Consider the following 57,671-nt stretch of genomic DNA (forward strand, 5'->3'; position numbering starts at 1 on the left):
GCCGCGTTTGGTCATCAACGACCCAAAACACTCACGACCCCCGCACGTCCGAAATCAGTTCCGCGGCCGCCGCGAACGGGTCGATCGTCCGCGCCACCACGCGTTCGGCCAGGTCGGCGAGCCGGTCACCGTGGCGCAGGTCGACGATCTCCGCACGCAGCCGCCCGACGGCGATCGCCTCGACCTCGTCCCGCGCCCGTGCCGCACGGCGCCGGGGCAGTTCATCCCGTTCGACCAGCCAATCGTGGTGTTCGGCCAGCGCGCGGACGACGTCTTCGACGCCCTCACCGCGTGAGGCCACCGTTCGCACGATCGGCTGACGCCAGCTCGGGCCGCGAATCTCCCGGCGTACCAAGGAGATCATCTGTTTGAGATCGTGGACCGTCGCGTCGGCGCCCTCGCGGTCGGCCTTGTTGACCACGAACACATCCGCGATCTCCAGTACGCCTGCCTTCGCCGCCTGGATCCCGTCGCCCATTCCGGGTGCGAGCAGGACCACGGTGGTGTCGGCCAGTTTCACGACGTCCACTTCGGACTGGCCGACGCCGACGGTCTCGATCAGCACGACGTCGAATCCGGCCGCGTCGAGTACGCGGACAGCCTGCGGCGTCGCCCACGACAGGCCGCCGAGATGCCCCCGGGTGGCCATCGAGCGGATGAACACGCCGGGATCGGTGGCATGTTCGGTCATCCGGATCCGGTCGCCGAGCAACGCGCCGCCGGAAAACGGCGACGACGGGTCGATCGCCAGCACCCCGACCCGCGAACCCTCCGCCCGCAACGCCGTGAGCAGCGCGGACGTCGATGTCGACTTACCGACACCGGGTGGTCCGGTCAGGCCGATGACCCGCGCTTTGCCCGTGTGCGGCGTCAGCTTCGCCGCGACCTCGGGCAACCGCGGATGGGCGTCCTCGACCATGGACAGCAACCGGGCGATCGCGCGGGGAACGCCGTCCCGCGCGCGACCGACCAGTTCGTCGATGTCCAGCTGTACCGGCAAAGGCTTTACGGGACGCGGAACAGGAGCGCGTCGCCCTGGCCACCGCCACCGCAGAGCGCGGCGGCACCGAGGCCACCACCGCGACGGCGGAGCTCGTGGATCAGGTGCACGGCCAGCCGCGCACCAGAAGCGCCGATCGGGTGACCGAGCGCGATGGCGCCGCCGTCGACGTTGACCTTGTCCGCACCGACGCCGAGCTTGTCACTGGAAACCAGGCCGACCGCCGCGAACGCCTCGTTGATCTCGATGAGGTCGAGCGCGTCGACGCTCAGCTTCTCCTTGGCCAGCGCGGCCAGGATCGCGTTCGACGGCTGCTCGTGCAGGCTGGCGTCCGGACCGGAGACCACGCCGTGCGCGCCGATCTCGGCGAGCGCGGTGAGCCCGAGTTCCTCGGCCTTCGCCTTGCTGGCCACGATGACCGCGGCGGCGCCGTCGGAGATCTGCGACGCCGAACCGGCGGTGATGGTGCCGTCGGAGGCGAAGGCCGGGCGCAGCTTCGCGAGGCTCCCGGCGGTGGTGTCGGCGCGAACGCCTTCGTCCTTGGAGAACACGACCGGGTCACCCTTGCGCTGCGGGATCGACACCGGCGCGATTTCGGCGTCGAAGCGGCCCTCCGCGATGGCGGCGGCGGCGCGCTGATGCGAAAGCGCGGAGAACTCGTCCTGCTGCTCACGGGTGATGCCGTAACGGCTGTTGTACTTCTCCGTCGACGCGCCCATCGCGACCTGGTCGAAGGCGCAGAACAGGCCGTCGTAAGCCATATGGTCGACGAGCGTGGTGTCGCCGTACTTGAAACCGGCGCGCGACTTCGGCAGCAGATGCGGTGCCTGGGTCATCGACTCCTGGCCACCCGCGACGATCAGGTCGAACTCACCCGCGCGGATGAGCTGGTCGGCGAGCGCGATGGCGTCAAGACCCGAGAGGCAGACCTTGTTGATGGTCAGCGCGGGGACGGTCATCGGGATACCACCGGCGACCGCGGCCTGGCGGGCCGGGATCTGGCCGGCGCCGGCGGTGAGCACCTGGCCCATAATCGTGTACTGGACCGCGTCCGGGGAGACACCGGCCTGTTCGAGCGCCGCCTTGATCGCGAATCCGCCCAGTTGCGCACCCGAGAAATCCTTCAACGAACCGAGCAAACGCCCGATCGGCGTACGGGCGGCACCCAGGATCACGGAACCGGACACGGCGTCCTCCAAGCATCGGCGCAAGGGCAAAAGGGGTCTTCGCGACCATACCCGGGGCACGGCCCTCTTGATGGAGCCAGTGTGAGGCGGCGCACGCCGGTTCCCCCGCCCGCGCACTTATTCTGCTCTGCATGAACCAGGCGCTGAAACCGTTCGTGACGGCCATCGACCACGTCGGCATCGCGGTCCCCGACCTCGACGCCGCGATCGCCTTCCACGCCGAGCATTTCGGCTTGGAGGTGGCGCACGAGGAGATCAACGAGGAGCAGGGCGTCCGCGAAGCGATGTTGCGCGCGCCGGGCACCGCCGGCACCGAGACCGCGATCCAGCTCCTCGCGCCGCTGCGCGACGACTCCGCGATCGGCAAGTTCCTCGCCAAGGGCGGCCCCGGGCTGCAGCAGCTCGCGTACCGAGTGTCCGATGTGGACGCCGCCGCGGCCGCCCTGCGCGCGCAGGGCCTCCGCTTGCTCTACGACGAGGCCAAACGCGGTACTTCCAACAGCCGGGTGAACTTCGTGCATCCCAAGGACGCCGGTGGCGTGCTCGTGGAATTGGTCGAGCCCGCGAAGGACGGTCACTGACGGCGCGTCAGTGCCGCCGCGATGAAGGCGACCTCGCGATCGATCTCCGCGGGGTCCCCGTCTTCGTTGTGCCGCGCCGTCGCGTGCCGGTGGCTGACCGCCCGCGCGAGCAGCCCGGACGCCGAATCGACGTCGGCGACCGCGAGTTTGCCGCCGGTCGCGGCGACGATCACCGCCTTCACCTGGCGGACGAGTTGCTGGAACCGTTCGGCCAGCGCGTCGCGGACCGCGCGATGCGTGTCGGCCTCGCGCCACAGCAGGTGTGACAACGCCAGCGAGCGGTTGAACCGCCTGTCGAGTTCCCCGACGAGGCCACGCAGGCTGCCCGCGAGATCGCCGGGGACCACCACGACGGCCGGTTCGATCCGGGCGTCCGGCAGTTCCGCGATCAGCGCGGCCAGCAGATCCGACTTACGCCGGAAGTAGTAGTGCACCAGGCCTTTGGGGACGCCGGCCTGCTCCGCGATCCGCGACGTCGGGGTGGCGTCGAAACCGGATTCGGCGAACAGCGCCTCCGCGGCTCGCAGGATGCGCTGTTTCGCCGAATCCTCTTTCACGCGGTCTCCTCCGGGTCAGTGCTGGCCCGCCGTCTTGTGCGTCGCCTGCGCGATCGGCATCGCGGCCGCCCCGGCCACCACGGTCAGGACACCACCGATCCAAGCGGTCCAGGACGCGCCCATGAAGTCGGCGTATCCCATCACCCATGGCGAAATGAACAGAAGCGCGCCCAGGACGATCTGGATGCCTTCGCCGTAGACCATGCCAGGCATCGCGAGCGACGCGAGGCCGTCGAGGGCGATCAGTGCGCCGAGGACGACCAGCGTCCACAGGGCGGTGCTGTCCGTGGTCATCCATAGGGGTGAAACCGCGACGACGATGCCGAGGACCACCTCCGCCCAGTCATGGGGACGGGTCCAAGGGCGCGTCGTGGGTTCGTTCATGCGTGCTCACCTCCGAAAATCGGCTGAACCTGCAGGTCGGAGAGATCTCCACGGTCGATGATCCGCTTGGTTGGCCGGCCGGTCAAGACCCGTCGATAACACTTCGGGATGTGTACGTGGCCCACGTCTCCTACAGTTGTGGACCTGGTTACCCGTGAGTAATTTGGGCGAACCACTCGTTGCCGGTGAGGCCACATCAGCGCAGTGCGCCAACGCCGTCCCCACTCGCGGAGGTTCCGATGACGCAGCTCGGCGAAATCCAGCAGGCCATTCTGAACGATGACCTCGGCGCCGTGGCGTCGCTCGACGTGCCGGAGACCTACCGCGGGGTGACCGTGCACAAGGACGAGGCCGACATGTTCCACGGCCTCGAAAGCCGGGACAAGGATCCGCGCGAGTCACTGCACGTGGACGACGTCCCCACGCCCGAATTGGGCCCGGGTGAGGCGCTGGTCGCGGTCATGGCGAGCGCGATCAACTACAACACCGTCTGGACCTCGATCTTCGAACCGGTCTCGACCTTCAAGTTCCTGGAGCGCTACGGACGGCTCTCACCGCTGTCGAAACGCCATGACCTGCCCTATCACGTCGTCGGCTCGGATCTGTCCGGCGTCGTGCTGCGCACCGGCCCTGGTGTGCACAACTGGAAGCCGGGCGACGAGGTCGTCGCGCACTGCCTCAACGTGGAACTCGAAGGCCCGGACGGGCACAACGACACGATGCTCGACACCGAGCAGCGGATCTGGGGCTTCGAAACGAACTTCGGCGGACTCGCCGAGATCGCGCTGGTCAAGGCAAACCAGCTGATGCCGAAGCCGGGCCACCTCACCTGGGAAGAGGCCGCGTCCCCCGGACTGGTCAATTCGACGGCGTACCGGCAGCTCGTCTCGCGCAACGGCGCGGACATGAAGCAGGGCGACGTCGTGCTGATCTGGGGCGCTTCGGGCGGCCTCGGCTCCTACGCGACGCAGTACGCGCTCAACGGCGGCGCGATCCCGGTGTGCGTGGTCTCCAGTCCCGAAAAGGCGGAGATCTGCCGGAAGCTGGGTGCGGAGCTGATCATCGACCGCAACGCGGAGGGCTACAAGTTCTGGAAGGACGAGCACAACCAGGACCCGAAGGAATGGCAGCGGTTCGGCAAAAAGATCCGAGAGCTGACCGGCGGCGAGGACCCGGACATCGTCTTCGAGCACCCGGGCCGGGAGACCTTCGGCGCCTCGGTCTACGCGGCACGCAAGGGCGGCACGATCGTCACGTGCGCGTCGACGTCCGGGTTCATGCACTCCTACGACAACCGCTACCTGTGGATGAACCTGAAGCGGATCATCGGCAGCCACTTCGCGAACTACCGCGAATCGTGGGAGGCGAACCGGCTGATTTCGAAAGGTCTGATCCACCCGACGCTGTCGAAGACCTACTCGCTGGAAGACACCGGCCAGGCCGCGCTGGACGTGCACCGCAACGCCCATCAGGGCAAGGTCGGCGTGCTCGCCCTTGCGCCGGAAGAAGGTCTGGGTGTCCGGAACCACGAACTGCGGGCGAAGCACATCGACGGGATCAACGCGTTCAGGAACGTTTAGCGCGCCAGAACGCACTTTCGTCGCGTGTTCCGTGGGTGCTCACCCTTCCGTGACTCCAGCTCGACTACGGTAGAGGGATGAGCCTTGGCGAGGAACGGGAGCTAGTGCCGCTGGGAGCCGGCTTCGACGTGGCGAAGCGCGGTTACAGCCGTGTGCAGGTCGACGAACATCTCGAACGGCTTGACGCCGATCTGAAGATGCTCACCGCCGATCGCGATGCCGCCATCGGACAGGCGGGCGACCTGGCACGGCAGCTGGAGATCGCGCGCGGCGAGATCGCGGACCTGCGTGGTCAGGTCGACAGGCTGGCCCAGCCGCCGACGAGCGTCGAGGGTCTTTCCGAGCGCCTGCAGCGCATGCTGCGGCTGGCGCAGGACGAGGCCGCCGACACCAAGGCGCGTGCCGAAGCCGAAGCCGGGCACATCCGTGCCAAGGCGGAGACCGACGCGAGCGCCATGCGTGCCCGCTACGAGCAGCTGCTGAACGAGCTCGACCTCCGCCGCAAGGAGATGGAGGCCGAGCACCGGGGCGTACTGGAGACGGCACGCGCCGAGGCCAAGGACATCACCGACAAGGCGAAGGCCGAACGCGACAAGCTCGACGCCGAGTCGCAGCAGCGCCGCACCCAGGTCGAAGAGGACTTCGAGATCGCGATGGCCTCGCGGCGCACCGAGGCCATGCACGCGCTGGCCGAACAGGAAGCCGCGAGCAAGGCCGAGGCCGCCCGCCGGGTCCGCGAGGCCACCGAGGACGCCGCCACGATCCGGGCGAAGGTTCTCGAAGAGGAGACGACGGCCAAGGCCGACATCGAGCGCCGTCAGCGGGAATCCGTCGCCGACGCCAACAAGCGCAAGCAGGACTCGATCACCGAGGCCAACGCCCGGCTCGCCGAGGCGGCCGACGAGGCACGCCGCCGCGTCCGGCAGGCCACCGAGGAGTCCAACCGGCGGATCACGCAGGCCACCGAACGGGTCGAAGCACTCCGCAAGGTGCGCGCCAGCCTGGCCGAGCAGGTCCGCACCGCGAGGACCGCACTCGGCGAGGCAACCCACGTGCTCGGCGACGAACCGCATGTCCCGGCGGATCTGAAGGCCAAGCCGTCGCCCGACGCGGAGGCCACCGTGCAGCTCCGGACGGCCGATGTGCCGAAGGCCACATCCGGCGCGAAGCCTTCACCCCGACCTGCGGCAGCGCGGAAACCGACTGGCGAGTAACCTTCTCACCCGACCGAGCTCACGACGGCCTGCGGGTCCGTCGGCGAGCGGTTATCGTCGCTGCTCGCACGCGGGTGCGGCAGACAGATCGGTGGAGGTTGCGGATGGCTGCATATCGGACCGTGGTCGTGGGCACGGACGGCTCGGATTCCTCGTTCGCCGCGGTCGACCGGGCGGCGGGTGTCGCCGGCGACTCCGGAGCGACCCTGGTCGTCGTGTGCGCCTACTACCCAGCCAACAAGGGCGACGTGGAGAAGGCGCAGGACATCCTCGGTGACGAGGCGTACCAGGTCGTGGGCTCGGCACCGGCCGAGGACACCCTGCTGTCCGCCCGGGACCGGGCCGCCAAGGCCGGCGCGAAGAACATCGAGACCACCGCCGTCGTCGGCGACCCCGTCGACGCACTGCGCAAGGTCGTCGCCGACCGCTCCGCGGACCTGCTGGTGGTCGGTAACCGCGGCCTGAACACGCTCGCGGGCCGCATCCTGGGTTCCGTGCCGTCCGAGGTCGCGCGGAAGTCCGGGGTGGACGTGCTCATCGTTCACACCACGTAATGGCCGATTCCGGCGAGCCCGCGCCCGACGCGCTTCAGCAGCGTCTCGAACGGATCTTGCTCGGCGGCAGACGCAAGTACACCCGGCTCGAAGTCGCCGAGAAGGCAGGCGTTCCCGAAGAACGCTCTCGGCGGCTTTGGCGTGCGCTGGGCTTCGCGACCGTCGACGACGACGAGGTCGTCTTCACCGACGCCGACATCGACGCGATCCGCACCGCCGACCAGCTGATGAACTCGGGCCTGATCGACCCGAGCATCGAGCTGGCGGTGACACGCGCGCTGGGCCAGCACCTTTCGCGGCTCGCGGAATGGCAGGTCCACATGCTGTGGACGATGATCACCGAGAACAAGGACATCGGCACCAGCGAACGCCAGATCGCGCGGCTCGTCGACCGGCTGCTGCCGGAACTGGAGAACGTGCAGAACTTCGTCTGGCGGCGGCACCTCGCGGCCTACGCCGGACGGGCGTTCGCGTCCCCGGACGAAGACCTGGAGGCCAGAACCGAGGTCGTCGGGTTCGTGGACATGGTCGGCTACACCCGCCTGACCAGGCAAATCGGCGAAGACGAGCTGAGTGCCGTCCTCGATCGCTTCGAATCCGTCGCCACCGAAGTGGTCGCCGAGCAGCACGGGCGGATCGTGAAAATGATCGGTGACGAGGTCCTGTTCGTCGCCGACTCCGCCGTCGACGGCGCCGAGATCGCGCTGGCCCTGTCCGAACGCGCCGGCGTCGACGAAACCCTGCCCGGCGTGCGTGCCGGCCTCGCGTCGGGGCGGATCCTGAGCCGGTTCGGCGACGTCTACGGCTCGGTCGTGAACCTCGCCGCCCGCCTCACCTCGACCGCCCGGCCAGGCACCATCCTGATCGACAAGGAACTCGCCACCGAACTCTCTTCATTCGCCGAGTACGAGGTGCGGACCAGACGGCCGGTGTCGGTGCGCGGGTACAACCGCCTACGCCCTTCCTCGCTGCGTCGGGCGCGAGACCGGCCTTCGGGCATGTTCGCTTCTTCGCAGCAGTTGGCCGCGGAGATGCTGGGGCTGGCGCCTGAGGCCGCTTCCGCTTCGGCTGCTTCGGAGGACCTTGCCGAGGAGATCGAGGACACCACTGCGGACTCGCTGCCTCCGCGGCCACGGCCTCGCTCGAAGCGACGTCGGCGCTGAGCCACGCGGGCCGGGCGGTCGGCTCGTCGCGGGAGCAAGGGACCTTTGCTATCGCCTCCGGGTCGTGAACGGCGATTCGAGCGCTGGGACCGAAGGGCGAAAGTGATTCGGTGCCTGTGTGGGTTTCGGCGCGTTGGATGAGCCAAGATCCACACACTCCCGCACGACAGTCCCTGTTATTGAGAGGTGAGGCGTGGGTGGACGGTCCAGGGGGTCGTGAGTGGCAATGAGGGTTAGAAGCCCTAATCGCCAGTCACAACCAGCGCGAGGTCAGGCGGGCAGCACGGCGTACTGCCGCACGTAGAGGTCGGTGTAGGTGACCGGGCCGCGCGGGCCGGGGACCTTGTCCAGGTTGATGCCGGTCTCGGGGACGGCGAGGAGTTTGAAGCCGTCGAGCAGCCGGGTCGGAGCGTTCCAGAAGACGCCGGTGCCGGTGTAGGCGTCGAAGAACGCGTCGGCGGCGTCGCTGGATTCGGTGGCGATGCCGGCGGCGAGGCCCGAGGTTTGCTCGTTGGCGATCTCCGCCGCTTCGGGCAGGTTCGCGACCTTCGCGACGGTGACGGTGGCTTCGCGGTCGGAGTCGAGCGCCCATTCGTAGCCGATGGCGTGCTCGTGCGGAGCGAGCGAAGGCGTGACGCCGCGTTCCGCCAGCGCACTGGCGATGCCGGGCCAGACCCGGTCGTGGGCGTCTTCGTGGATCAGCAGCAGGTTCAGGCGGTTGCAGACGCCGAGCCGGTCGAGGCTGTTGAAGACCAGGTCGCGCACCTTGCCGGTGTCGGCCGCTTCGTCGATGTACAGGACTCCGCCGCCGTCGGCGTGGGCCAGCGTGCGGACGCCGTGGACGGCCGCCTCGGTGGCCAGCGCGCGGGTGCTGTCACCACTGCCGCGAAGGATCACCAGCGGGACGAGCTCGGGAAGGCGCACCAGCGCGGAGGCCGCTTCACGTTCGGCACGCGGCACCAGCTGGATGACGGCCGGATCGATGCCCGCCTCGGCGAGTGCGGGGGCGATCACGATCTCGCGCAGGCGCTGGGCCGAGCCGAGCGCGGCCGAGCCGGTGCGGAGCACGCCACCGTTGCGCGACTTCACCAGCTGTGAGGCGACGTCGACGGTGACGTTCGGGCGCGCCTCGTAGTTCGCGCCGATCACGCCGACCGGGCGGCGGCGTTCCACCAGCCGCAGTCCACCGTCCAAAGTGGACACGTCGACGGAGCGTTCCTGGTGCGGCGCACCGGCAAGCAGGCGGAGCTGCTCGGCCATCCCGGTCAGCCGCTCGGGAGTGATGGTGAGCCTGTCCAGCAGGCCCGCGCTCATTCCGTCTTCGCGCGCCTTGGCGATGTCTGCCTGATTGGCTTCGAGCACCGTGTCGGCGTGCTCGACCAGCTTGCCCGCCATGGCGTTCAGCGCGACGTCGATCGCCTCGGCGGAAGCGGCGGCCAGCGACGGGGCGGCCCGTTTCGCCGATCGAGCGCATTCCTCGACGGCCTTGGCGACCTCGTCCATCAGGTGACTCCCTCCGCGCGGAACGAGCCACCAGTCTGCCGTACCGCCCCGGTCAGGCGACGGTCGGCTCCAGCAGCCACAACCCGCCCGCGAAGAGACAGCTCACCGTCAGCACGGCCATGACCAGCACCCACAGCACCGCGGGCATCGCGGTGAGCCTGCCGAGCTGATCGGCGTCGGAATCCCTCGCCGCGCCCCGGCGCCGCTTGATCTGCAGCTCGATCACCGGCCGGACGCCGCCGAACAACAGGAACCAGGTCAGCAGGTAGACGAAGATCGCCTGGAACCACGACGGCGCCACCAGCGCGACCAGTCCGAGCACCACCGAGCTGGTGACCACCGCGAACACGCCATAGGTGTTGCGCACCATCACCAGCACACCGAGCAGCATCAGCGCCATCACGATCAGCACCATGGTGATCAGGTCCGACGACAGCAACCCGGCGAACACCAGTCCGAGCACCGCGGCGGCCGGGTATCCGGCCAGCGCGGTGAACGCCATTCCCGGCCCCTCGGGCTTGCCACGGGAAACCGTGACGCCGGACGTGTCCGAATGCAGTTTGATCCCCTGCACCCGCCTGCCGACGACCACCGCGGCCAGCGCGTGCCCCGCCTCATGGACGAGCGTGATCAGGTTGCGGGCGATCCGCCACGGCCTGCCCGAGACCACGACGAGCAGCGCCAGGCCACCGGTGACCAAGGTGATCGTGCCGGGCGGGGTGGACTGGGCGATGTCGGAAACCGTTTCGGCGGGAGACGAGCTCACCTGTCCAGCTCACCACAAGCCGCGTTCGTCCGGTGTCAGGCGGTCATGAAACCCCCGATCTCCCGCATGCGAGACTCACCGGTCGTTCCGCAGGGCGAAGGCCACCCAGCTGCGGAACGGCCGCCACGTCGCGGAGAGCTCAGCCAGCTCCTCCGGCGGGGCCAGCGGCAGGTCGTACGCGATCCGCATCGCCTCCTGCAGCCGCGGTTCGCCGGCGGGGAAGACGTCCGGATGCCCGGCACCCCGGATCAGGATCAGCTGTGCGGAGAACGGGCCGATCCCCGGCAGCCGTTGCAGCCACCGCAACGCTTCCCGCACCGGCATGGCACGCAGGTACGCGGCGTCGAGCAGACCGTCCTTGGCGGCGTTGGCCACCGCGCGCAGCCTCTCGACCTTCACTTCGGGCACACCGGGCCGGACCTCCAGCCCGGCCACGGCGTCCGGTGCCGGGAACGACATGAGAACCTGCCCGCCGACCTCCACCGGCCTGCCGAGCTCCTCGGCGAACCGCCTTTTCACCGTGGCGGCCTGCGTCATCCGCGTCCGGTGACTCAGGATCGCCCAGCAGGCCGCTTCATACGGCGAGTGGAACAGGACCGGCCGCAGGCCTGGCAGGTCTTGCTGGAGGCGGCGGACCACGGGATCCGTGGTACCGACGTGGGGGTAGCCGACGCCGTCGATGTCGACCGAGAGGATCCGCCGCACCTGCGCGGCGACCTCACCGGCGAGGTGTTCCCCGGCGAAGATCTCCACCTCGATGGAGCCGGGCGATCTCTGTCTGACGGCGGCGCCGACGTGTTCCCATCCCGCTTCGGCCGGGAAGGCGAGGCGCAGGGTGCCGGGTTCGTCGGCGGCGTCCGTGCGGCACGCGGGCGGGAAACCGGTCAGGAACCGGATGGACTGATCGAGGTCGAACGGGCCGCGTACCGGGACGCGGACGGTGGTCGAAGCGGTGTGCTGCAGGATCGAGCCGATCATTTTCGTGCTCCTTCGGCTGGGGAACGGCGACTCCCTCCGACGTTAGAGACGGCCACCGACAGTTTCGGGCCGCGGCGGCGGGAATGTCGCGAACGGGCCGGTCATGGCAGATTCTCGGGTGACCACCGTGAAGGGAGAGGCTGATGCCGGACAACCGCGAGCGTCTCGTGAGCCTGCTGCGGCCGGGCTCCGCGCCTGCCGGAAAAAACGAAGGTTTCCTTGACCTGCTGGGAGAAATCCCGCAGGCAGGCCCGCCGACCGGACTCGCGCAGCGGTTGATGCGCACGTCCGCCGTGCCGATGATCTACGAGCATTACTGGCGTCCGGCACTGGGCAGGATCGCGAAAGGACTCAACGGGCCGAGCATGGACGACGAGGTCCGCATCGCCGTCGAAGCACTCGGCCTGCGGCCCGGCAAGGTCGCGCTGGACGTCGCCTGCGGCACCGGCAGGTTCACCCGCGCGTTCGGCGAAGCGGTCGGCCCGGACGGGCTGTCGATCGGGCTCGACGGTTCGGTCTCCATGCTGGAGAAGGCACTCGTCGCCCCGAACCCGCCTTCGGTGACCTACCTGCGCGCCGACGCTGTCGACCTGCCGCTCGCCGATTCCACTGTGGACGCCGTCTGCTGCTTCGCCGCACTGCACATGTTCGCGAATCCGGACGCGGCGCTGGATTCGTTCGCGCGCGTGCTGAAACCCGGCGGCGCGGTGGTGATGCTGACCAGCGCACGGCACGGCGATCAGCCGATGCGGCTCGCGGACACCGTCCTCGGCAGGCTGAGCGGGCAGCGGATGTTCGACCGCGGCGAGATCGCGATGAAGTTGTTCCGGCGCGGCTTCGACCACGTGGAGGAGCAGTATTCCGGCGTCACCCAAATCGTCACGGGAGAGCTACCGGTTAACATCCGGCCATGATCCGCTCTGAGCACGCTTCGCCGATTCTCCCCGACGACAGCTACCTCCGTTCGCTGGTCGAAGCGACCGCGGACGCCGTCGCCGCGGCCGAGCCCCTCGGCTCGCCGCACGAAGGCGCGGATTCCACCACACGGGACGCCGTCGGCGCCGAGATCCGCGCGCTGACCGCCGAACTGGTGGAACTGAGCCAAGATCTGCACGCCCACCCCGAAGAGGGCTTCGCCGAGCACCGCTCGGTCCGCGCGCTCGGCGACCTGCTCGAACGGCACGGCCACGAAGTGACGATCGGGGCGGGCGGGCTGGACACCGCCTTGGTCGCGAGTACTCCCGGAAGCGGCCCGCATATCGCGGTACTCGCCGAATACGACGCGCTTCCCGGGCTCGGCCACGGCTGCGGGCACAACGTCATCTGCACCGCGGGCGCGGGCGGCTTCCTCGGTGCGGCGTCGGTCGCCGAACGGCTCGGCGGCCGGGTCTCGCTGATCGGCACGCCCGCGGAGGAAGGCGGTGGCGGCAAGGAAACCCTGGCCCGCGCGGGCGTCTTCGACGACGTCGACGCCGTCGTCATGCTGCATCCCTTCAGCCACGACATCGCGATGCACCCGTTCCTCGGCAGGCGCCAGCTCGAAATGGTGTTCACCGGTGTCGGCGCGCACGCCTCGGCTCAGCCGTTCATGGGACGCAACGCGCTCGACGCCGCCGTCGCCGCGTATCAGGGCGTCGCGGCGCTTCGGCAGCATCTGCCCTCCAGCGACCGCGTCCACGGCGTCTTCACCGACGGCGGCGCGCGGCCGAACGTCGTCCCCGAACGCGCCGCGCTGCTGTTCTACCTGCGGTCCGCGCAGCCGGACACCCTGCGCGACCTCGCCGAGCGGGTGTCGGCGGCCGCCCGCGGCGCGGCGGAGATGACCGGCTGCGGTGTCGAACTGCGGTGGGACGGGCAGCCCGCGTACCTGCCGATCCGGTTCAACACCACACTCGCCGAACGCTGGTCGGTGCATCAGGTCGGCGCGGGGCGTAAACCGCTGCCGCCGGGGATCGTGCCCGAGTTCCTCACCGGTTCGACCGACCTCGGCAACCTTTCCTACCGGATGCCGGCGATCCATCCGATGATCGCCATCTCGGGGCCGACGACCGCCTTGCACACCAAGGAGTTCGCGGCAGCGGCCGGTTCGCCGGACGGTGACCGCGCGGTCGCCGACGGCGCGCTGGGCCTGGCGATGACCGCCGTCGACTACCTGGCGGACGCGGAACTTCGCGCGGCCGTGCACGAGGAGTTCGAGGCTTCGGGCGGCGCTTTGGACGTCCCGGCGTTCTTCGACTGAGGTTTCTCAGGTAATTCTTCTCAGCAAAGCCCAGGGGTTCTCCACAGGCAACTCACAAGTACGGGCGCGAATCTTGTTCCATGACCGAGAACGAGAGTCGGCCCGGCCCCGCCTCCTCCGGTGGGCACCAGCCGCCGCACCAGCAGCAGCACCCCGGCTACACCCCTTGGCAGGCCGCGCCGAATCCGCTCTTCACCCCGCAGCCGCCGCAGGCTCAGACGATGGCACCGCCGCCGGCACCACGTAAGAAGGGCGGCCGGGTAGCCGTCCTCGTCAGTGCGACGGCACTCGCCGCCGCGCTGATCGGCGGGGTCGGCGGTGCGGCACTCGTCGGGCTCGACTCGGCGTCTTCGGCGTCGGGTACGGGTTCGTCCGCGGTCGCCAACGGGCAACTGGTCGGGAACAACACTTCGGGTGACGTCAGCGGGGTCGCCGCCAAGGTGACGCCGAGCGTCGTCCAGGTGAACGTGACCACCGCGCAGGGTGAGGCCGTCGGTTCCGGCGTCATCCTGACGGCGGACGGGCGCATCCTCACCAACGCCCACGTGGTCGCCGACGCCGAAGGCGACGTCACGGTCACGCTTTCGGATGGCAAGCAGTACAAGGCGAGCGTGGTCGGCGCGGACACGAAGGCCGACATCGCCATCCTCCAGGCGAAGGACGCGAGCGGGCTGAAAGCGGCCACGCTCGGCGATTCCAGCAAGCTCGTGGCAGGCCAGCAGGTCGTCGCGATCGGCTCGCCCGGCGGGCTGCAGAACACCGTGACCACCGGGATCGTCAGCGCGCTGAACCGCAAGCTCGACGAACTGAGTGGCGGTCAGGACAAGCGTTCGCCGTACAGCCGGACCACGAACGAGGCGGGGCCGAGCTACACCGCGATCCAGACCGATGCCCCGATCAACCAGGGCAATTCGGGCGGGGCGCTGGTGGACGCGCAGGGGAACGTCATCGGCATCAACTCGGCGCTGTACAACCCGGCCTCCACCGGCAGCATCGGCATCGGCTTCGCGATTCCCATCAACGACGCGAAGAAGATCGTCGAGCAGATCGTCGGCTGACCCCGGCCGTCTGGACCGCTGTCAGGGGGCGGCCCAGCAGGCACTGTCCGTGAAAGCCTCCTTCACTACCTTCAGGGTAGCGAAGGAGGCTTTCACGGACTTTCAGAGTTCGTAGGTGAGGGTGAAGGTGTGGTTGCCTTCGTCGTCCTGGACGATTTCCGCCGTCCCGGTGATGCCGGAGAGTTCGCCGTGACCGGAGCCCGGCAAGACGATCAGGTGATGGCCGTTCTCCCCCGCCGAGTGCTGGAGTACGAAGCCGCCCTTACGCCCGTCGACGGACACCGAGAGCCGCTCGAAGGCGACGTACGCCGACGACGTCTCGTTCACCGCCGTAAGCATCTCCACGGTGCTGGTGCCCTCGACACCGCCGGCGAAGGTCTTGCTGAGGGTCACCCGGGAGAACTCGGTGCCTTCGGCCTTGTCGGTTGCTTGCGGGTCCCAGCCGTCCACGGTGAACGACGCTGTCGCGTTGTTGGTCATGGCACCGATCTTGCCGGACATACCTGACAGATCGCGTCAGGTATTCCTCACCGCCTCCGGTTCCCGAACAGGCCGCGCGTGACCTCACGGCCGAGCGCGCTCGCCGCCGAGCGGAAGAACGACTTCACCGCCGGGTTCTTCATGGCCTGTTCGATCATTCCCGGCCCCTCCTTCTCCTGCTGCGGAGCGGGAGCAGGCGCTTCGGGCGGCGTGGCCACCTTCGCGGCCAGCTTCTCGTAGGCCGACTCGCGATCGATCGTCTCGGAGTACCTCGCGTGCAGATCCGAAGACGTCGTCGCCGCGGAGATCGCTTCAGCGCCGATGGACCCCATCTTCGACCGCGGCGCACGCAGCCGGGTCCACGCGACCGGTGTCGGCGCACCCCGCTCTGACAACACGGTCACGATCGCTTCGCCGATGCTGAGCGACGCCAGCGCGGAGTCCAGCTCGTAGTGCTTCGTCTTCGGATACGTCTTCACCGTCTTCGTCAGCGCCGCCTGGTCCTCGGGAGTGAAGGCGCGCAACGCGTGCTGGACCCGCGCGCCCAGCTGCGACAGGACGTTGTTCGGGATGTCCGTCGGCAGCTGCGTGCAAAAGAACACGCCGACACCTTTCGACCGGATCAGCTTCACGGTCTGCTCGATGCGCTCCAGGAACGCCTTCGACGCGCCGTTGAACAACAGATGCGCCTCGTCGAAGAAGAACACCAGCTTCGGCTTGTCGAGGTCGCCCTCCTCGGGCAGTTCCTCGAACAGCTCGGCAAGCAGCCACATCAGGAACGTCGAGAACAACGCGGGTTTCGACTGGAGGTTGTCCAGCTCCAGCAGCGTCACCATGGCCTTGCCGTCGACCTGGCGCATCAGATCGTGGACGTCCAGCTCGGGCTCGCCGAAGAAGTCCTCGCCGCCCTGAGCCTCCAGATTGGACAGCGCCCGCAGAATCACCCCGGCCGTCGCCGCCGAGACGCCGCCGATGCCCTTCAAATCCGCTTTGCCCTCGTCACTGGTGAGATGCGCGATGACCGACCGGAGGTCCTTCGAGTCCAGCAGCGCCAGCCCGCGCTGATCGGCCCAGTGGAAGATCAGCCCCAGTGTCGATTCCTGGGTTTCGTTGAGCCCCAACACCTTCGAGAGCAGGATCGGGCCGAAACTCGTGATCGTCGCCCGGATCGGCGAGCCCTTGCCACCCGTGCCCAACGACAGGAACCGCACCGGGAACGCTGCCGGCTCCCACTTGTCGCCCAGCTCGTCCGCGCGTTTGGTGATCTTGTCGTTGCTCTCGCCCTGCGCCGCGAGACCCGACAGATCGCCCTTCACATCCGCCAGCACCACCGGCACGCCCGCGGCGGACAGCTGTTCGGCGATCAACTGCAACGTCTTCGTCTTGCCCGTACCGGTCGCGCCCGCGACCAGCCCATGCCGGTTCAGCGTCGCCAGCGGCAACCGGACCGCGGCGCCGGCGTCGGCCACGCCGTCGATCACGACGGCCCCCAGCTCGACCGCCGCCCCCTCGCTCACGTAACCCTGCGCGATCTCCTGGGCTGGACCCTGTTCGGCCACTGTCGCTCCCTGATCTGTGATACGGCTCACCTGAGGGTGCACACGCTGCCAGTTACGCGCCGAACCCGCACGTCGCGCTCCTCGAATCCCCGGGTCGGGTTAGGGTTCCGGGGTGAACGACCGCCTAGTCTGGATCGACTGCGAGATGACGGGGCTCGACCTCGGCAAGGACGCGTTGATCGAAATAGCCGCACTGGTGACCGACGCCGAGCTCAACGTCCTCGGCGAAGGCGTCGACATCGTCATCCACACCGACGACGAAACACTCGACGGCATGCCGGAGGTCGTCCGCGAAATGCACGCCCGCTCCGGGCTCACCGAAGAGGTCCGACGCTCCACCGTCACCCTCGAAGAAGCCGAGCAGCGCGTTCTCGAGTACATCCGCGAGCACGTCCCCGAGGCCAACGTCGCCCCGCTCGCGGGCAACTCCATCGCCACCGACCGCGGCTTCATCACCCGCGACATGACCGCCCTCGACGGCCACCTGCACTACCGCATGGTCGACGTCTCGTCGGTGAAGGAACTCGTCCGCCGCTGGTACCCGCGGATCTACTACGCCAAGCCGGAAAAGGGTCTCGCCCACCGCGCCCTCGCCGACATCAAGGAATCCATCGGCGAACTCGACTACTACCGCCACGTCGCCTTCGTGCCACAGCCCGGCCCGACCACCGAACAGGCCAAGGCCGCGGCCGCTGAAGTGCAGGAACGCCACGACGGGTAACCCGTTGCGAGGCCTTCGAACGGGCACGCTAATATAGTGCGGCCGAGGTGATGGGAAGCTTCCCGAGCCCCGGCGATGGTGGGCGTAGCTCAGCTGGTAGAGCACCTGGTTGTGGTCCAGGAGGTCGCGGGTTCGAAACCCGTCGCTCACCCCATTACCCCAGTCTGTTCGGGGCTCTTGCGAGCCTTGGACAGGCTGGGGTTTTCGTGTTTCGGGGCGTGCCGTGGGTCGGTGCCGTGGGCGGGCAGGGTCAGGTGGGGTGTGGTTGGGTTGTCGTGAGTGTTTTGGGTCGTTAGAACGACCCAAAACACTCACGAGTAACACAACGTGGCGCTCGTGCGAGTTCAGGGGGAACTGTGCGCGGAGGGTGCCATGAGGCGTTGGCTGGGCTTGACGGTGTCGGGGCTCGGATTGCTGGCCGCCCGCGTGTACCGCCGATCCGCCGGTGCACGCGCCCACATTTGAGCCTTTGGTGACGACCACTCCCGTAACGACCGTGACCGCGCCGCCGTCGACTTCGGCCGCTCCGCCGGTGACCGTCACAGTGACTCCGCCTTCTCGCCCGACGCCGACTTCGGCTCGGAAGTCACCGTGGCGATGCGAGCCCGGGTACCCGAACTGCACGAAAGCCCAGTCTCAGAAGTACCTCGCCGACCTCGAGTACCAGAAGTGTCGCCGGGATCCGGAGAAGATCTGGGACACCCGGACACAGAAGTGCCGCTACAAGACCAGCGGCGAGACGCAATGGGAGTACTTCAACGGGCCCATCGGCTGAGGACCCCTGGGAACGTCATGAGGGGTCCCCATAGGACACTTTTCGTCCTATGGGGACCCCTCATGACATCGTTCAGGGAGCGGGCCCCGGGTCAGTTGCGGTCCCCGCCGGTCTTCCAGTCGTCCCACGACATCTGCCACACCGACCAGCCGTCGGTCGGCTCCAGTACCTGCGGGCCGGAGTTGGCGACCGTGATGATGTCGCCCTTCTTCGAAGTGTCCATGAGCCACTTCGCGTTCTCGGTCGACAGGTTGATGCAGCCGTGGCTCACGTTCCGCTTGCCCTGCGAGCCCACCGACCACGGCGCCGAGTGGTAGAAGATGCCGCTGTTCGACATCCGCACCGCGTACTTCACGAACGTCCGGTAGCCCGACTTGCTGTCCGACGGGACGCCGTACGTGCTGGAGTCCATCGTGTACCCGGTGTGCTCGCTCATCACCGTGTAAGTCCCGGCCGGGGTGCTGTTCGACGCCTTGCCCATCGAGATCGGCATCTGCTTGACCTCTTGGTCGTTCACGACGACCTTCATCTGGTGCGTTCCGCCGTCGGCGGTCGCGACCAGTTTGTCGCCGACGACGACCTTGGCCGGCTTGTCCTCGCGGCCGAAGGTGTTGTTGCCGAGGTTCTTGCCGTAGATGGCCGCATTGACCGAGATTTTCGTGCCCGGCTTGAAGTATTCCTTCGGCCGCCACATCACGGTCTTCTCGCCGAACCAGTGGAACGCGCCTTCGGCCTGCGGCTCGGTGACGATCTTCAGCGCCTTCTCGGTCGCCGCCTTGTCCGGCACGTTGGCGGTGAAGGTGAAGATCAACGGAAGGCCGACACCGACCGTTTCGCCTTCGACGAGGTTGATCGAGACGCCGATCTGACGGCCAGGCTTGGCCGTGGAGAACGTCGACGTCGCGGTGACCGGCTTGCCGTCGGTACCGGTCGCGGCCGCGGTGACCGTGTAGATCTTGCCATAGCCGAGCGGTTCCGCCGACTCCCAGCCGGAACCGTCCTCCTTCGGCTTGCCCGCGACGACCTTGCCGTCGGCGCCCGCCAGTTTGACCTCGCCCACCTTGCCGTCCGCGACGGCGACCGTGACCGGCTCGCCAGGTGCGACATCCGCCGCACCCTGCGCCGGAGTCAGCTTCACCGCGGCGGCCTTCGGGGCCGGAGCGGCCTCGCTGCTCTGCTGCGAACCGCCGGGAGCATCACCCGGTGACGGCGATTCACCCGACGGTGTACTCGTGCACGCGGCCAGTGTGAACCCGGCCACCAAAGTCACCATCGCCACCCGCGACCGCCCCGTCGCTCCCCAGACCCTCATGCACACCGTCCGTTTCGCGTGGTACCAACCCCTACGTCTGGCTATAGTCTGCCTGACCGGCCGCAACGCCTGCGGCCGGATGGCTCAATACGTCCCGGCGAACCTCGTCGTGCGCGAAGGTGACCCCCCTGAAACCGGGCTCAGCAACCCTGTGTTAATGTTTTCCACGTCGCCGAGGGCAACACCAAAGCGGCGGGAACAAGCAAGCGCCATTAGCTCAATTGGCAGAGCAGCTGGCTCTTAACCAGCGGGTTCGGGGTTCGAGTCCCTGATGGCGCACCCTCAAACCCCACGTTATCTCCATTGATGACGTGGGGTTTTGTGTTATCTGGACGTATTTCTTCCACTTCCTCACTGTCCATTGTGGTCTGATCTGCGCCCGAGACGAGCCCGAGCTGTCGATCTCAGCTTCTGAAGGCCAACTCCGCTGTTGTCTCGATAAGGTCCAGCGGCCAGGATGCTGTTTCATCCCGGCATCAGCGTTGGTCCAACCCGCGTCCGTCCCTCTCCGACGCGATCGTGCGCTGTGTCACCCCACCAGTCCTCACAGGCGAGGCGACACAGCAGCGCCTTGTGAGGTGAGTCTCACCGCCGCTCGTGATGGTTGGTGATCGACTATTGAGCCAGACGGAGTCTCAGCAAGCAGTGTCAGCCGCAGGTTTGCGCGTTCTCGGGGTTCCGGTCGTAGCGCAGTCGGCTTCGGCCGACGGAATGGATCAGGTTCGCCCAGAATCGCTCGAAGGTCAGCGGCGCGCGGACGGAGTCGAGCATTTCCTTGGTGCGCGGGCAGCTGAGCGTGGTGCGGATCGCGTCGAGGTCGTCCTGCGTGTACTGGCCTCGCGCCGCCGCGGCCTCGTCGGCTCCGCGCCGAGGCCGGCGACCTCCCAGTCCGAACCGGCGAATTTGCTGTGCCCGATGCGTCGCCCTGGCACGTGGTGCTGTGCGCGGCCACCGGGTTGGCGAGCCCGATCGGGTCGCGCACCCACACGTCGAGCGGCAACAGCATGCCGGGGCCGCCGATGTTGAAGTAGGTGAGCACGTCACGGCCGTTCGCCGAGGGATACGCGACGCAGCCCGTCGACGACGCGTACACAAGGATGACCGGATTCAGCTGTGCGGCGAGCTGCTGATTCGCGTCGTCGGCCATCCCCTTGAACAAGCGGAAGTCCCGCGCCAGGATCGGGTGCTCGGTCCCGCTGGCCGCTACATAGGCGGCGCGCTCGTCGGCGATGACCTCTTGGTCGTCAATCGGTTCCTCGAGTCCGGCATACGGGGTTCTCAACCAGCCGCCGGCGACGACGGCCCAGGCAGCGACAACGACGACGGGCACGAACGTCAGCTTGGTGACCCTGATCGCCATCACGGGGAGCAACAGGCAGAATGTTGCGGGAAGCAACATCCGCCCGTGCATGAAGTCACCGCCGACCCGGACGACGTACGCCACCAGCATGACGCCCGCGATCACCGGCACTGCCACCAGCACCACCACTCGCCGACTCACGGTCTTACGCCACAGCAGGGCGAACCCGGTGAGCAAGCACGCGGCCACCGGTATCCACAGAAAGTACGGATCGGTAAAGTCGCCGAAATAGGCCCATCCGCTGTCCCACAACGCTTCTGAGGCTTCCTTTGCGAGCGCCGTGTTCGGGGTGATCAGGCCGTAGTAGCCCATCCGGAACACCTGATACAGCACCGGAAGCACCGCCGCGGCGGCCACCGGAATCAGCGTGTGGCGCCAGCCCTGCCAGGTGAGCACCAGCAACCCGACCATAGCGGCTTGGGTGAACAGAGCGAGGTCCGGACGCACGAACGGGCCCAGCCCGATGACCACCGCGGTCGACCACAGCGGGCCGCGCTGCTGCTCGGTCCCGCGGCGCACCAGGAGCCACCAGGTCCCGCCGAGCCACAGGCTGATCAGCCCCGTCTCCAGGCCGGAGGTGGCGAAGTCACGAAAAGGCGGCAACGCCAAGACGACGAGCGCGCCCGCCGGGAACACGAAGGTGGACGCGGCGGGTCCGGCCATCCGCCGGGCGCCGTCGAGGCCGAGGAGCAAACCAGCCGCCGAGAACAGCAGTCCGACGATCACCGCGATCCACTCGAGGCTGACTCCGGGCGCCCAGCCGACCAGCACGAGCACCGCCGTCCACAGCGTGCTGGTGTTGCCCTCGACCCGCTCGCCGATGTTGAAGACCGGGCCATTGCCCGCCAGGATTTGACGGACCGTCCGCAGCACGATCAGCCCGTCATCACTCATCCAGCGCCTCTACCAGGCCAACACCACAAAGACCACAAAAACCACAACCATAGCCCCGATGACACCCCAGTTCCACACCCGGACACGGCTCCGAACGCGAATTCCACTGGGTCTGCCAGGCATGGGTACGGACTCAGCGGTAACTGTGCTCAACTGATTCTTCAGCAAGTGAAAAGACGAACAATCAGCCAGAGTTCTGTGAAGCGACAACACTGTCCCTGACTGGGCAAGGTCTGTTAACGATCTTGCCCGGCTCTATCGTGTGCTCGAAAAGGACCGGTGCCGGGGAGGGGCGGTTATGCCCTGCCCGGCACCGGCCGGACAGTCAGAATCCGAGTGCGAAGGCCCTTGGTGCGGTCACTTCTTCGCCGAAGGCGAAGTCGCCATGCCACAGCGCGGAAGTACCCACGAATTTCGCTCCATCGGACGCCCCGACGTACACGTCCGCTCTCGTGCCGCGCGTGTAAGTGACAATGTCGGCCTTGCCGTCACCCGTGAAGTCACCGATCGCCGGCAACTCGGCCCCATAGGCGAAGTTGTCGTGCCACTTCACAGCATTTCCGACAAACCGCACACCATTCGAGTTCGCCACATAGACATCGGCCCCCGTCCCCCGGGTGAAGACCGCGATGTCGTCCTTGCCATCGCCGTCGAAGTCACCGACCGCGGGAATCTCCTCGCCGAACGCGAAATCTCCATGCCACTGCTGCGAGTCACCGACGAACTTGCCACCATCGGACAACGCCACGTACACATCACCGAGCGTTCCCCGGGTGAAGGTCACGATGTCCGTTTTGCTGTCTCCGTCGAAGTCGCCGGCCAGCGGCACTTCGTTGTTCGTCGCGAACCTGTCGTGCCATTTGACCGAATTGCCCACGAATTTGGCGCCATCGGACACGGCTGCGAAGACATCCGCCGTGTCGGTACGGGTGAAGACCGCGATGTCGTCCTTACCGTCACCGGAAAAGTCACTCACAGTGGGGACCGGCGTGGTCGCCGAAACCGGGGCCGACACCAACTCGGTTCCATTGGCCAACGTCGTGACGACCCGGTAGTACAAAGTCTTCTTTGCGGGCAGCGACTTGTGCGTAAAGCTGGTTTCCGTCGTCGAACCGATGCGGCGAGCTTCAGCCACCGGAACCGAGGGCTCCTCCCCCGCGTAGATCCGGTACGTCAACTGACCCTGCCCCAAAACCGGAGCCCACTTAACCGTGATCGCGTGGTCGACCGCCTTGGCCGTCGCGACGAAGGTCTGCTGGCGGATCCAGGCGGCAAGATCGTCCGTGCGGGTCGCGTTAGTGCCTTGCCGGGGCTCGGTCACGGTAAGACACCCATGCTGCCAGGATGCACCCACCACACCGGCGAGTTCGAACTTGCCCGCGGTCTCACGGAACACGGGACCGCCAGCGTCGCCCTTGCACGCGTCGGCTCCATTGTCGCCGGTGAGGGGAAGACTGTCCGCAGTCGGCGTGCCGACGGTGAACAACGCGGAGTGAAGCTTGTTCGGGACCCATTCGGTGCCGGTACGCCCATAGCCCGCCAGACGCAGCTTCTCGCCCGCCGTCGCGGCCGCACCGCCTAGCGTCACCGGCGCGATGTCGGTGATGACCGTGTCCAGTCTGGCCAGCATCACCCCGCGGCTCGGGTGGGAGACGAGGTTCGTCACCTTGGCGACCTTTCCGATAGTGCCGGAAAGGTCAGTCCTGCCGACGATGGCGGTGGCCGCCTTGGCGGGCAATCCACCCTGCGGGTTACCGGGAAAGCAGGTCGCGGAGGTCACGATCCATTCCGATGCCACGAGAGCGCCGCTGCACGCGCTGCCGTCGATCTCGATCTTGGCAGTGAACCCGTAGGCCCCGTCCGCCGCCGCGGCACCGCTGGAAACGGCTTGCGCCGGCGCGGTGACGACGCCTCCGAACGTAACCGCGGTCAAAGCCGCAAAGGCGAACGTTCTGGATCTCTTCATGCATTCCCTCGATTATCCGACCACAGCAGTGGCGAGCACAATGGCTACTGAAATTCCGAGCCCGCGTTAAGGCGTGCCCGTTCTTCCGGCCAGTACCTCCCGGCCAGCTCTTCCATCTTGTCGAAGAATTCGTTCCCCGCGAACCTGAGAGCGAACAGCAATTCTTCTTCATCTGCAGCGACGGCCCGCCTGTCACCGCCGCCCTCCACGGAAACCAAGACCCGACCGCGCGGCAAAGACTTGAGCGCTAAATAGATTTCCTGAGTCGGAATCGCACTCTTCGCTTCAGTTCTCCGACAGTAGTCGTCAATCATTCTGGCGACAATTATCCACATGCCGATAATGTTGTCGATCAGATCTCGGTCGAGCACCAGGACACCATCGATCTCGAGCTCGATGGCACCCAGTAAATCGTCGCTGCCCTTTAGTCGCGGAAGCCTGTCGCATTGACCGATATCCACGAACCGCGTCTTTTGTTCCTGCCCAAACCAGAGGACAGTACCGGCAGTCACCATTTCAGACGCCCCTTACCCGACCGGAAAGAAGCTTCCGATCTTCCCATTTTCAAGGCCTACCCTGTAGGCTACGCCGTCAACGGAACCATTGTACCAACCCCAGCCGTTGCCTCGCAGAATCGCGTCATGATTCTGGTTCAGCACCTTGACAAGTCTATCTTCAATCTCCTCAATGCGCATCTTACCAGGAAAGAACGACTGCACTTTTTGTTACATACGCTGCTTCGCGAACGACATAGCGGGACGAGACAGGGAAGGTGTGGCGCCGAATGCGGAGTGAACGGGACACGTCCAGCTGCGCTGGGAACCCCGGACCGTGGTCGTCTCCGACCCGGCAGGGATCATGGTGGATCCCAGTATCGCGGTCTCTCACCGCCAGAATGGGCCGCCGTCGATCAGGCCTGGCTCCCAGTCGCCGCGCACGACCGGCGTCTCGACGAGTGCGTCTCGCATATCGACGTGGGCGTCGACCATGTCGAGCACAGCCGCTGCCGCCGGGGCCGATAGCCTTCGAGCCGAGGAAGAGGAGGCTGCGGTGGATGACATGGAGACCCTGCTCGCGCAGGTATGGAACCCGGAGATCCGGCCGCTGGCCGAGGAGGCGTGGCGTACCTACAACGCGGGCGCGTTTCGTGCGTGCATCGCGACGACCTGGACAGCCGTCACCGCTGACATCATCAGCAAACTCGTCTTCCTAGCCGATGCAGGCGACACCCAAGCTGGTACATTTCGCGACCAACTTGCCGCCGCACAAGCAAAAGGCCTCACCTTCGACGGCGTGCGCGCAATGCAAGCCATCGAAAGCAGCCTACTGGCTACCGCCATGCAATTGGAACTCATCGACACGATTGACCAACGAGAACTCGACCGCCTCCGTGAAGACCGCAACCTGTGTGTCCACCCGTCGCTTCGCAGCTTCGGCGAGGTGTACACCCCACGTCCGGAGTCTGCCCGAGCACACCTCGCCGTCGCCTTGTCAACCTTGCTCACGCATCCACCGACCCAAGGCAGCCAGGCAATCGAGGCATTCCAGAACTACACCAGTGACCCCTCTTTCGTGCCCGAGATCGCACACATCCAGACCCTCTTCTACGACCATGTGCGTTCCAAGACCCGAACCAACATCGCCAAAATCGCCGCCAAACACGCACTACGCGAAATCGACCCCGCCGGCCGACTCAACCCTGTCGAGTACGCCAACCGCGCCGCCGTCGTCCTCGACGCACTCGCGGAACGGGACCGCACAATGGCGAGGTCAGCTGTGGAGAGCCAACTGGAGTCTTTCCAGACACTCGGTGGGGAGGTTCAGCTACGCGCAATGGCCCGCCTCGGCGACCAGGACTTCTTCTGGACCATGGTGGACAACGCCCTGGCCGGTCGCCTACAGCAACTACTCCTTGCCCTGCCCATCCCTGAGCAGTGGGAGCCACTGCCGGTCGACGTGGCGATCTGCCTTGCTGTGGTACGCAGCGAACACGCCCGATCCCGGCTTCCTCACCTTGAAGAACGGTTCGCCACGTTGAACAAGGTGCACCGGATGAACGTGGTCGCGATCGCACCCGCGCCGTATTTTGTTCACGTTGTAGTCGAATTTCTCGAGGAGGCGGGGAACTTCCGGACCGGCGAGCAGTGCGGTCAATTGCTCGTCCAGCACGCCCACCTCCTGTCCGTCGACCAACTTGGTAGTGCACTGACAGCTTGGGCCAGTAACGACCAATGCAGATTGGCCGAGCGAATGACCGGCCTGGCCGTCACGCTATACCGGGGCACAGCGCACTTGGGCGCTGGTCAGCCAGAGGCATTCACGTCCTTCCTCCGCGAAGTCCAGTCAAAGACCACCGCAGACGACAGCTACTACCGGTACCCCGAGCTCGAAGGCGCGCTCCGCGCCGCAGGCCACCTCGATCAGCCGCCAGACTAGGCACACTAATTGCGAATCGATCAAATCGAAGCTGTCGTCCCTGCGGGGTTCCACAAGTCTGCCGACGGCTCTGACCAGTAGGGTTATGCCGCCCGTTCGTACTCGTTGATCAGGCCTCCGAGAAGCCGCTGTCGCCTGATCCGCTGAGAGTTGAGGTCTGCCACGGGGTGGGTCGGCCGTGGTGGGCGAAGCTCGCGGGAACGGTGCGGCCGTCGACCGTTGTAGTGCCGGAGGTACTCGGCGAGCACGGCGCGCAGATGCCGCTCGCCCAGAATCAACATCCGGTCGGTGAGCTCGGTTCTGGCCGTGAGCACAAACCGTTCCGCGTAGCAGTTCGCCCGCGGGCAACGCGGAGAAATCCTTACCGCCTCGATAACGACATCGGCCAGAACGGCATCGAACGAGGACGCGAACTGGCCAGCCCGATCACGGATGAAAAACCTGAAGTCGTCGCCTCGATCACCAAGATCCAGCATGAGATTGCGGATCTGCTGAGTAGTCCACCGGCCGTCCGGATTCGTGGTCGTGCCCAGAATGTGCACGTAGCGGCTGCCGACTCCAGCACGAAGAACACGTAGATTCTTCTGAGGGTGAACGCACAGTCGATATGGAAGAAGTCGCACGCCAGCATCGTCGAGGCCTGCGTGCGCAGGAACTGCCGCCAGGTCGTGTCGGTGTCCCGGACCGGCACGGGAGGAACGCGTGCCCGCTTCAGGATCCGCCGGATCGTCGACGCGCCGACCCGGTGTCCAAGCTTGAGCAGCTCACCCTGAAATCTCTTGTAGCCCCAACTGTGGTTCTCCCTGGCCATCCGTTCGATCACCCCAGCGATCGCGTCGTCGACCGGTGGACGACCGCCCCGGTGAGGATAGGTCCACTTCGCAGCTATCAGGCGCCGATGCCAGCGCAGGACCGTGCCCGGGGTGACCAACCGGTGCAGCCGCAGCGCCTTGGGCAGCAGGCGGACCAACGCGGCGAACACAGCCCGGTCAGCCCAATCGAGGCGAGGTTTCGGGTTGCCTCTGCGCAGTACGGCGACCTCATGGCGCAGTACCAGCAACTCGACATTCTTGGACGCCGACGAGCGGCCGAGCAACACCACCAAACCCGCCAGCCGCAAGAAGATCAGATAGAGCAAACGCAACGACATGGCCGACGATCATGCCCTACCCGTCGAACGCGCCTGTCGCCGCAGGTCTGATGCATGAACCGACTTCTGGAACCCCACACCATCTGCTGACGCTGGCAGCGCAGCTCCACGTCCACCGTCGTGGCATCGGCATGCTTGACCACGTTCGCCATGGCCTCCTGGATGACACGGTAAGCGGCTGTCGCCACGTCCGGCTCGAGGTTCTCGTCGAGACGCTCGCACTCCGGCGGCTTGAACCGGATGATCAGCCCGTTCCCGTCGCCGATCTGTCGAGCGAGTGCCCGCACCCCTCGGCCAGCCCGACGTGTCGTAGCAGGACCGGGTGCAGCGTGCTGAGAATGCCACGCAGCACGCCGACCTCGTCGTTCAACTGACCCACCATCCCCCTCAGCCTCTCGGCGACAGTCACCACCCCAGGCTCGTCCGCCAGGGCGGACAGGCGCCTCCCGGCCAGTGCCATGGTCTGGAGAACCTCATCGTGCAACTCGTCGGCGATTTTGGCGGTGTGAAACTCCTGATGGCGGATGACCACACGTATCTTCGTCTGTGCGGACAGTGCCGACGGTTTCGAGCATCAGGACCTGGTGGTGATGGCGGCGAGGGCGGCGAGAGTCCTAGGATTCGTCACGGTTAGGCGGTTTCGGTTGGGCCGTCGACGCTGCCGTCGGGCCTGAGGCCGTACTGGAGGAGGTTCTTGGCGTCGGGCCTGGCATTCTGCCGAGCGAGGTCGAGAAGGCAGCGCGATGCTGCCCAGCTGCCGGTTCTGACGACGATCTCGCGAAGCGTGTCGACGTCGCGCCGCGCCGCCAGCAATCGCGCCAGTGGCTCGCGGGCCAGGGAACCCGGGCGACGGGAGTGATCGAGGAGGACGTTGAACTGTTCCTTGCTCCGGCCCAGGTTGTGCAGCAGGGCTCCCAGCATGATGATGTCAAGTTCGTCTAGTTGGGTACGAAACGTGCGGTGCCTTAGGAGTTCGACGGCCTCGTCCGGGCGTCCTTGTTCGACGAGCCAGTCCGCGAGCAGGCTCGCGTTCAGGGCGCTGCCTTGCTGGCGCATGATGCTGAGGGCTTCGTTGGCCTTGTCTGTGTGGGTGAGCCAGTCCAGTAGCCGTTCCATGGCTTGGTCGTCACCTCCCTCCGCGCGGCAGCGCACAGTGTCGACGTCACCGCGGTCGATCAGCAGGTCCGCCAGCGACCAGGCGGCGTCATCGTTTCCGCGATCAGCCATCTGCCGCAGCTCATCTAACCGGCCGAGCTCCACCAGCACTCCGACGAGCTGCTCCTCGGCGTGTGTGTGGCCAGCCTCAGCCGTGTACGCACGTAGCCGGTTAACGGCTTCCTCGATGTGGCCTTGTTCAATGAGCCACTCGTGCAGGTGTCCGATGGCGTTGGTGTCGCCGTCGTCGGCACGTCGCCGTAGCTCGTCGATCCTGTCCGCCGCTCGCAGCAGCGAGGGAACATATCCGGCGGCGATGAAGTCCCCGTCGTCGGCTCGCTTGATCAGCTCGTCTAGGTCGCCTCGTTCGGCCAATCGCCGATCGAGCTGCTGGGCTGCCCAGCTACCAGGAACACTGCTGGCGACGGAGCGCAGGGCCTGCATCGCCTCGTCGTCGTAGCGACCTTCAGCATCGCACAGCTCCGTCAACCGCTGCGCTGCCCAATGTTCTTCCTGCTCGGCTCGCCGCAGCAGGATAGCTACGGCGTCCTCGGCGCGCTGCTGTTGGAGCAGCTCGTTGACCTCGTGCCGAGCAGCTGTCATCCCTTGTCGGTCGGCACGGCCACGGTGGACATCTAAGGCCATCTGGCTGCGGTCCTGTCGGAACATGTGGTCGGCCAGCTGCATGGTCGCGTACTGGTCGCCGGAATCTGCTCGGACACCGAGTTCGTCGACGCGGCCGTGCTCGACCAGCGCATATGCGCGACGCATGGCAGCCCACCGATCGCCAGCGTCAGCACGCTCGTGGAGTTCGCCGATCATGCCTCGCTGTGCGAGAAGTTCCGCTAGGTGCATCCGTGCCGTGTCGTCACCGGTATCCGCGACCCGTCGTAGAAGCGGCATCGCGTATCGGTACAGCAGCCGGCTTTCTGCATTGTTCGCCAAGCGCTGCTGGTCGTCGAGATCGTGCGTGTCGTCGACCAATGCCTGCCAAAGTGCTGCAGGCGGAGCCACCTCGCGCCGACTGACACGACTGTGCTGATCGAGGTAGTCGTGCGGCTCGTAACTGTCGGCGGGTCCGGGACCGGGCTCGCCCCGGCAGCCAACCAGTGCCGTGACGCCGTGTCGCGGGTCGTGAATGAGATATTGGATGCCCTGAGCGATCCAGTTTTCGGGGGGATCAACTCGTGCGTCACCGTCCAGATACGCCGGGGCGGCGGCCCGTAATACGGCCGCCGGTATTGGTCGGTGCAGCCCCATGCGGCGTGCATCGAGGGCAGCGCTCAGCACTGCCCTGCCGTACCAGCCGTTTTGGCTGTGTGGTCGTTCGTAACGGTCGACCAACAGCGGTCCGCCTGTGAGGGTCTGGATGACCAGCCGTTTGCTTCCCGCGGCCGCAGAGACAAGTCTCCGGTCAGCGTCATGATCGTCGCGCAGCGCGGCGAGTTGGTGCTCGGTGAACTCTTCGGGTACCTCGACTGTCTTCACTTGGTGTAGCAGCAGCCTGCGGGCTTGGCTGTACAGGTCACGTTGTGGCTCTTGTTCTGAGGTGAACTCGTCCCATTGAAGCCGCCATAGCGTCCCCACGATCACCACCGGTCCCGGCACGTCTCCGTCCAGCAACCGTTGCAGCTCCGCCGCCGCCGCAGGGCCATCTGCTCCCGTCAGATGACCCTGCAGATCGTTCAACCACAGCACGGACCTCTGTAAACGCACATCGCCGGACTGGAGGGTGCGCAATAGCTGCGCGGCGTCTCGGGGATATCGGAGCGGCCAGTTCCTCAACAGATCATGGCGGCTGATTGCTTCGTACAGGGTACGGGTCTTACCGGTGGACGACCCGCCGAGAAGCACGATCATGACGCTGCGTTGAGGATCGGCCAGCAACTGGTCCACGTAGGCATCGTGGTCCCTGCGTAAATAGCCCGGCAGAGCCGACGACGTATCTCCTTCAGGTGCACCGACGTTCATCACCCGGTGGATAGCCAGATCGAACGGATCCCATGCCCCAATCGGTCGGGTAGTCGGCGATGTCTTCAAGCCCAGGTTCTCCCTGGCAGTCGACCGTGAAGCCCGGGCGTCGAGCCAGCGCGACTCCCACCAGCCGAGATCGTCCAGCGGAGTGGAGAGGATCTTGGCCGGGCGCTGGACCCTAGCGTGTCGAAGGCAGGCGCGGACGAACGTTTCCACGGTCTTCCAGGTGGGCATGCCGGCTCGGTTGAACACATCACTGATCGTGGACTTGCTGATCGAGTGTTCCTCTAGTTCGGCGTGTGTGACCAACTTGGCATACGACGGCTTGCCGGTAGCCGCATACAGCTCATCCAACGCATCATGCAGATCCGGTTCCCCGGTGGCCGCCGAAGCCAGTTGGCGGGGGCAACCGACACGCCCGGAGTCCGAGCTGCTCTTCTCGAGGCGGGGCATTTATCACCTACCTGGTCGGCGCGCCGACGATACCGACGACGGGCACGACCTTACTGGTAGATCACGTCGGTGACCGGATCGTCCGGCGTTCGGATTGCGTCCGGTCCGGACGACTCCTCGCATGAGCCGGCCCAGGATCGTGCCATGGCTCATCATTTCGATGTCTCGGCAGGCAAAGCATGCATGGTGGGCGTCGGCACCGTCGCCGCCGTTCAGATCCCCATGTTCATAGTCGCCGCCTGCTGTGTGATGCTCATGCTTGTCGCCGTCCTCGCGCTCATCGGTACCCTGGCCAGGAACAGGTGGCGGCGACATGCCGCATACCGCACGCTCAAACTGCTGCTGGACTTCCTTCACCGGCCAAGCCGATGACCACCTGGCGTCCAAGATGGTACCGAGCCGACAATTGAAGCCTGGCCTATGGCGGAATAAAGGCAATGTTGTGGGTCACCACGCTCTACAAGTGGCTCGGCATCCATGTCGCCACGATTACGGCCGGATCGCATCTGTTCCTACGCGGTGGGACTCGTCGCTAGAGTTATGTCGTGCTGTCATGATCAGACTCAGCGGTGCTATCGATTACAACTCGCGACGAGAGTTGTGGACGATGTCTCCGACAATCTTGAAGGCCGCACCATAGGGAAGTTCGAAAAACTCTCGATCAGCTCGAACCCGGTGATCGGCCAGAGCCTGATGAACAGCTCGTTCCACCTGCGGTGCGTTCTGAACCACCCATACAGCGCGGACGCCGTACGGTTCCAGTATGCCGGTGGTGCTGTTGATCTTCTTGACTCGCTGTTCAACAGTGCGCTCTGTGTAGCCGATCTTCAGCAACCGTGGACTTGATCGCGTGGACAGGATGTAGACGTAACCGGTCGCACTTCCACCGAAGTACCCATCTGGTCTTGGGTTCAGGAACCTTTGGATCGTGGAGAAGAATCCGGCTTCGATGAGTTGATGGCGTGCCGCTAACGCTTGCGGGGCATCCTGATCAAGCATCGCTCGACGAAGATTCCTCAGTTCGTTCGAGATATCTCGGCAGCGTTTCCGACCCGGACGTCCGAGTTGCGTCCACACGGTAAACCAGTCCCACTGGTCCTGTTTGCAGCTGCGCGTAAAGAGTCCCTTAACTTCCGAAAGAGCGTCGGCCACCTGTGGATCCAGGTGTTCGGTGGGCTTGAACAGATCTGTCGAGTTGAGTAGCTCTAACACCGCCTTAGCCGCTTGGTGGCGTCGTTTTTGGCTCTCGGGCTTCACAGGTGCCATCCCGAATCCCCACTTCTGGTGTATCCGCATGCCGCGCATCCCTCCCGCTCGCCGTCACAACTCTATGCGAACCCGTTTAAGGTAACGGTCGGTGAGGCGCCTATTCGTCGTGGGTTGGGCGTCGGGGCCGGAGCGGGACAACGGGCAGGGAGGTTCTGTTCGCGAGCCTCGCGGAGCTGCTGGTTTTTCAGCGTGAGCACGTTGATCGTGCGGACCAGGGCTGGCAGGTCCGCGCGAAGTTGCTTGAGTTCGGTGTTCTTGTTGGCGATCGTGTTCTCGAGTCGGGTGATGGTTGCGCGTGGCCGTCTTCGACCTCGGAAGTGCCGGCGCGTTCACGGACGCGCGTGTAGAACTCGGTCTTGAGGTCGGTGTGTCGCGGGGTGAGCGCGTTGCGTGGGACGCCAGCCTCGTGGGCGAGGGCCACGATCGTCGGGGCGGCGCCGTTGAAGCTCTCCGCTCTGCCAGCCAGGATGCGGGATGCGATCGCGTCGTCAGGTGCGGGGCTCATCCGGTGATGTCCTCCAGCGTGGTCCGGATCTGGTCGTGGGTGTCGACACAACCGGATTGCGCCGCAAGCCGGATCAAACGACAGAACCCGGCATCCGCGAGCCCGAGACGAGCCCGAGAGGTCCGAAACAGTCCGACACCAGGTGACACACCCCGACACCATGGATACGCCGCGACCAGACGAAAAGGTCTTGTCCGGCATCACTCGACACCATCCGGCACCCTCTTAACCAGCGGATTCGGGGTTCGAGTCCCTGATGGCGCACAGTACTGAATCGAAGCCCACCTGCAGGATTTCTCCACAAGAGGATCTTGCCGGTGGGCTTTGATCTTGCATGGGACCGGCGTGGGGCCAAATGAGGCCGTACCAGCCAGCCCTTTATTTCTTGGCCTTCTTGTCTCGGCTCCGGCCACCTTTTCGTCGCCGGGCGTGTTTCTTGCCTGTTTGGCCTCGCAGTGAGGTCGCAGCTTTACGGGCTGCTTCCAGTACCAGCTCCGCCGTTGCTTCCGCAGCGCTATGCGCCAGACAGGGCAGCACGCTGGTGTAGGTGTCGGCGGTGAGCACAATGCTGGAGTGCCCGAGCATGGCCTGCACGACCTTGAGGTCGTTGCCCGCGGCCAGCGACAGGCTGGCCGCGCCGTGCCGCAGGTCGTGCAACCGGATCGGCGGCAATCCCGCCTCGGCGACCAGCCGGGTGAAAGCGTGGCTCACATAGCCAGGACTGAGCGGCCCGCCGTCCCGATTGGTGAACAAGAACCCGATCGGTTCGGCTACGTTGTCTCGCCGCTCTGCTTGAAGTGTGCGCAGCGCCGCGATCAGCACGTGATCCAACGCCAACGTGCGCACGCTCGACTCGGTCTTCGGCGGACACACGACGGTGTGCCATTACGGTCCTGGACCTGATGAGAGATCTGCACGACCTCGCCATCCAAGTCGAGATCGCACCAACGCAACCCGGTCGCCTCACCGCGCCGCAATCCGAGCAGCGCGACCGCCAGATACAACGCGTACATCGGATGGACACGCACGTGCGCCAGAAATTCCGCCGTCTGCCGGGCTGTCCACACCGCTACCGGCGGGCGCTCGCCGGTAGCACGCCAGTGCGCAACCCGTGCATCAGTCCACACCACCGCCCGCGGGCGCCGTCCCGACGGCAGCTCCACTAGGTGCGCCGGATTCCGCTCGATCAATCCTACCCGGATCGCGCCGTTCAACGCCGCATGAAGCGTGCCCCTGATCCTCACGAACGTCGCCGGCGACAACGGCCGTTGTCGTTTCGCGTTCGCCCGGGAGAACGCGACGAACATCGCTTGGACTCGCGCCACCGTCAACGACCGCAAGGGCACGGTCCCCAGGTACGGCTTTAGATAGTCGTTCACGTGCTGGGTGTAGAGCCGACGAGTGTTGAAACTCAGGGTCTGCCGCATCTCCAGCCAAAGGTCCAACCACTGCCCCACCGTCACCGCACTGCGCCCCGGAAGCACATCGGCCCCCAGCAGATACGCCCGTGCTTGCACCGCGGCCGCACGGGACCGGAAGCCACCACGACGCACCCGATGCCGGCGGCCGTCCCGGCCACACTGCAACTCCAGTGAGAATACCAACTCCCGTGACCCCGCTCAGTCAACCGAGGGCACCGTCCGCCGCCGGCTTCCTCTCGTGTCTTGCAGCCGCATCGCTTGTACACCGCTGCACGCCTCATCACGCCTCCTTCTAGATCACCTCAGCGTGCGCCTCCACGTCCTCGACCACCACAACCTGTCCGCGAGATAGCCTGGACGAATGGCCCGCGACCAGGGACACAGCCGCAGAATCAAGGTGACGGTCGAAGCAATCGTCGAGATCACCGACGAGAACGCACTCGAAGAAGCTGCAATCGCCGACATCGAAACAACACAATTCTCAGTCCTCCCCGACAGCAACCTCAGCGTCGAGCAGATCAGACAAGAAGAACAGGACCACATCCGAGGCAACGCCGTCGCCGCCGCGCAATGGTTCGTCGACGCAGGCGCCGTGATCGACGATCGATCCGGCATCGAGCTCGTCGAAGCCACAGAATCCGTAGTCGAGATCGACGAAGACGGCGTACCACTCTCCGTCTGGCCGCCCTTCGCCGAACTCTTCCCCCTCTGCACCTGCGGCACAGACAACTGCGATCACTGCAGCGGATCCCAAGTGACACCCCGAACAGCGGCAGCCCTGTGGACAACAGCCGAGGTCCTAGCCGACCAGGCCTACGACGATATCCTGAAACATGGCGATGAGCCGGTCGATGACACTGGTAGCTGGTCAGTGTTTGACGAATTCCCGCGGATCACCTGGCGACAAAACGCCATCTGGCGCCGACAGGCCGCACGCTCCTTCAACGACCTCAGCGACGACCTGGCTGCCGGGAACTGGCCCGAACCACACTGCCCAGCCGAAGAGATGGCACTGCACCTCATCCTCCGCTCGGCTGAATCCGCCGTCGACGACGACTGGGCCGGCCTCACCGAACGCTACGCAGATCTACCAGAACACGACGACGACCACGACTGGGACATGCTCACCGACACACTGTTCCAAGACACAGACATACTCGCCCTGTTCAGCAAACAACTCGACGGCATCGAAGACCCCGACACCGACCAAAACCGAGAACTCGGCATCGGCGACTACCGAGCTCAAGCCTGGTTCGAATGCTTCCTCAACATGGAACCACGCGACCCACGACGACCCTTCCGCCGCTGAACGAGATCAACAGCCAGGCACGACGAACCCCGCAGGGTTCACCGAGCACCTTCGGCACTCCGTCCGAGTCCGACAGACGCTCGGCAGGAGTCGTCATCGCCGACCGTCCCACTAGGAACGGCCAGAAATACTCGTCGAACGGCACGCTGATCAGTGCATGCAACTCCCGCCGCGCCCTGGCAATCTTCGGCTCCGCGTCGAGAGGAAACTTCCGCTGCCGCCCTGGCCAGTTCGAACCAACCTCCCGGAACCGCACTAGGACCGCGGCTGAGGCAGAATCTCATGGTGTTTGACAGACTGCGGCGGTGGCGAGGAGCTCGGTTCTCGCCGCGAACGTCGACGAGCAACGTCGTATCTGGCGTCGCACACAACGTGGTCCAGGCCGGCTCCATCGAGAACCTGTTCATGGGAGGAGCGGGGGACGGGAGTCTCGACCTAGCGATTCCGGCGCTGGACACTCCGGAGTCCTTGCTTTCTTTCGCGAACACCGCCGTCGACTGCGTAGGGCGGACATTTGAATTGGCGGAGCTGAAACGCTCCTTAACCGCCGAATGGCCCTTCTCGTGGTGGGTGTGGACTGGGCCCGCTGGTATCGGCAAGAGCCGGCTTGCCGTCGAACTTTGCCGGTACGCGTCGACCATAGAGTGGCACGCGGGGTTTCTCAGAGAAACGGATCAGGACGAGTTCGGCCACTTCCAGGCTCAGCGTCCAACCCTCTTGGTGATCGACTACGCAGCGCAGCGAAGCAGGTGGCTGTCCGACGCTCTAGTCTTGCTGAGCCGACAGCACCAGGTGTTCCCGGTGCGGGTGCTGATCCTCGAGCGAGACACCTCAGGCGAGTGGTGGTCAGTCACCCGGCGGGTAAATCGGTTGGAGGAGTCCTGCGGGGTCACGGCGGCAATGTACGCGGAGCCCCGCCCGATGTCGGGCCTGGACCGACCGAATGCGCGCACACTGGTCAAGAACATGATCGCGCGGTTGGCCGCAGCACCGCTCACCACAGGTCAGATCGAGCAGGTCGTGGACCGCGCCGAAGCCATGGATCCCGCCCTGCGGCCGCTGTTTGTGCAGGTATCCACGATCGACCGGCTCAGTCCGAGCGAAGAACGACCCAGCCGGGACAACTCGCTACGGCGTATCGTCGCCCGGAGCACCGCATGGCTCGAGTCAGAAGTCGCGACACCTCAGTCAGCCATGCTCGCACACAACCTGCGTTTTCTGGCGACAACGCTGGGTGGCTTGACGGTTACCGACTATGAGTCCTTACACCCCTTACCCGACACGCTCAAGGACCTGCTTCCCGGAGTCTTCCAACGTCTCGGCTCGTCCGTGACGGTCGACGATCTCGTCGATGGAGTCCGGCCGGATATCATCGGCGAGCTCTTCGTTCTCGACCGGTTCGGTGCGGAGCCCACCGTCGCGCTCGCATCGACTCGCATAGTCGGTTATGCCGCAAGGAAATGGCCCGATGCCTACCGCGGCTTCGTGGAACGGGTCGTTGCCGATCATGCCGACCATGTACGGCTGCTCGACTTGCTGAAGGCAAGCGGAGACGGGGAGTCAGTATTGTCGGATATCGAGCTGACCGTGTCCGTCATGCAGCTGCTAGGACGCAGCGATCACCCGGTCATCCGGCAGATCTTCGATCGACTGGATGCTGCCATCGAAGAAGGTCTTATCGAGGCGCGGCGCCGCTTGATCACGACTGCGCGCTTCAAGCTCGCCAAACTGGTCCGGCTGGAAGACGATGCACTACGTGCCCGTGACCTCTACTCCGTGGCACTCGCCGATTGCGACCCCACGTGGCCTGAATACTACTCGCTCCTGAACAACAGGGGCATCACGCTCTGCACCCTGCAATGTGAAGATCTCGCCACTGCGGATTTCAGCACGATCATCGGATCTCCGTCCGCGCCGGCCGAAGTTTGTGCCTGCGCGCTGAACAACCGGGCGAACATCCTCGATACACGGGGGGATCTCGACGGCGCGATCGCCGACCGGTCGTCGGTACTGGAACTTCCTGGAACGAGCTACGACAGACGCTACATCGCTTTGATCCGCCGCGCCATCGCGATGCGAAGACGAGCTAACAGCACTGAGGCGTACGACGACATCAACAGAATCCTTGGTACCGCGGACATCGCCATCGAGCAAAAGATGCAGGCTCTTCTACTCCGGGCCGAGTGGGCACTCAACGATGGGAATCCAGCACGCGCTAAAGCTGACCTTGACGAAATCGCCGCGTCCTATCGGAACTTTGAGAGCGTCGAGAGAAAGGCTCAAGAACTTCGTGACACATTCACAAAGGACAGCTCAACGAAATGATGGGCCGGTCCAACAGTTCCGCGCCGGTGTCTTCACCAGCGTTCGGTGATCGCGTTCATGCGAGGCATCCGGACCGGTCAGCACGGTGGTGATCCCGGCGCTACCGAGGACCACGTCGACGCAGCGGACGGTGATCAGATAGCCACCTGCGCGAGGGTTGGATGCGTCGGTCTTCGCCCTCCAGCGCCGCTAGCTTTGCGTCGGTCGCAGACCAAACTGACCCCGGCTGAGATCGGATCGAGCAGGCCAGTGCGATCTCAGGGAGACCTTGGTTTAGTTCGACTCCGTCTGCCCAGCACCCCGTCGTCACCAGGGAGCGTTGGCGACAATACTGCCAGCATCGCGTGGGTAATCTGTGCGCCAGGACTTTGCCTTTATGCTCACAGAGAACCGAGGCGCTGCCAGCGCACCATGGAGGGACTTCTATGCCTGACCCTGTACTTGTATCCATCGCCGCTGCCGTCGCAGGCCGCGCTGTAGCCGGGCTGTACCAGCTGCTCAAAGCCAAGTTCGCTGACGACCCCGATGCGTCTGCGGTACTCGACGCTGCGGAAGGCGCCGCGGAGGATTCCGTGGAAGTGCGCGAACTCGCAGCCACACTGGAGAAGACGCAGGCTGCCGACCCAGTATTTGGTGAGCAGTTGCGGCAGGAATGGGAACGGGCCACGGTCGAGCAGCACGCCGAGTCCGACGGTGTGACCAATCAGGTCTCCGGGCAGGTCAGTGGCAACGTGGTGCAAGCCCGCGACATCCAAGGGGGAATCAAGTTCTGACACCGGCCGGCAGCCTGCGGGAGCCTCGTGGCCGGACGCGGTCTGGTTCACAGTGCTCCATCGGGGTGAGTGGGGGTATTGCGTCACTGCCTGGCGCGGTCGAGGGAGACTTGCGTGATGTGACCGGCAGCCAGAGCGTGCGGATCGTGATCAACGGCAGCGTGGCCGGCTCCGTGGTCCAGGCAGCATCCAGCACGTTGTTCTTTCACGCCGAGGCACGAGCCCTTTCGGCACCGCGGCAGTAGCCCATAGGTCCGTGCGATTTCATTTGGCCGAGATGAGCAACTGATCGCGCTGGACGCGCTCGTACCGAAGGCGGAGCACCCCGGTGGTCGCTGAGGTGGACGGCACAGGCGGTGACGGAAAGACCCCGTTCGCGGGCCGATTGCCGAGCGCACTGGACGCATCCTCCGGCCCGTCGAACGAACGCACCCCCGCCACATTACACCGAATGGGCTAGTGGCGTACCGTTTCCAGCAGTAGCCGCGCCTCGTGGCGGCAGAGTTCGCTTAGGGCGGTGAGCAGCCTCGCGGCCTGGACGCGGACGTGGCGCGGCACGCGCTCGTCGTGCGCGATCTCCCGGACCACGATGGCGGCCGTTTCTGGTGGTCACGATGGGATTCCGCGGCGGCCTCCGCGGCCCAGATCCGGGCCAGCGGGGTGATTCTGCGGTCCCGAGCCAATTCTCCGAGTCCGAGCGCACCTTCCACGGGTTCGAAGACACCTATCGCCTGGAGTACCTGGACGCGAGCGAACGGGTTTTCGGCGTTCCTGAGGTTCCGCAACACAGTCAACACTTCACCGCGAGAGTCCGGACATTTGCTGCCCAGTGCGCGGGTCGCGTCCCGACGCGCGATAACGGGCAGCGCATCGTCCGTCATCAGTGCCCGCAACGCCTCCAGGCCGAGCGCGTAGCCACGGCCGCCGCATCTATTGAGGTCATCGGCAGCCCACCAGCGCAACGTCGGATGGCAGGACGGGTCGTACGCAATGGCCTGGAAGACCCGTGCAGCGGCGGCGCGATCTCCGCTGTGGTAGCTGAGCAAAGAAATCGCCGCTTGGCGCCGGATCGCCGGTCTTGTGCGCAGATCGTCCCGGATCGCCCGGAGGTCATCGAGGCGATTCAACTCGAGCAGGATAGCGAGCTGGAGTCGTTCGGCGATCCGCTCGTCGTCCAGCAGCGCCGCCAGCTGGGTATGGACTTCGGCTAGGGGCTCGGAGGTCAGCGCGGCAGCGGCCAGCCCAGCCTTGGCCCGTTCCCGTCCGGGTCGGGTGACGTCGGCGAGCGCGGCGCGGGCGTCGGCCAGGACGCGTTCGTGCCACGTCCGGTCCAGTCGCGCCAGCTGTTGTCGTGCATTGTCGACGGCGGTGCGGCCTCGGCTCAGTTCGCTCAGGACGACGACGGCCTCAGGTTGAAACCGTGGCGAGATGCCGCTTAGTGCCACGGCCGCCTCGATACGTTGCGGCGCCGTCGTTTCGGGCCCGGCGAGCAAGTCCCGGAGCTCGCGCTCGACAACGCCTGCCAGCGGCTTTCGAGTACGGGCAGCGGACGCCCTTGCTCCGCTGGCTGGGCCTCAGTCCCGCTGGTCACGTCTTGGCGGACGTAAACGGTCGAGAGCGAGGGGCGGCGCGCGCCGGGGAGCCGGTACGGCATCTCCTCAGCGGCCTGGATCTGCGCCCGCAGCAGGGATTTGATCTTCGGCGGAAGCTCGGGCAATTCCGCCCACTCGGTGGGCGGGTCGACGGTACGATTCGTGGCCGACTGGGATGCAGCAGTGACGTGGAAGTGCACGCCGCCCGTAATGCTGCCGGCTTGGACCGCGGTTCCCACGATGTCCCCGTAAATCAGGTTGGCCGCCGCCACGGGGCGTACTTCCTCCGACACGAGCCCTCCTCCCGCCGTACCTGAATCCTCTCATGGAGGAGGCTCGTGCGTCTGACCCTGCGACCGGCGCCGGCAGATTCGGGATGATCGCAGGGTAGCGCAAGTAACCACCCGTGGACGCCGCCGATCCCGATTCGGCGCGGAGTGCACACCCACCTGCTGCGGTTTCAACGCCTCGGCATCGAAACCCGCCTTCTCGGCCAACTCACGTGCCGCAGTCTGCTCCAGCGACTTGTCACCATACAAGAACGCCATGCGGCCTCGGAACGGCTCATTCCTCTGCTCCATGAGCAGAACACACAGCTCACTGCCCCGAATAGTCAAAATGACCAGGTCAACAGTAACCATTACTGTCTGCCGGGAGACTCATGCCCGAAGACTACCCGCTAGTGTCCTGAGTCATTAATTAGGCCGCAGTATGCGGCGAGGGTTTCGAAGATCTCTTCGGCTGTTTTGGTCCATACGAACGGCTTCGGTTCGACGTTCCATTCGTTGATCCACTTGCGGACGTCGGTTTCGAGTTCGAGGACGCTGCGGTGCGCGGAACGACGCAGTTTGCGGTTGGTCAACACGGCGAACCAGCGCTCCACAAGGTTGAGCCAGGAGCCGCTGGTCGGGGTGAAGTGCAGATGGAACCGCGGGTGGCGCAGCAGCCACTCCTTCACCTTGGGGGTCTTGTGAGTGGCGTAGTTGTCCAGCACCAAGTGCAGGTCCAGTTCCTTCGGGACCGCGGCATCGATGAGCTTGAGGAACCGCAAGAACTCTTGATGGCGATGCCGGCGGTAGTGCTGGGCGAGCACCGATCCGCTGGAGATGTCGAACGCGGCGAACAGGCTGGTGGTGCCATGCCGGACGTAGTCGTGGGTCATCCGCTCCGGCGTGGTGGGCATGATCGGCAGAATCGGTGCTGTGCGGTCGATCGCCTGCATCTGGCTCTTCTCATCGACCGCGAGAACCAGCGCGTTCTCCGGTGGCGACATGTACAACCCGACGATGTCGCGCACCTTCTCGATGAACTGCGGATCGGTCGACAGCTTCCACGTCTCGACCACATGCGGCTTGAGTCCGAAGGCCCGCCAGATCCGCGACACCGCCGACTGGGACATCCCCGTCGCCGAGGCCATCGACCGGGTCGACCAGTGCGTATCCTGTCCCGGCTTCTCTTCCAGCGTTTTCGTGATCACCCGCTCGACCTGCTCATCGGTGACCTCCCGCGGCCGCCCCGGACGCGGCTCATCCGACAAGCCCTCCAACCGACCAGTCAAGAACCGCGACCGCCACTTGGACACCATGTCCCGCGACACACCCAGATCCGCGGCCACCTGCCCGATCGTGCCACCCTCCGCGCACCGCAACACAATCCGCGACCGCGCCGCCAACGCCTGCGCCGTCTTCCGCCGACGCGACCATCCACTCAGGACACTCCTCTCCTCGTCGGACAACACGACCGGTTCAACCTTCGGGCTCGGCATGCCCGCACCTTACCAAGTAACGGCGAATTAACGACTCAGGACACTAGCGTCCTGCCCTCGCTCGATCACTGCGGCAGCGTAGGCGTTCCGCCCAGCAACCCGACGTCGCTCCTGCGAAATAGGCTCGCCATGGAAAAGCGCCTGGCAGTGGGTCGGACACAATGAGTCCTGCTGGTCCTCACGGAGGCCGATTCACCTCAACAAATCAGCCACCATTTGCGCCGCTCGATTCCGATGGTCATCGTCGAGCTCTAGATCACTGGCCAGGGCGCGGAAGGCTGCGGCCCCATCATCGTCATCGAGTACCGCCAGCTCATCGGCGGCATCCCAGCGACGTTCACCAGATAAGTCCGGGTCATCAACCATCCGCCACAGCACGGACCACGCCTCCGAAACGCCACGGGCGGCTTCATCTCCCAGCGAGGCGCACAGCCCATCTCGAAACCGCTGCTCTACGAGCCTGCGGTAGGCGCCATCCCCCTCAAGCACCACCGCAACGCAGCCCGCGTGCAGCCGCACCTCGTCCGGCAGGTATCTGTTGCCAAGCACGAGCGCCAGGCCAGCAGGCATCTCCTCGTCTTCAACAACAGGCAGGGCCTCCGCAGCATCAATCGCACTGTAGGGGTACTCCCACTCAGGAAAGTCGCTGCGACTGCTGAGAAAACAGATTGCCGCGGACGCGGCGGAACCCGAGCCTCTGCAACTCACGATCGTCCTGATACGCATTGAGTCCGGCAGATCGACATCAAAGCTCATCGCCAGCAGACGATCGATCCCCTCTGGGTGCCCGAGATTCCGCAGCGTGATCGCCGCGCCCCACCGATTATCCTGGTCCATCTCCGCGTGTTCGGTGACCGCGGCCAGCGCGGCCGTAGCCTTTGTCCCGACAGACACCCCCGCTGCCCGCAGGCGGTCCACCAGCCAGCCACTACACTCGGGCGCATACCTCACCATATGCTCAAGAAGGGCGTCGGCGTCCTTGCCCCTCGTCGACCACATATCGACCAAGAAAACGGGAATCTGCGAATAGCGGAAGGCCTGCGAGATACCACTCTCGTAATAGTCCATTCCATAGCTGGCAGCAAGCGAATCGAAGACACGGTCCACCGTATGCCACTGATCCTTGGCGGACTGACCTGTCAGCCGGCCAGCGACGTACCGAGCCGCGAGATACTCTTCGAAGGTGGCGTGCGCAAACTTCACGTCTCCATCAGCCGATACGACCAGGCCGGTCCGGCACAAGACATCGTGTAATTCACGAGCACGCACATCGGGATCAACGGCCGTAGACTCAAGCCTCGTATTACGAACGAAGTCTATAGCCACTTGAAGTACTGACCGCTCCGGATCTCGGAATTGCCGCTCGCTCGCAACCCTTTCGAGTAGTTGAATGATGTCACGGTTGGTTTTTCTTTCAGCATTTGCGTACGCGCGACCGACGAAGAGCTTACGCACATACTGCTCATAGAGGTCGGACAACCGCTCAGGCAGTCGTTGGCCCGAATCACGGACCAACAAGTCGCAGAGCATGGTCGCAGCCAAGGGCTGGACCAGCCAATCCAGAAAGTCGTTGCGGCGAACATGGGCGACCACGTTGGCACTCACCTCGAGCGCGTTCGTTATGCCGCGACGTTCGAGCCAGCCGCGGGCGAACCGTCCGAGTGTGGGAATGTCAAAAGGCCTGAGCTCATAGATCGGAAAAGTGTTCCTCACTGCACGGAGATCAGCCTCCTGAATCGGCCTGGTCGCCACGACGAACCTGAGAAACGGGTGCCGCACCCCCTCAGTGATCGCCTCAAGGGCCGCACGTGACTCGTCGACTCCAGCGACCTCGTCCAACCCATCCACTAGAATTAGCCACGGCCTGCCGTCCGGCGCGGCCTTGGCAAAGGTATCGGACGCGGGGTTCGTCAACAAAAATGAACCTAATGCGGCAACTACACCGTCCCTGATCGCTTCCGCGAGTGGGATCCCAGAACGGAACATCCGCGCGTGAATGGGAACCGGCACGCAGGCCGGCGAAGCCTCGCCGTATTGGCGCGTCGCCAACGTTCCGGCGACCCGTCGAAGCAGACTCGACTTGCCGCCGCCCGGGCTGCCGACAATGATCATGTGATCATTCGCAGCGAGTGCACCCTGCCAAGTGGCAGGCCTTCCGCTAAGCCGGTTGATCAAATCCTGGTCGACATACACCGCGCTGAGCGGGACGGTCTCTGCCGACAGTCCAGCACGGGATACCACAGGATGGTCCTCCGCCGCACGCCGAACCGCGTGAAGATAGTCGTCGACGTTAAAGGCCGCGACATCTCGGCCGCCCACGTTGACCACACCGATGTGACGGGCCTGCACCACGTTGCCCGCAACCGCCCCACTGACGTGGTTATGCACGCTGTCCTTCGCCACGCCACGCCCTCCTCCGCACAGCTGCAGCCTCATAAGTACCACAGGCATGGCGCCGGAGGAGAAGGACACAACAACGATGCCCTCGCTCCGACCAACATCGCCGTGCTAGCTCACGACGACTCTCGGCGTACCGGATTGCGGATGACGCTCGTTGATGTCCTTCATAGGACATCAGACCACACGCGCGAGACAGCATGTCTAGCCTGCTCGCAGTCAACGAAGGTGTGATCAGCTGATGCTCGTGCCGTAAGACTCACAACTCGAGCCATTGTCTGCGTCGGAGCTTCATGCGGTAACGTGGCAGCCACGCACGGGGATATACCCCGACGTGGTCGAACTACGCGACAGCATCCGGCACGTGCGAGCCCGAGACGCGCCCGAGAGACCTGAAACAGTCCGACACCAGGCGAAAAGGTCTTGTTCGACATCATTCGACACCATCCGACACGCGCAGGTGCCGACTCTTAACCAGCGGGTTCGGGGTTCGAGTCCCTGATGGCGCACCCTCACACCCCACGTTATCTCCATTGATGACGTGGGGTTTTGTATTATGTGGACACGTTTCTTCCACTTCCTTAGTGTCCATTGTGGTCTGATCCGCGCCCGAGCCGAGCCCGAGAAGTCGGCGTGCGTTCTTGTAGAAGATCTTCGCCGACGCTCAGCAAGTTCGACACCTCCAACGTAACGGTTCCCAAAACCTCCGGCTCTACGTCAGCAACGGAGCCCAATCGGAGACGACGTGCCCACTCAGTCGGCGGTATCCTCTGCCGTCGGCAGGACCGCGCGAGCCTTGCTGCTCGCCGCCTTCCTGTGGCAGACCGCCAGCACTCGAGGTAGCTGAGCACGCAAGTCCGCAGATGCCTCTCGGCCGGTCATCCCAGCAGCACTCCGTCCCGAATGTCCTCATGGCCCGCAGGGCACTTGTTCACTAAAGCGAACCAGTCGGATCGTGCGCGAATTCTCGCCCAAGAGCGTCGACATCCCCCGCCGGCCACCACCTGCCGGTGGTGTCCTTGTCCGCGAACCGCCTGCTGGAGACCCTTCTGACCGGCACGTAGACGTCCCTGCCGGGGCCGTCCTGAAGTGACGGCCCGCGATCAGAAACCGGCGCTTCACCGCTCGTAGGCAAGCCTGTTTGGCCGCTCCGCACGACCGCGAGAGGGTGCCTGATACACCTGTCGCGATCGTGCGTGACCGCCCTGCTACCAGGAGAGTGACTATCTCGCGGTGCGTTTGCCGGGTGGGGTGGTGCGGCTGGCCCGAGTCATGCGGTCACGAAGTCTGCGACGTTCGATCAAGCTGAGCGCAATGAGCGCCAGTTGGCCCCCGATCCCCAGCGTGGCGGCTATCGCCGCGGTGCCGGTCAGACGACGGCGATCAGTAGCGCCAGCCGAAGGATGGGAGGCAAGGACTGCAGGAGACGTTCGAGGCGGCCGAACCATGTCGGGTCGACGAGTCCCTGGCGTCCGGCTCGTTCTTTTCGGCGCTTCGGTGCCGTTTCTGGGGCCGTCGCCGCCGACCGGGCCGTCGCGCAACGGATGATCGCCATCCAGCCAGAAGTCGCCTTCTGATCTGGGTCGGAACCGTGGTCAACCATCAGTCGATTACGCGTGGCTCCCGCACTCCCAAGAGGATGATATCCAGAGCATCAGCGAAGGTGTCCGCGATGTCGAGCCGTTCGATGTCATCATACGACACGACTTTCCCCGCATCACCAAGGAAAACACAAGCGTTCGAAATCCATTCCGCGATAGGATAAAATCTCTGCCCAAACTGTTCTTCAAACTGTTCAGCGATGTCGTATGCACCGCTTCCAGCCAGCTCTGGCTCAAACAGCAGATCGTGGGTATACGGACCGGTACCTACCGGCCGCACCCGCAACCCACCAAGCCCACGCAAAATTTCCTCAGCGCACGGCGAGAGCCGATACCCCTCACCACGAAGTATCGCATCCCACGCGCCGATCGACACCCGCCTGTCCCTGCTCCAACCGCTGCCTTCAAGGAGACGCTCGACTCCGGGCGATAGCCCGTCCAGCGCGCTCATACTGGCGTCCAGCTGATACCGAGGCGTTCGAGCAACGGCGTGCAATATGGAGGGCATGGGTCTATACCAGTCCCGTGAGCAGTCCCGCCACTATTGACGGGACTGCTCACGTACGGATTCCATGGCGCCACCGCGGATGGCGTCAGGCCCCTCGTCAAGATATGCCCTGGCCAGCGCATTAACCTCGGCACAAGCACCGTGTCGGTTACTCAAGGGAGCAATCGCCTCCATTTCACGACGTAGTTCGTCCGGGATGTCAAGACCCTCACGAGCATGTCCGTGGTGGACGCGACCCGACGGTGACGTGTACTGGGCGGCAACCCAGGGAATTATGCACGTAACGGTGCGGGTTAGGGTCAGCCTTCAAACCTAAAGGATCGGCACTCATATAACGGCCCGACCCTTGATCATAATGCCGGAAATAGTTGTAGTTCAGATCACTTTCCTGGTCAGCGTACTGCCCTGCGAACCTCAGCGGCGTATAGGCTTCGGTAAGGCTCCACTGTTGTGTACGACCCCACACCGTCGTGCGGTGGAACCACACGATCCCACCCCCCGCCACACACAGCCGCGACCGGCATCCGATGCCTGCCGAACGTGCCGTCGCTACCGTTCGACAGGCAGGTGACCTGGTTGTTCAGTCCCCTACAGCACGGCAGGCGAGGCGTGAACGGCGTTCTCCACCAGGTCGGACCCAGTCAAGGCCTGGCGCTTTCTGATCCGAGTAGCAAGGCCGGACCGATAACCGACTCGTCATCGACAACGGAAACACTTGCGCGATCAGCAGCGTCGCCTCGGCCAGCGTGGTGGCTGAGGCAGGGCACGATGCCGACCACCCTGATGCTTACTCGGCGCACCCGTTGGTGGCATTGCACTCTCGGCCGCCGCCAGATTGAGGTTGGACCGCGGACAGGTTCCAACCGCTGACACAACAAGCCCTGTCGGCCCGGTGGGCAATTCCCGCCACATTAACGCGGCCAGCACCGGCAGGGCTACCTGCCGGTGCTGCGCGACGCCGTGTCCTCGGTGGAGTTCAGCAGGCCTTGACGATGGCCGAGTGCGCCTTGCCGCCGAGGTCGAGGATCTGCACGTTCCGGTTACCGGCGGGCACGCGGACTTGATAGGTGCCGGGGTTGACCGGGTAGCCGAAGTAGCTGCCCGCCGGAGCGGCCCCGGTGCCCGCGATCATCGAGCCGTCGGTGCGGTGGATCGTGGTGGAGACCGCTTTGCCGCAGTTGTTCGAGATGTAGATCTTGCCCTTGGTCGCGGCGGAGGCCGAACCCGCGCCGAAGACCGAGATGGCCAGACCCGCGGTGGCCAGAACGGTGAGAACGCGCCGGGTGGTCGTCATGGTGCTCCTCCGGTTGTTGTGTGGATAGGCCGAAAGATATCCGTAGGCGCGTCTGCGCACTATCGGTCGAACGAACCACACCGCCATGTCCGGGAAAGGTCGGGAGAACCGGCGAAACAGGCCCTAGGCGTGGAATGCCGTGGTCGCGTCGAGTGCGGCTCGCCCGGTGGTGACCCGGTTCACGGGCGCGGTCTTGTCGGCATAGCCGAAGGAAATGCCCAGGAGCAGCTTTCCCGAAGTGACACCGAGTTCACCACGGACGGTGTCGGCGTAGAAGCTCAGCAGGCCCTGCGGGCAACTGTCCACACCGTACGCGGTCATCGCCAGGAGCAGTGTCTGCATGTAGGCGCCGACGTCCGCCGCCAGTCGCGGCCCGCCGTCACCGGTGACGAACAGGAACGCGGCGTGTGGCGAACCGTAGAAACGCAGGCTTTCCGCGTCATAGGCCGCACGGGCCGCCGAGTCGTCCGGGGCTATGCCCAACGCTCCATACAGCTCCGCGCCGAACACGGCCCGGCGCGCGTGATGCACCTCTGAGTACATGTCCTCGGAATACGGGAAATCTGTCGAGACGCGCTTTTCGGCGTGGGCCGTCCGCAAGGCATTCGCCAGCCGCTCGCGCATCGCGCCGCTCACCACCTCCACCTGCCATGGCTGCGCATTGGAATTGGACGGTGCGGCACCGGCCAGCGAGAAGATCGCGCGCATGGTGTCCTCAGGCACGGCTTCAGGACGGAAAGCGCGTGTCGCGTGACGACCGCTTATCAGCTTCTTCGCGCTGTACGTCAGCTCAACAGGGACCGACCCGCTCATGAAACACTCCTCAACGGCAACTTAGGTAAACGCTTGTGTTTACTTATGAGCCGACCCTAGCAACCCGCCCCGCCAAAGTAAACACATGCGTATACTTGCCCGATGGGAACGACACCTACGGCCTCTCGACGACGGGGACGTGGCGGCCGGGAGCGCATCCTGGCCGCGGCCGCCCAGTTGTTCGCGACTCAGGGCATCAACGCGACCGGCATGGAACAGGTCGCGGAGGAAGCACCGGTCTCCAAGCGCACGCTCTACGTGCATTTTCGGACCAAGAGCGACCTGGTCATCGCGCACCTGCAGGACCTCGCGTCGTCGGGCGCGACCCTGGAAAGCGGCTTGACCCGCGAGGACATTCCCGCGCGGGAGCGGCTCCTCGGCCTGTTCAGCCTGCCCGTGGGGACCACGCCCCCGGTACGTGGATGCCCGTTCATCGATGCCGCCGCGGAGTTCCCCGACGTGGAGAGCGCGGTTCACACCTACGCCCGCGAGCAGAAACTGCGGATGGTGCGGCTCGTCACCGCACTGGTGACGGAACTGGGCTGCCGCGACCCCGGCGCACTCGCCGAACAATTGGTGATCCTCGCGGACGGGGCCGCCAGCCGGGCCATGGTGCTGAACGACGCCGATTACGGCAGGCATGGACGGGCGGCGGCGGAGATCCTCCTCGAACGCGCTCTACCAACCACTTAGGTGCGGGGCAGCGTCAGGTCCGAACCGGGCCGACGCCAAGCAACACACCAAGGTGCCGGCTCCTCTTGAGAGGCAGGGCAAAAGGTGGCGGACGGCCGCTCAACGGAACAGGCTCATTGCCGCCACGCCTCGCCCAGTTCGAAATCGGACCATTTGGTGTCGTTCCAGTTCGTGCGCGGGTTGGCCATCCCGACCCCGCCGGGTGGTTTGACGAGATTCAGTTCGACCGGACGCCCGCTTTGCACCGCGGCGACGAGAGTGTGGTGCTTGTCGCCCATGAGCGACAGCTGGTTCGGGTTGTTCGGCGGGTAATACACGGGAACCTTGACCGGCGTGTTCATTTCGCCGTTGGCCTTCCAGTCCTTGATCTTCCCGTCGACGATCTTCGTGCTGACGTGGTTCTGCATCGGGATGATGTCCGTGAAACCCGTCCCTGGGAGCTTCTGCTGGTTCGGGTTGTAGTTGTAGGTGCCCAGCACCTCCATCCGCTTGAACTTACGCGGTGGATTCGGCGCGACGAAGTCCTGTTTGCCCGGCGCGGGCGTCGGGGCTCCGTTGTTCGGCTGAGCGGGTGGGTAGTTCGGTTTCTTGTTGCGGTCCGGTACCGGGGGCTTCGGCTTTTTGCCGCCGTCCGGTTCCGGGGGTTTCGGTTTCTTGTTGCGGTCCGGCACCGGAGGTTTCGGCTTTTTACCACTGCCGCCGGTGTTTCCCGCGTTGTGGCCGCCGCCGGGTGTACCCGGTGGCTTGCTCGCCCCGGAGCCACCGCAGTCCATGAGCCCGAGCGGATCGGAGTGCGCGTAGGGGTCCCCTGGGTAGGCGACCGGGTTCGGTCCCGCTTCCAGCCCGAGCGGATCCTGGCTGAGGTAGCGCGCGGTCGCCGGGTCGTAGTAGCGGTGCACGTTGTAGTGCAGACCGGTCTCGTCGTCGGCGTATTGCCCGGGGAACCGGAGCGGAGTGCGCGTTTTCGCGCCCGCGGACGGCAGATGCCTGCCCCACAGGGTTTTTCGCCCGTACCAGGCCATTTCCCCGTCGGAGTCGAGCAATTCGAGCGGGGTGCCCACGGCGTCGGTCACCACCGAGTGGAAACCTTCCCCGCCCGGCCCGCGTTCCCGCTGGGTCACCGGTTCACCGCTGCCCGGATGCCGGTCCCAGGTGATGACGTGGCCGGCGCCGGAGGGGTCGATGTGCACCTGTTCGATCATCACGTCGCCGTCCCAGGCGAACTCCAGCGACTCGGCGACACCGCCGTCCTGCCCGAGCCGGTGTTTGGCGATCCGGCGTCCGAGCGGGTCATAGCGGTACCGCCAACGACCGCCATCGGGTGTCGCGACCCCGATCAGCCGGTTGGCCGCGTCCCAGACGTAGTGCCAGACCCGTTCACCGTTCGGATGCTGTTCCCGGCGCAGCACCCGGCGCCCCAGCGGATCGTGCTCGTAGGTGACCGCGCCGGCCGCCTTGACCGTATTGCGCTCGTAGAACCGGGGGCCTGCTTCCGCGTCGGCGGGCCATCCGCCGGTCGACGTCCCGGCCACCAGGTTGCTCGCCGTGTCGTAGGCGAAATCCTCTCGGAGGCCGGTGGAGGTCACCGTGGTGAGGCGGCCCAGCGCGTCGCGGCTGAAGGTCGTCCGGCCGGCGATCGGATCCCAGGTGGCGGCGAGGCGGCCGTCCGGGGAGTAGTCGAACGTCCGGGTCCGGCCGGGTCCGTCGTTCGTGAAGACCGTCTGGGTGACCAGCCGGTCATCCGGTCCGAACGACTGCTGGAGCAGGTAGGCGTCGTCCACCATCCGGCCGTCTGGCCGTCCCTCGTCGTCATAGGAGTACCGCACGGTATGTCCGGAACCGACCAGGGCGATCGGCCGGTCTTCGTGGTCGAAGAACCACTCGCTCTCGGCACCGGAAGGGGTGCGGCGCCGGATCAGGTTGCGCTCGGTGTCATAGGCGAACGTGACCGCGCGGCCGTCGATCGTCTCGCGAACGACACGGCCGTAGGCGTCCCGCACGAACTCCACGACCGAATCCGCCGAGGCCACGCGGACCGCTTCGCCGACCGGATCGTAGGCGTACCAGGTGCTTCCGGTGGGAGCGTGTACCTCGACCAGGTTGCCGAGTACGTCGTAGCGGTACTCGGTGCTCCCGCCGTGGAGGTCCACCGAGCGCACCAACCGGCCTGCCGCGTCGTAGTCATAGCGGCTTGTCCTGCCGTCGAAGTCGACCTGCTCGACCAGCAGGCCCCTGGCGTCGTAACGGTAGGTCCAGGTCAGCCCGTTCGGATTGGTGACCGACACCGGCCGCAGTTCGGTGTCGTAGCGGTAGGTGGTGCGCCCACCCGCGGGATCGATCGTGGCGGTCAGCCGATCGAAGGGCCCGTACTCGCTCCGGCTCGTCCGGCCGAGTTCGTCGACATGCTCGATCTCGTTGTCTTCACCGTCGTAGCGCCAAATCGCGCGGTCCCGGCCGTCGCGGATCCGGAGGGCGGGCAGGCCGCTCACCGTCCAGCCGAGCTGAGTCCGCGGCCCGCTGCCGTCGGAGACCGATCGTGGCCTGCCGAACTGATCCCGATCGTCGGAGGACGGCACCGGCTCTTGGCCCGCGTCGAGCCGTACCGGGGTGGCGACGCCGACGGGCTCCCGCAACGGGTCCGGCGCCGACTCGTCGTAGAACCGCCGCCAGTACCGGTCGCCGTCGCGCACCGTGATCGAATGCAGTGCTTCGCCGTCGTGTTCGAGCAGTGCGACGCTGCCGTCCGGGCGGGTCACCCGCGTGACCCGGCCCTCGTCGTCGTAGTCGTAGCGGGTGGTGTGGCCGAGTGCGTCCGTGCGGGAAAGCAGCCGGTCGTACCGGTCCCATTCGAAGGTGGTGGTGTGGCCGAGCGGGTCGGTCTCCCCGATGGTCTGATTCGCCTCGTTGAGCTGGAAAACGGTGCGGTGGCCCAGTGAATCCGTATGCGTGGTGACCCGGCGCGCACGGTCGTAGTCGAAGGCGCCGTCCAGGAAACCGTCCGTGCCGACAGCGCGTACGCAGCGGCCGTGCTCGTCGTAGACGTGGCGGTACCAGACTCCGTTGCGATCCTGCCAGCCGGTGAGACGGCCATCGGCGTCGTAGTCGAACAGGAGGGCAAGGCCCGAAGAGTTGACGACTCCGCTGAGGTGTCCGGATACGTTGTAGTGGTAACGCGTCACCACGACGTCGGCGCCTGCCTGGTCGCCGACGACCCGGAGTTCGGTGATCCGGCCGCGTTCGGCGCGAAGCCCGACCACGATCCCCGTGGAATACCGGAAAACGGCGGGAGCCCCGGCTTCGTCGTACTCGACGTCGACGCGTTCGCCGTCGGCTTCGATCGCACGCAGTGGCAACACCTCGCCACGCCGGGCGCCGAAACGCAGGGTCCGCCCCCGGCGATGGTCGGTCACGGTGGCGGTGCCGTCCGCATCGAGGGACAACGGCCACCGCGGCCCCTCCACCGGGAGCACCGGACGGGCATCGGACGGCAGCGGGTAGACCAAAACCATGCCGTCCGGCGAGAAGTAGCAGACATGTTCGGCGTCCACCTCGATGCGCTGGTCCGCGAAGGACGACCAGGACGGGCCGAACCAGCGCCCCGCGCGATACGAAGAAACATGCGTCCGCTCGAACCGCAGTGCCGTCAGTTCCAGGTCGATCTGGGTCAGCACGACTTCGCCGGTGGCGATGTCCACCGGATCGGATCGGTAATTCCGGTTGTCCGGGCCGACTCCACGATCACGGGGGTTATCCGGTTTGTTCGGGTTATTCGACGAAGAGGAAGAGGTGCCGCCATTGTCGGGGCCCCTGCCGCCCTGCGATCCTCCACCGTGGCCGCCTTCGCCACCCTGGTTGCCTTCGCCGCCCCGATTGTTCTTGTCGCCGCCGGAGTTGGTGTTGCTCTCGCCACCACCACCGCGGTGGTTGCCGTCGGCGCCGGAGGTATGGGTGGAGTCGTTGTCGCCGTCCGGGTTGCTTCTGCTCTTGTCGCCCCCCTTGGGCTTGGGTCCGGGGGACTTGGGCTTGCCGGCGGGCTTGACCGCCCCGCCTTTGAGGTTCTTCAACGCCTTCCCGGCGTCGCCGAACAGGTCTCCCGCCTTCTTCAACAGTGGCACCAGGCCTTTGAGTGCCTTCACCAGCTTTGTGGTGAGACCGGCGATCTTGATCGCGGTCTTCGCCACCGCCGCCACCACCTGCGGCACCACCCACGTCAACCCGATCCCGAGCGTGAACACCACCTGGAGCGCCCACGAAATCAGATGCCCGACCAGCTCCGCGATGATGTCCCGGACCAGCGTCCGGACCGCGGCGACGACCTCCCCCGCCGTCTTCACCCCACTGGCCGCGCCCTCACTGCCTTTCTGCGCGCTCTCGAGCAACGTCGACGTGTTTTGCGCTTGCTTCCGATAGGTATCGGCCGCCTCGCCTTTCCAGCTGTCGAGGTCTTTCTTGACCAAGTCCACCAGCTCGACCGACACGGTCCCGAGTTCCTTGGCGACATTCGTCCACGTCTGCGACTGCGCCGCGACCTCGTCCGCGTTCCCGGCGAGAGCGTCGAGCGCGTCCTTCAACGGCCCGACATGCTCGATCAACCAGCCGACACCGGCGGCGAAGATCGTCCCGAACGGGTCCATCACCGCCGTCATCGCGTCCAGCGCGGTGCCGACCGCCCCCATCGCGACCGAAGCCCAGTCACCGCTTTCGATCGCCGACTTCAGATCAAGCGCGCCCTCCAGCAACGGCACACCCGAAACCGCCGTCGTCGAATCCTTCACCGGTGCGACAAGCGGATTACTCACCAAGTCCCCTCACGATGCGGCCACCCCGTGCCGACACACGGCGGAATCGACGGTACCGGGAACCTGACGGCCGGCGACCGAACCGACCTGGTCTTGCCCATTCGCGCCATCACGGTTGCCTCTGTGGCCCATCCCACCGAGGGGCGGGAGCCTGCGAGTGATCGGTGCTAGTGTTGGCTCACTGGAAGTAAAAACGTGTGGTCACGGCCACGCGCGCACACGCGGTATCGGATGAACCGCCACTTCTTCATCAAGAAGGAGTGCGCAGTGATTTTCCGTCGCGATGGAGCCGTCCAGGATCCCGACGCCCCAAGTGAAAACCCTCGTTCCCTCCGTCAAGCGGGGGTGGCCCTCGCCGGGCTTTCGGCGGTGTTCCTGTTCGAGATGCTCGACAATTCGATCCTCAACGTCGCCTTGCCGACCATCGGCCGTGAGCTGGCGGCGTCGACGACCGCGGTGCAGTGGGTCACGGGTGTGTACGCGGTCGTGTTCGGCGGGCTGATGCTGGCTTTCGGCGCGTTGGCCGACCGGGCCGGCCGTCGCAGGATCATGCTGGCCGGGCTGGTACTGCTGGGGGTGGCGAGCCTGGCGACCGCGTTCGTCACCACGGTGGACCAGCTCATCGCGATCCGCGCGGCGATGGGGGTCGCGGCCGCGATGACGACGCCCGGCTCCCTCGCCTTGGCGTTCCGCCTGTTCGACGAGGACGGGCTCCGGATCCGCGCGACGACGCTGATCTCGACGGTGGGCCTGGTCGGGCTGGCGATCGGGCCGACGACGGGTGGTTTCGTGCTCACGTTCGCTCCGTGGCAGGTGCTGCTGCTGGTGAACGTGCCGGTCGCCGCGCTCGCGTTCTTCGGCATCCGGCGCGGTATCCCCGCAGACAAGGCGGACGAGCTGCACCGCGACCCGATCGACGTCGCGGGTGCCCTGCTCGGCACGGCCGCGATCGTGCTCGCGCTCATCGCACCGACGTTGTTCGTCCACACCGGCGCCACGTCACCGCTCCCGTGGCTGGCCACGGCGGCGGCTCTCGTGCTGACGGTGCTGTTCGTCCTCCGCGAGCGTTCCGCCCGCTATCCGCTGCTCGACCTCGGACTCGTCGCCCGTCCGCTCGTGTCGAGCGGCCTGGCGTTCAAGGCCGCCTCGGCCCTCGCGACGGCCGGCCTCGGCTACCTCGTGACCCTGCAGCTCCAGCTCGACTGGGGCTGGGCACCCGCACAGGCGGCCTTGGGCATGCTCCCGCAGGTCGTCGTGCTCATCGCGGGCGGCGCGCTCATCGGCCCGCTGGTCACCCGTGCCGGTCTCGACAAAGCCGCCTGGCTCAGCGCCGGAGCCGTCGTATGCGGGCTCGCCGTCTACGGACTGCTGGGCAGGCTCGGGTACGTCTGGGTCGCCCTCGCACTGGTGCTCGTCGCCGCGGGGATGCGCGTCGTCGGTGTCGTCGCCGGGACCAACGTGATGCGTGGTCTCCCGGCAGGCCGCATCACCATCGGAGCGGCACTGGTGGACACCGCGGGCGAAGTCACCACCGGAATCGGCATCGCCCTCAGCGGGACCGTCATCGCCGTGCTCTTCACCGGCGACATCGCCACACCGGGCTGGAGTGCTCACCAGACCGCGGAGTTCCGGGAGGCGGTCACCCTGGCAGGCCTCGCGCTCACGGTCATGGCGGCGGCGCTGGTGGGCTGGGGCATCGTCCGTGCCCACGCTCGGCCGGGGAAGACCGGCTGAACGCCGACGATTACGTCGAATCGGCCAATACCCGCGGAGCTGGAGCGAGTACGTTCTGATGGGCGGCGAAACACGCCGGCCAGGGAGAGGGACGTGATGAATCAGTTTCGCGACACCGCCTCGGCGTTGCGGGAACTCACCGAGTCGATGCGGCTCGACGAGTCCCGTGACGACCTGCTGGCGCGGGTGGCGGGAAAGGTGGTCGGGCTGCTGCCAGGAGCGGACGCGGCCACGGTCACGTTGTACTCCGGCGACGAGCCGAGCACCGTCGCCGCCACCGACGAGTCCCTGCTCCCCTTGGACAAGGCGCAGTACACCGCCGACGAAGGCCCGTGCCTGAAGGCGGCCACCAGCGGGACGATCGTCCGGACCACGCTGGAGACCGCCGCCGAACGCTGGCCGGACTTCGCGGCCGCCGCCGAGCAACTCGGCGTCAAGACCGCGCTGGCCTGCCCGTTGTTCCTCCCCGACGACGGGCACGGCTACCGGAAGCGCGAAACCGAGCCACTGGCGGGCGCCCTCAACGTCTGGAGCTTCGAGGAGAACGCCTTCGACCCGGTCGAGGCGGCCCTGGTCGCGATGTTCACCTCGGCGATCTCGGCGATCGTCCTGACCGCGACCCGCTGGGCGGCCGCCGAGAAACAGGCGGAGACCCTGGTCGCCGCGCTGGAGACCAGGGACGCCATCGCCACCGCGAAAGGCATCGTGATGGCACGTCTGGGGCTGAACGCCGACGAGGCGTTCCGCTGGCTCACCGAGGCATCACAGCACACGAACCGCAAGATCCGCGAAATCGCCGTGCTGATCGCCGAGGACCCCGCGGTGGTGTTCGGACGCTAGCCGTCCCGCGCCGGAAGTTCGTGTCGTAAGCACGGTGACCGGCCCGTTCGCCGGATTCGCGGTCGACACGAGGACGTGACTCGCGTGCCTGAAGGCGTAACTCGCGTGCTTGAACTTCGCACACGCGTGCTTGAGCACGTAACTCGCGTGCTTGAACACCGCACACGCGTGCTTGGGCACGCGAGTGCGGGATTCACACCGTGGTCGACTCAGGGCATAACGTGCGAACTTCCGGCTCGGGGCACTAGCCGAGTGTGATCCGGCGGTTCTCCCTCGACGACTCGAGACCCGCCTCGGCGAGCCGGATGCCGCGTACGCCCGCCATGAAGTCGTACGGGTGCGGCGCGTCCTCGACGACGTGGCGGATGAACTGCTCCCACTGCGCGCGGAAGCCGTTGCCGAAGTCCTCGTTGTCCGGGACTTCCTGCCATTGCGCGCGGTACGACCTGGTCTCCGCGAGGTCCGGGTTCCACACCGGCTTCGGGGTGGCTTCACGCGGCTGGATCACGCAGTTGTGCAGGCCCGCGACGGCACTGCCGCGGGTGCCGTCGACCTGGAACTCCACGAGTTCGTCGCGGTGCACACGCACGCACCAGGACGAGTTGAGCTGCGCGATGACACCGCCTTCGAGCTCGAAGATGGCGTACGCGGCGTCGTCGGCCGTAGCGGTGTAGCGGTCACCCTTCTCGTCGACGCGCTCCTGGATGTGGGTGACGGCCTTCGCGGTGACGGCATTGACGGCACCGAAGAGGTTCTCCAGTACGTAGTTCCAGTGACAGAACATGTCGACGACGATGCCGCCGCCGTCTTCGGCGCGGTAGTTCCAGCTCGGGCGCTGCGCGCTCTGCCAGTCGCCCTCGAAGACCCAGTAGCCGAACTCGCCGCGCACGGAGAGGATCTGTCCGAAGAAGCCGCTGTCGATCAGCCGCTTCAGCTTGAGCAGGCCGGGGAGGTACAGCTTGTCGTGGACGACGCCGTTTTTCACCCCCGCGGCCTCCGCGTGCCGCGCCAGCGCGAGCGCGCCTTCGACCGAC

The 57,671-nt window shown here is 65.7% G+C and carries 49 protein-coding genes and 2 tRNA genes (1 of these 51 running past the window's edge); 20 read left to right on the forward strand and 31 right to left on the reverse strand.

The features are described 5' to 3' along the window. Window positions 1-31: 31 nt before the first annotated feature. Both meaB and AB0M65_RS12030 read right to left on the reverse strand, forming a co-directional pair. Window positions 32-1,000, reverse strand: coding sequence for a methylmalonyl Co-A mutase-associated GTPase MeaB (meaB, locus tag AB0M65_RS12025; RefSeq protein WP_364025449.1), 969 nt, complete (start codon window positions 998-1,000; stop codon window positions 32-34). A gap of 5 nt (window positions 1,001-1,005) precedes the next feature. Beyond that, on the reverse strand, window positions 1,006-2,187 hold the full coding sequence (locus AB0M65_RS12030) for an acetyl-CoA C-acetyltransferase (RefSeq protein WP_364025452.1): 1,182 nt from the start codon (window positions 2,185-2,187) through the stop codon (window positions 1,006-1,008). A gap of 131 nt (window positions 2,188-2,318) precedes the next feature. On the opposite strand from AB0M65_RS12030, the gene mce reads away from it, so the two are divergent. Then, window positions 2,319-2,768, forward strand: a complete 450-nt coding sequence (gene mce, locus AB0M65_RS12035) for a methylmalonyl-CoA epimerase (protein WP_364025455.1) — start codon at window positions 2,319-2,321, stop codon at window positions 2,766-2,768. On the opposite strand, the gene AB0M65_RS12040 is transcribed toward mce, so the two are convergent. Together AB0M65_RS12040 and AB0M65_RS12045 are read right to left on the reverse strand one after the other, a co-directional pair. Continuing rightward, window positions 2,762-3,325, reverse strand: a complete 564-nt coding sequence (locus tag AB0M65_RS12040; RefSeq protein WP_364025458.1) for a helix-turn-helix domain-containing protein — start codon at window positions 3,323-3,325, stop codon at window positions 2,762-2,764. The genes mce and AB0M65_RS12040 overlap by 7 nt on opposite strands. A 15-nt stretch (window positions 3,326-3,340) precedes the next feature. Beyond that, entirely contained in the window at window positions 3,341-3,709 is a 369-nt protein-coding gene (locus tag AB0M65_RS12045; RefSeq protein ID WP_364025461.1) for an SPW repeat protein, read from the reverse strand. Between the two features lie 239 nt (window positions 3,710-3,948). Between AB0M65_RS12045 and ccrA the strand changes: the two genes are divergently transcribed. The 4 genes from ccrA (at window position 3,949) to AB0M65_RS12065 (ending at window position 8,220) form a co-directional block, all read left to right on the forward strand. Continuing rightward, the gene (gene ccrA, locus AB0M65_RS12050) at window positions 3,949-5,289 is read left to right on the forward strand and encodes a crotonyl-CoA carboxylase/reductase (protein WP_364025464.1); all 1,341 of its coding nucleotides are present in this window, start codon (window positions 3,949-3,951) and stop codon (window positions 5,287-5,289) included. A gap of 104 nt (window positions 5,290-5,393) precedes the next feature. After that, window positions 5,394-6,503, forward strand: a complete 1,110-nt coding sequence (locus tag AB0M65_RS12055; RefSeq protein WP_364025608.1) for a chromosome segregation protein — start codon at window positions 5,394-5,396, stop codon at window positions 6,501-6,503. Window positions 6,504-6,607: 104 nt separating this feature from the next. After that, complete coding sequence (locus AB0M65_RS12060) at window positions 6,608-7,057, forward strand: universal stress protein (RefSeq protein WP_364025467.1); 450 nt, start codon at window positions 6,608-6,610, stop codon at window positions 7,055-7,057. Next, window positions 7,057-8,220, forward strand: a complete 1,164-nt coding sequence (locus tag AB0M65_RS12065) for an adenylate cyclase regulatory domain-containing protein (RefSeq protein ID WP_364025470.1) — start codon at window positions 7,057-7,059, stop codon at window positions 8,218-8,220. Before AB0M65_RS12060 ends, AB0M65_RS12065 begins: the two co-directional genes overlap by 1 nt. A 270-nt stretch (window positions 8,221-8,490) precedes the next feature. Here AB0M65_RS12065 and AB0M65_RS12070 read toward each other — a convergent pair whose 3' ends face one another. The 3 genes from AB0M65_RS12070 to AB0M65_RS12080 form a co-directional block, all read right to left on the reverse strand. Beyond that, complete coding sequence (locus AB0M65_RS12070) at window positions 8,491-9,723, reverse strand: aldehyde dehydrogenase family protein (RefSeq protein WP_364025473.1); 1,233 nt, start codon at window positions 9,721-9,723, stop codon at window positions 8,491-8,493. Between the two features lie 52 nt (window positions 9,724-9,775). After that, entirely contained in the window at window positions 9,776-10,489 is a 714-nt protein-coding gene (locus AB0M65_RS12075; protein WP_364025476.1) for a M50 family metallopeptidase, read from the reverse strand. Window positions 10,490-10,564: 75 nt separating this feature from the next. Next, window positions 10,565-11,467, reverse strand: coding sequence for a DNA-3-methyladenine glycosylase 2 family protein (locus AB0M65_RS12080; protein ID WP_364025479.1), 903 nt, complete (start codon window positions 11,465-11,467; stop codon window positions 10,565-10,567). Window positions 11,468-11,610: 143 nt separating this feature from the next. On the opposite strand from AB0M65_RS12080, the gene AB0M65_RS12085 reads away from it, so the two are divergent. The 3 genes from AB0M65_RS12085 to AB0M65_RS12095 all read left to right on the forward strand — a co-directional run bounded on the left by AB0M65_RS12085 (window position 11,611) and on the right by AB0M65_RS12095 (window position 14,764). Next, window positions 11,611-12,381 (forward strand): methyltransferase domain-containing protein, encoded by a 771-nt coding sequence (locus AB0M65_RS12085; protein ID WP_364025482.1) that lies wholly within the window; start codon window positions 11,611-11,613, stop codon window positions 12,379-12,381. Next, window positions 12,378-13,706: a M20 family metallopeptidase gene (locus tag AB0M65_RS12090; RefSeq protein WP_364025485.1), complete on the forward strand. Its 1,329-nt coding sequence runs from the start codon at window positions 12,378-12,380 to the stop codon at window positions 13,704-13,706. Before AB0M65_RS12085 ends, AB0M65_RS12090 begins: the two co-directional genes overlap by 4 nt. 80 nt (window positions 13,707-13,786) lie before the next feature. Continuing rightward, window positions 13,787-14,764, forward strand: a complete 978-nt coding sequence (locus AB0M65_RS12095) for a trypsin-like peptidase domain-containing protein (RefSeq protein WP_364025487.1) — start codon at window positions 13,787-13,789, stop codon at window positions 14,762-14,764. Between the two features lie 102 nt (window positions 14,765-14,866). On the opposite strand, the gene AB0M65_RS12100 is transcribed toward AB0M65_RS12095, so the two are convergent. Together AB0M65_RS12100 and AB0M65_RS12105 are read right to left on the reverse strand one after the other, a co-directional pair. Next, window positions 14,867-15,244 carry a DUF3224 domain-containing protein gene (locus tag AB0M65_RS12100; RefSeq protein WP_364025490.1) on the reverse strand — a complete coding sequence of 126 codons (378 nt, stop codon included), beginning with the start codon at window positions 15,242-15,244 and terminating at the stop codon, window positions 14,867-14,869. A 47-nt stretch (window positions 15,245-15,291) separates the two neighbouring features. After that, entirely contained in the window at window positions 15,292-16,803 is a 1,512-nt protein-coding gene (locus tag AB0M65_RS12105; protein ID WP_364025493.1) for a helicase HerA-like domain-containing protein, read from the reverse strand. A 112-nt stretch (window positions 16,804-16,915) separates the two neighbouring features. Between AB0M65_RS12105 and orn the strand changes: the two genes are divergently transcribed. Then, complete coding sequence (gene orn / locus AB0M65_RS12110; RefSeq protein ID WP_364025495.1) at window positions 16,916-17,524, forward strand: oligoribonuclease; 609 nt, start codon at window positions 16,916-16,918, stop codon at window positions 17,522-17,524. A 78-nt stretch (window positions 17,525-17,602) separates the two neighbouring features. Then, a tRNA-His gene (locus tag AB0M65_RS12115) sits at window positions 17,603-17,678 on the forward strand. Window positions 17,679-18,390: 712 nt separating this feature from the next. On the opposite strand, the gene AB0M65_RS12120 is transcribed toward AB0M65_RS12115, so the two are convergent. After that, entirely contained in the window at window positions 18,391-19,611 is a 1,221-nt protein-coding gene (locus AB0M65_RS12120) for an Ig-like domain-containing protein (protein ID WP_364025498.1), read from the reverse strand. Window positions 19,612-19,817: 206 nt separating this feature from the next. Between AB0M65_RS12120 and AB0M65_RS12125 the strand changes: the two genes are divergently transcribed. Beyond that, a tRNA-Lys gene (locus AB0M65_RS12125) sits at window positions 19,818-19,890 on the forward strand. A gap of 265 nt (window positions 19,891-20,155) precedes the next feature. Here the strand turns inward: AB0M65_RS12125 and AB0M65_RS12130 are convergent. From AB0M65_RS12130 to AB0M65_RS12140, 3 genes are all read right to left on the reverse strand, one after another. Then, the gene (locus AB0M65_RS12130; protein WP_364025500.1) at window positions 20,156-21,865 is read right to left on the reverse strand and encodes an arabinofuranosyltransferase; all 1,710 of its coding nucleotides are present in this window, start codon (window positions 21,863-21,865) and stop codon (window positions 20,156-20,158) included. Between the two features lie 325 nt (window positions 21,866-22,190). After that, window positions 22,191-23,831, reverse strand: coding sequence for a trypsin-like serine protease (locus tag AB0M65_RS12135; RefSeq protein WP_364025503.1), 1,641 nt, complete (start codon window positions 23,829-23,831; stop codon window positions 22,191-22,193). A 44-nt stretch (window positions 23,832-23,875) separates the two neighbouring features. Beyond that, window positions 23,876-24,346 (reverse strand): hypothetical protein, encoded by a 471-nt coding sequence (locus AB0M65_RS12140; protein ID WP_364025506.1) that lies wholly within the window; start codon window positions 24,344-24,346, stop codon window positions 23,876-23,878. A 535-nt stretch (window positions 24,347-24,881) separates the two neighbouring features. Between AB0M65_RS12140 and AB0M65_RS12145 the strand changes: the two genes are divergently transcribed. After that, window positions 24,882-26,267, forward strand: coding sequence for a hypothetical protein (locus tag AB0M65_RS12145; RefSeq protein WP_364025509.1), 1,386 nt, complete (start codon window positions 24,882-24,884; stop codon window positions 26,265-26,267). Between the two features lie 83 nt (window positions 26,268-26,350). Here AB0M65_RS12145 and AB0M65_RS12150 read toward each other — a convergent pair whose 3' ends face one another. The 4 genes from AB0M65_RS12150 to AB0M65_RS12165 form a co-directional block, all read right to left on the reverse strand. After that, window positions 26,351-26,581 carry an integrase core domain-containing protein gene (locus tag AB0M65_RS12150; protein WP_364025511.1) on the reverse strand — a complete coding sequence of 77 codons (231 nt, stop codon included), beginning with the start codon at window positions 26,579-26,581 and terminating at the stop codon, window positions 26,351-26,353. 47 nt (window positions 26,582-26,628) lie between these two features. Further along, window positions 26,629-27,417, reverse strand: a complete 789-nt coding sequence (locus tag AB0M65_RS12155; protein WP_364025514.1) for a hypothetical protein — start codon at window positions 27,415-27,417, stop codon at window positions 26,629-26,631. 244 nt (window positions 27,418-27,661) lie between these two features. After that, the gene (locus AB0M65_RS12160; RefSeq protein ID WP_364025517.1) at window positions 27,662-27,949 is read right to left on the reverse strand and encodes a histidine kinase; all 288 of its coding nucleotides are present in this window, start codon (window positions 27,947-27,949) and stop codon (window positions 27,662-27,664) included. A 98-nt stretch (window positions 27,950-28,047) separates the two neighbouring features. Beyond that, window positions 28,048-30,999: a hypothetical protein gene (locus AB0M65_RS12165; protein WP_364025519.1), complete on the reverse strand. Its 2,952-nt coding sequence runs from the start codon at window positions 30,997-30,999 to the stop codon at window positions 28,048-28,050. Window positions 31,000-31,143: 144 nt separating this feature from the next. On the opposite strand from AB0M65_RS12165, the gene AB0M65_RS12170 reads away from it, so the two are divergent. Continuing rightward, window positions 31,144-31,371, forward strand: a complete 228-nt coding sequence (locus AB0M65_RS12170; RefSeq protein ID WP_364025522.1) for a hypothetical protein — start codon at window positions 31,144-31,146, stop codon at window positions 31,369-31,371. Window positions 31,372-31,578: 207 nt separating this feature from the next. Here the strand turns inward: AB0M65_RS12170 and AB0M65_RS12175 are convergent, their stop codons facing one another. The 3 genes from AB0M65_RS12175 to AB0M65_RS12185 all read right to left on the reverse strand — a co-directional run bounded on the left by AB0M65_RS12175 (window position 31,579) and on the right by AB0M65_RS12185 (window position 34,236). Further along, entirely contained in the window at window positions 31,579-32,265 is a 687-nt protein-coding gene (locus AB0M65_RS12175; RefSeq protein WP_364025525.1) for a GIY-YIG nuclease family protein, read from the reverse strand. Between the two features lie 886 nt (window positions 32,266-33,151). Further along, on the reverse strand, window positions 33,152-33,619 hold the full coding sequence (locus tag AB0M65_RS12180; protein ID WP_364025528.1) for a site-specific integrase: 468 nt from the start codon (window positions 33,617-33,619) through the stop codon (window positions 33,152-33,154). Continuing rightward, on the reverse strand, window positions 33,589-34,236 hold the full coding sequence (locus tag AB0M65_RS12185; protein ID WP_364025531.1) for a hypothetical protein: 648 nt from the start codon (window positions 34,234-34,236) through the stop codon (window positions 33,589-33,591). Before AB0M65_RS12185 ends, AB0M65_RS12180 begins: the two co-directional genes overlap by 31 nt. A 319-nt stretch (window positions 34,237-34,555) precedes the next feature. Here AB0M65_RS12185 and AB0M65_RS12190 point away from each other — a divergent pair, with 319 nt between their 5' ends. The 4 genes from AB0M65_RS12190 (at window position 34,556) to AB0M65_RS12205 (ending at window position 38,846) form a co-directional block, all read left to right on the forward strand. Further along, the gene (locus AB0M65_RS12190) at window positions 34,556-35,503 is read left to right on the forward strand and encodes a hypothetical protein (RefSeq protein WP_364025534.1); all 948 of its coding nucleotides are present in this window, start codon (window positions 34,556-34,558) and stop codon (window positions 35,501-35,503) included. Window positions 35,504-35,875: 372 nt separating this feature from the next. Continuing rightward, complete coding sequence (locus tag AB0M65_RS12195; protein ID WP_364025537.1) at window positions 35,876-37,828, forward strand: hypothetical protein; 1,953 nt, start codon at window positions 35,876-35,878, stop codon at window positions 37,826-37,828. Between the two features lie 425 nt (window positions 37,829-38,253). After that, the gene (locus tag AB0M65_RS12200) at window positions 38,254-38,601 is read left to right on the forward strand and encodes a hypothetical protein (protein ID WP_364025539.1); all 348 of its coding nucleotides are present in this window, start codon (window positions 38,254-38,256) and stop codon (window positions 38,599-38,601) included. Between the two features lie 110 nt (window positions 38,602-38,711). Then, entirely contained in the window at window positions 38,712-38,846 is a 135-nt protein-coding gene (locus AB0M65_RS12205) for a hypothetical protein (RefSeq protein ID WP_364025542.1), read from the forward strand. Window positions 38,847-39,110: 264 nt separating this feature from the next. Here AB0M65_RS12205 and AB0M65_RS12210 read toward each other — a convergent pair whose 3' ends face one another. The 9 genes from AB0M65_RS12210 to AB0M65_RS12250 form a co-directional block, all read right to left on the reverse strand. After that, the gene (locus AB0M65_RS12210) at window positions 39,111-40,046 is read right to left on the reverse strand and encodes a hypothetical protein (protein WP_364025545.1); all 936 of its coding nucleotides are present in this window, start codon (window positions 40,044-40,046) and stop codon (window positions 39,111-39,113) included. After that, window positions 40,037-40,486 (reverse strand): hypothetical protein, encoded by a 450-nt coding sequence (locus AB0M65_RS12215; RefSeq protein ID WP_364025547.1) that lies wholly within the window; start codon window positions 40,484-40,486, stop codon window positions 40,037-40,039. Before AB0M65_RS12215 ends, AB0M65_RS12210 begins: the two co-directional genes overlap by 10 nt. 30 nt (window positions 40,487-40,516) lie before the next feature. Further along, window positions 40,517-40,834, reverse strand: a complete 318-nt coding sequence (locus tag AB0M65_RS12220; RefSeq protein ID WP_364025550.1) for an NUDIX hydrolase — start codon at window positions 40,832-40,834, stop codon at window positions 40,517-40,519. A gap of 38 nt (window positions 40,835-40,872) precedes the next feature. Beyond that, window positions 40,873-41,958, reverse strand: a complete 1,086-nt coding sequence (locus AB0M65_RS12225; protein ID WP_364025553.1) for an IS630 family transposase — start codon at window positions 41,956-41,958, stop codon at window positions 40,873-40,875. A 192-nt stretch (window positions 41,959-42,150) separates the two neighbouring features. Then, window positions 42,151-44,361, reverse strand: coding sequence for an NACHT domain-containing protein (locus AB0M65_RS12230; RefSeq protein ID WP_364025556.1), 2,211 nt, complete (start codon window positions 44,359-44,361; stop codon window positions 42,151-42,153). A gap of 1,596 nt (window positions 44,362-45,957) precedes the next feature. Beyond that, window positions 45,958-46,407 (reverse strand): SUKH-3 domain-containing protein, encoded by a 450-nt coding sequence (locus AB0M65_RS12235; RefSeq protein ID WP_364025559.1) that lies wholly within the window; start codon window positions 46,405-46,407, stop codon window positions 45,958-45,960. 265 nt (window positions 46,408-46,672) lie between these two features. Further along, window positions 46,673-46,969, reverse strand: a complete 297-nt coding sequence (locus AB0M65_RS12240) for an RHS repeat-associated core domain-containing protein (protein ID WP_364025562.1) — start codon at window positions 46,967-46,969, stop codon at window positions 46,673-46,675. Window positions 46,970-47,440: 471 nt separating this feature from the next. After that, on the reverse strand, window positions 47,441-47,758 hold the full coding sequence (locus tag AB0M65_RS12245; RefSeq protein WP_364025565.1) for a hypothetical protein: 318 nt from the start codon (window positions 47,756-47,758) through the stop codon (window positions 47,441-47,443). Between the two features lie 123 nt (window positions 47,759-47,881). Continuing rightward, a complete protein-coding gene (locus AB0M65_RS12250; RefSeq protein WP_364025568.1) occupies window positions 47,882-48,571 on the reverse strand; it encodes a nitroreductase in 690 nt (229 codons plus the stop codon). Between the two features lie 102 nt (window positions 48,572-48,673). Here AB0M65_RS12250 and AB0M65_RS12255 point away from each other — a divergent pair, with 102 nt between their 5' ends. After that, window positions 48,674-49,264, forward strand: coding sequence for a TetR family transcriptional regulator (locus tag AB0M65_RS12255; RefSeq protein ID WP_364025571.1), 591 nt, complete (start codon window positions 48,674-48,676; stop codon window positions 49,262-49,264). Window positions 49,265-49,377: 113 nt separating this feature from the next. Here the strand turns inward: AB0M65_RS12255 and AB0M65_RS12260 are convergent, their stop codons facing one another. Further along, the gene (locus tag AB0M65_RS12260) at window positions 49,378-54,063 is read right to left on the reverse strand and encodes an RHS repeat-associated core domain-containing protein (RefSeq protein WP_364025573.1); all 4,686 of its coding nucleotides are present in this window, start codon (window positions 54,061-54,063) and stop codon (window positions 49,378-49,380) included. A 345-nt stretch (window positions 54,064-54,408) separates the two neighbouring features. On the opposite strand from AB0M65_RS12260, the gene AB0M65_RS12265 reads away from it, so the two are divergent. Beyond that, window positions 54,409-55,797: an MFS transporter gene (locus AB0M65_RS12265; RefSeq protein ID WP_364025611.1), complete on the forward strand. Its 1,389-nt coding sequence runs from the start codon at window positions 54,409-54,411 to the stop codon at window positions 55,795-55,797. A gap of 96 nt (window positions 55,798-55,893) precedes the next feature. Next, window positions 55,894-56,637, forward strand: coding sequence for a GAF and ANTAR domain-containing protein (locus AB0M65_RS12270; RefSeq protein WP_364025614.1), 744 nt, complete (start codon window positions 55,894-55,896; stop codon window positions 56,635-56,637). 244 nt (window positions 56,638-56,881) lie between these two features. On the opposite strand, the gene AB0M65_RS12275 is transcribed toward AB0M65_RS12270, so the two are convergent. Further along, window positions 56,882-57,671: the 3' portion of a Gfo/Idh/MocA family oxidoreductase gene (locus AB0M65_RS12275; protein WP_364025576.1), read on the reverse strand. 350 nt of this gene lie beyond the right edge of the window; the window shows 790 of its 1,140 coding nt (coding positions 351-1,140); its start codon lies off the right edge, out of view — the gene reads right to left on this strand; it ends in the stop codon at window positions 56,882-56,884.

Source organism: Amycolatopsis sp. NPDC051071 (genome assembly GCF_040682875.1).
Lineage (GTDB): Bacteria > Actinomycetota > Actinomycetes > Mycobacteriales > Pseudonocardiaceae > Amycolatopsis.

Coding starts and splice junctions, on each gene's coding strand:
- AB0M65_RS12070 (WP_364025473.1), bottom strand. CDS start 9,723: ATGGACGAGGTCGCCAAGGCCGTCGAGGAATGCGCTCGATCGGCGAAA.
- AB0M65_RS12140 (WP_364025506.1), bottom strand. CDS start 24,346: ATGGTGACTGCCGGTACTGTCCTCTGGTTTGGGCAGGAACAAAAGACG.
- AB0M65_RS12100 (WP_364025490.1), bottom strand. CDS start 15,244: ATGACCAACAACGCGACAGCGTCGTTCACCGTGGACGGCTGGGACCCG.
- AB0M65_RS12225 (WP_364025553.1), bottom strand. CDS start 41,958: ATGCCGAGCCCGAAGGTTGAACCGGTCGTGTTGTCCGACGAGGAGAGG.
- AB0M65_RS12175 (WP_364025525.1), bottom strand. CDS start 32,265: ATGGCACCTGTGAAGCCCGAGAGCCAAAAACGACGCCACCAAGCGGCT.
- AB0M65_RS12165 (WP_364025519.1), bottom strand. CDS start 30,999: ATGCCCCGCCTCGAGAAGAGCAGCTCGGACTCCGGGCGTGTCGGTTGC.
- AB0M65_RS12085 (WP_364025482.1), top strand. CDS start 11,611: ATGCCGGACAACCGCGAGCGTCTCGTGAGCCTGCTGCGGCCGGGCTCC.
- AB0M65_RS12200 (WP_364025539.1), top strand. CDS start 38,254: ATGCCTGACCCTGTACTTGTATCCATCGCCGCTGCCGTCGCAGGCCGC.
- AB0M65_RS12170 (WP_364025522.1), top strand. CDS start 31,144: ATGGCTCATCATTTCGATGTCTCGGCAGGCAAAGCATGCATGGTGGGC.
- AB0M65_RS12255 (WP_364025571.1), top strand. CDS start 48,674: ATGGGAACGACACCTACGGCCTCTCGACGACGGGGACGTGGCGGCCGG.
- AB0M65_RS12045 (WP_364025461.1), bottom strand. CDS start 3,709: ATGAACGAACCCACGACGCGCCCTTGGACCCGTCCCCATGACTGGGCG.
- AB0M65_RS12220 (WP_364025550.1), bottom strand. CDS start 40,834: ATGGTTACTGTTGACCTGGTCATTTTGACTATTCGGGGCAGTGAGCTG.
- AB0M65_RS12245 (WP_364025565.1), bottom strand. CDS start 47,758: ATGACGACCACCCGGCGCGTTCTCACCGTTCTGGCCACCGCGGGTCTG.
- AB0M65_RS12190 (WP_364025534.1), top strand. CDS start 34,556: ATGGCCCGCGACCAGGGACACAGCCGCAGAATCAAGGTGACGGTCGAA.
- AB0M65_RS12130 (WP_364025500.1), bottom strand. CDS start 21,865: ATGAGTGATGACGGGCTGATCGTGCTGCGGACGGTCCGTCAAATCCTG.
- AB0M65_RS12080 (WP_364025479.1), bottom strand. CDS start 11,467: ATGATCGGCTCGATCCTGCAGCACACCGCTTCGACCACCGTCCGCGTC.
- AB0M65_RS12155 (WP_364025514.1), bottom strand. CDS start 27,417: ATGTCGTTGCGTTTGCTCTATCTGATCTTCTTGCGGCTGGCGGGTTTG.
- ccrA (WP_364025464.1), top strand. CDS start 3,949: ATGACGCAGCTCGGCGAAATCCAGCAGGCCATTCTGAACGATGACCTC.
- AB0M65_RS12090 (WP_364025485.1), top strand. CDS start 12,378: ATGATCCGCTCTGAGCACGCTTCGCCGATTCTCCCCGACGACAGCTAC.
- AB0M65_RS12270 (WP_364025614.1), top strand. CDS start 55,894: ATGAATCAGTTTCGCGACACCGCCTCGGCGTTGCGGGAACTCACCGAG.
- AB0M65_RS12250 (WP_364025568.1), bottom strand. CDS start 48,571: ATGAGCGGGTCGGTCCCTGTTGAGCTGACGTACAGCGCGAAGAAGCTG.
- AB0M65_RS12095 (WP_364025487.1), top strand. CDS start 13,787: ATGACCGAGAACGAGAGTCGGCCCGGCCCCGCCTCCTCCGGTGGGCAC.
- AB0M65_RS12235 (WP_364025559.1), bottom strand. CDS start 46,407: ATGAGCGCGCTGGACGGGCTATCGCCCGGAGTCGAGCGTCTCCTTGAA.
- AB0M65_RS12065 (WP_364025470.1), top strand. CDS start 7,057: ATGGCCGATTCCGGCGAGCCCGCGCCCGACGCGCTTCAGCAGCGTCTC.
- AB0M65_RS12135 (WP_364025503.1), bottom strand. CDS start 23,831: ATGAAGAGATCCAGAACGTTCGCCTTTGCGGCTTTGACCGCGGTTACG.
- mce (WP_364025455.1), top strand. CDS start 2,319: ATGAACCAGGCGCTGAAACCGTTCGTGACGGCCATCGACCACGTCGGC.
- AB0M65_RS12120 (WP_364025498.1), bottom strand. CDS start 19,611: ATGAGGGTCTGGGGAGCGACGGGGCGGTCGCGGGTGGCGATGGTGACT.
- AB0M65_RS12060 (WP_364025467.1), top strand. CDS start 6,608: ATGGCTGCATATCGGACCGTGGTCGTGGGCACGGACGGCTCGGATTCC.